Origin of the sequence: Rhodopirellula europaea 6C, from assembly GCF_000338295.1 — a bacterium.
GTDB lineage: Bacteria > Planctomycetota > Planctomycetia > Pirellulales > Pirellulaceae > Rhodopirellula > Rhodopirellula europaea.
In genome coordinates this window covers 1-57,671 of record NZ_ANMO01000097.1, presented here as the reverse complement: position 1 = coordinate 57,671, position 57,671 = coordinate 1, and the positions used below count along the sequence as shown (strand labels likewise).

Sequence of the window (57,671 nt, the reverse complement as noted above, 5' to 3'; positions counted from 1 at the left end):
GCAAGGTGATGTGCTGGTCCAGCTTAGTAATGCGGAACTCACTCGCGAAGCCGAGGCGTTGTCGGGGCAGCTCACCACAGCCACTCAAAAGCTGAGTTCCGTCCGAGCGATGTTGCTGGCCGCGTCGAACGACTCACGTGATTTAGCCCAGAGCATTCTCGAACAACAAACGCTCGAGAACCAAATTGAATCGCTTAGTAAACGATTGCAAATCAATCGTGAGATGAAAGACATGCTTTCCGTCAAAGCTCCATTTGACGGGCAGGTCGTCGCCTGGCGATTGAACGAACGTTTGAAAGACCGACCGGTGTCTCGTGGAGACCGATTGCTCGCGGTCGTTCAGCGTGAAGGCCCGTGGGAGTTGGAACTGAGGCTAGAGGAAACTCGTGCTGGGGAGGTCATCCGACGACATGCGGACGATCACGGGCTACCAGTTCACTTCGCCATCGAAACAAGACCAACCGAAACCTTTCACGCGAAGATCTCCGCAATCGGCGGAGTCGCTCGCAAACGTGCTGACGGTCGGAACGTCGTGGACATCATCGCCGAGATCGATGACATTCCAGAAGGCGGTTTTCGCGGTGATGCGGAAGTCACCGCAAAGATCGTTTGCGGACGTCGCCGGTATTTGGCCAGTGCGATGGACGACGTGGTCGCTTGGTTCCACCGCAACGTATTGTTTCGGTTTCGGACATGAACGCGGGTGTCAGTTCATCAACTCAGCGTCCGTTGGGAGTGCACCACAAGGTCGGCCTAAAAGCCGTCCGAGTTTCGCATCGTCATTCGGGATGGGTGGTCGTCCATGATGCGATCGCGGGCCAGCATCACCGACTTCGCGAAGACGAATACTTCTTGCTGACATCGCTGGACGGGCAATGCAGCCTGGATGATCTGCGAGATCTGTATCAGGCGCGCTATCCGAACCGTCGCGTTCGGTCCAACCAAATCAACGCGTTGCTGTTCCGCTTTCACGAAAGTGGCTTGACGACCAGTCAATCCGCGATGCAGGGCGAACCGTTGCTTCAACGAGCGGATTCGGATCGGCGACAAAAGCGTTTGGCGATGGCGTCGCAGTGGTTGTTCATGCGGTTTCCTGGAATCGATCCGGCACCGGTCATGCGAATCCTGATGCCGGTCGTTCGTCCGTTGCTGACTCCACCTGGCTTGATCGCTTGTTTGGCTTTGGTCGTTTCGGCGGCCGTGATGATGCTAGTGCATCGCCAGCGTTATCTCGCGGAGTTGCCCGCATCTCACGAATGGCTAACGTTCCAAAACGCAATGATTTTGGCCGCCGTCGTCGCGCTCACAAAAGTCGCTCATGAATTGGGGCACGCGGTTGTGTCAGAGCGATTTGGTGCAAAGTGTCGATCGATCGGCCCGATGCTGCTCGTATTCACTCCCGCGTTGTACTGCGACACCAGCGGTTCGTGGATGATCCCCAGTCGCTCGCGTCGAGCGGCGGTTGCTTTGGCGGGCATCGCCACAGAAGTCCTGATCGCATCCATCGCGGCTTGGGTTTGGCTGCAAACACCTGAGGGACTGACACATACCGTCGCATCGCACGTGATGGTCGTTTGTGGAATCAGCACCATTGTTTTCAATGTCAATCCGCTACTGCGATACGACGGCTATTATTTGTTGTCCGATATGACCGACATGCCCAATTTGGCTCAACGAGGCCAGCGGCGCTGGGGGCGTTTTCTTTCGAGAGTCTTCTTGGGAGTCGAAACGGGGGCTCCCAACGAACCCGAGGATGGCTCGGCGTGGTTGCTAGTCTATGCGGTCGCTTCGCTTGCCTATCGATGGATTCTGATGGCGACCATCATTGGATTCATATGGATATCATTAAGACCCTATGGACTCGAAATCATCGGTCAAATGCTCGCATTGGTCGTGGCAACCTCCATGGTTTGGGCCGGCTTGGTACCACTGCGTCGTTTTTGGAACAATCCCGTGAACCGCAGAAACATTCGTCCACGACGTGCATTGGTTTGGTGCGTCTTGCTTGCCGCGATTGGCTTCGCCGGAACGGTTCCGTTGCCTCGCCACGTCTACACTGCCGTCCGTCTTTTGCCGGCACAAGAAACTCGCGTGCATCTGACATCGCCAGGCGTTCTGAGGCAAATCCATGTTGAACCTGGCCAAAGCGTCCGCCCCGGCGATGTTTTGGCAGAGCTCTCCAACCCAGAAATTGAGCTGCAGGTTCTCGATGCCAAAAGCGAAGTTCGGGAACAAACGTTGCGTTTGGAAGGATTGCGCGCGTCGCAAACGTTGGTCCCAGAAGCCAGCTCGCAACTACCCACCGCGGAAGCGTTACTGGATGAAATGCGAGACCGCCTGGCAGCGGCTGAGCGGCGACGCGAGTCGCTAACAATCACCGCTCCGTGCGATGGCATCGTGATGGTCGCTCAAAGCAATCCGCAATCCGCATCGGACACTGCCCTCGACGCCGATGCCAATCCGCTGGAGATCGGGCCTGCATTGAATCCGGCGATGGATCGCACCGCCGTCCGTTTGGCATCATGGTCAGGCTATCCCACCGCCATAGAGAACAATGGGTGCTTGTTGGAAGCGGGGACTGAATTGCTGAGCATCGCTTCGCTGGAGGAAGCAGCCGATTCATCGTCTACCGACCCATCGCGAAACAATTCCGTTCGCTGGCGGGCTGAGGCAATCGTTCCATCCGTCCAAAGACATCGAATCTCGCTCGGCGATGAAGCCGTGATGATTCGCGACTCCTCGCCCAAACAAATTTTTCGCGGTCGCGTCGTTCAGATCTCAGAAGAAACCTACGATCCTCGAATCGACGCTCCCCGCCGTGATCACCATCGGGCTGATCGAACGACCCGAACGCCGGGCACCAGCTACGTCGTTGAGATTGCAATCGACGATTCCGCCACGGCACCCTCCACTTGCGTCGCGGGAGCCTCTGGCCGAGTAAAAATAGTGGTCGATTCGGCTTCGGTTTGGCAAAGAATCTACGAACTCCTTTCAAGTTTATTTCGTTTCAGATAACAGCGTTTCGCCCGCCCATTCCTGGACTTTCGTTGTCGGATTGATACAATGGATTGCCCACCTTTCTGGCGACGCCCCCCGCAGATAGGCTTTGCGAAACGCACAGTCTCGTCGTCACCCACCTACACCGAACAATCGTTCTTCTAGGAGAAACCCCTTTGAATATCCGTCCGCTGATTGCTGGCACCGCTGCCGCTTGTGCACTGACCGCATCGATGGCCATGGCCGAAACCGGAACGTTGAAAATGCGTTTCGTCTACGACTCCGATAACGCTCCCAAAGTGGAGTTGATCGAACCCAACAAAGACATCGCTTTCTGCGGCAAGCACGAGATCCCCAACGAAAAGCTATTGGTCGACTCCGAGACCAAAGGCATCAAGAACGTGTTGGTCTATGTCTACACCGGTCGTGGCGGAACCAAATTGGATGACGTCGCCGCAAAGAATGAGACTCACGAGTTGGCCAACGACAAATGCCGCTTTGAGCCCCACTACGTGATCGCACAAACGGGTGACACGCTGAAAATCACCAACCCTGATACTGTCGGTCACAACGCGAATTTGAATTTCTTCGCGAACAAGGCCGAGAACTTGATGATCCCAGCTGGTGCTGACAAAGAAGTCGCTTTGGAAAAGCCAGAACCGGCTGCCATTCCAGTCGAATGCAACATCCACCCTTGGATGCGTGCTTACGTCGTGGTTCTGGAACACCCCTACGCTGCCGTCAGCGGTGAAGATGGAACGTTGACCATCGAAGGCATCCCAACCGGCGAAGTCATGTTTCGCGTTTCGCACGAAGCCGGCAAAATCGATGAAGTCAAGATCGATGGTTCGAAGGAATCATGGCGTCGCAGTCGCTTCGAGCTGGACATCAAACCCGGCATGAACGATCTGGGCGACGTCTTGGTCCCAGCAGACGCTTTGTCGCTGTAAGACCACACCGCCAAATCAAACATTCGATCGGCGTCGTTTTCGAAACGACGCCGATTTTTTGCGCACAGACATTTCCCTCGAACCCTTTCCCGCCAACAGGGTCTTCTCTCGCACCGATTCACTCGCACAAGAAAATTCGCGAATCGAGGTCTCCCCGATCAGGTTCCTCGGCGGTTTCCGTACCAACGAATTTGCATGCGGTCGCAATATTGATAGCCTCGCAAGGTTGCCATCGGTTCCAACCATGGACGTGCGGTGTCCAGCTGTTCGACCGAGATCCCTTGCGGCATCAAATACACGGAATCCGCTGAGATCTCCAATTGCCGCACAACCTCATCGATCTCAGGCAATTCATCGGCCGAATCGACCACAAATTTGACCTGGGTCGCTTCTGCGGATTGAATCAATTGCTTCATCGTGTTGATCGGCAACCGCCTCTCAGCGTGCAGTTTTGCCCAACGCGGATGATCTTTTTCATCCGGGGTGCTGGCCCGTAGCTTGGGGCTGAGCGACAGCAGGTCGCATCGCACGCCAGGGTCGACGGTGCCAGCGGTTTCGATCGTCACGTGATTCCCCGCGACTCGCAATTGATCGATCAAGCTGACGATGCCCTTAGCGATCAACGGTTCACCACCGGTCAACACCACGTGCTTGACGCCTGAATCCGCGACCAATTGCAACAAGTCGTCGACGGTTAGCCTCGCGCCCTCGGGCTTCCAAGACGCGTAAGGCGTGTCGCAGAACCAGCACCGCAGATTGCAGCCACTGGTCCGGATGAAAACGCTTTCGGTGCCGGTCAATTCGCCTTCGCCTTGACGACTGACGAAGGTTTCTGAAATCAGCAGCGACGATGCCGGGGCGCATGAGTCCCCGGGGGTTTCCGCCGAGTCCTCAGCGGGTAAAACATCGACTGGATGATCGACCGATTTCAAACGACACCGCGTTTCTAGAAGTGAACCAAACCACGTGAGCGACACAGCCTCTTTTCGAGACACTCTCGAAGTTTTTGAAAACCCCGCCCCGACACGAAATTTCACGATCGAGCATCATTGCCCGGAATTCACGTCGGTTTGCCCGAAAACGGGACAACCCGACTATGGAACGATCGTTTTCACGTACGTTCCAGACCGTGTCTGCGTGGAGCTGAAGAGCTTGAAAATGTACTTGCAGAAGTTCCGCAACGAAGGAATTTTCTACGAGCAAGTCACCAACCGAATTCTGGACGACTTTGTCGCCGTCGTCCAGCCTCGCAAAGTCACCGTCGAGAGCAAATGGACGCCACGCGGCGGCCTGAACAGCAACATCATCGTGACTTACCCCGACGAAGCGTGATCTGATCACGGCACGAATTTCCCGTCCCTCCCCACCAAACCCGCCTGCGCCATGTCCTCCGTCATTCTGTCTGGTTTCGCCGACGAATCCGCCTTCTCGAAAAAAGCCAACGAGCAATTCGCTGCTCTGGCCGCCATCGGCCTTCAGCACTACTCGATCCGTTTTGTTGATGTCGGAAATGGCATCAAAAACGTGATGGTGTTGGAACCTTCTGAAATCGAGACGCTTCAGAAACTGCACAAAGAATACGGCATGTCGGTCAGCAGCATTGGCTCGCCGATTGGCAAGGTGAAGTTGTTGGACGTCGAAGACGGAACCGCGAATAAGTTCATCCCATTCGAAAAGTACCTCGCCGAAGACGTGCAGATCGCCTGCAATCGAGCGGAAGCGTTCGACTGCAAATTGCTTCGCGGTTTCTCGTTCTATCACCCCAAGGGCACATCACCCGAAGACCACATTGATCAGGTTTCGGACCAACTCGGACAAATCGCTGAAGCATGCGACAAACGTGGTTTGACGTTTGGTCTGGAAGTCGAAGCCAACTTGGTCGGGCAGACCGGCGACCTGCTCGCCGCGATCGCTGAAAAGGTGAACAACCCGGCCCTGGTCACTATCTTTGACGGAGCCAACATGGTGATGCAGGGACTGACATCGGATCAGGTGTACGCCCAGTACGAAGCGTTGAAACCATCGCTCGGTTGGTTGCACATCAAGGACTACAAAGACCCATCGCTGAATGGCCGCGTCGATCACGTCGATGAAGAATCCGCCAGCCACTTTGTGCCTGCCGACCAAGGCGACAGTTCCCACGAACGAATCTTCGAGGACCTCAAGACATTCCTGCCGACGCTCGCGGACCGCATGTCACGTCGCGGCGTCGAAGGCATTTACCTGGACCTCGAACCCCACGTTCGCGGCGGCGGCCAATTCGGCGGTTTCAGTGGTCCCGATGGATTCGGCATCGCCGCTCGCGGGTTGTGCCGCGTGCTCGACAAAGTCGGCATCGACTATCACCTGCGAACGTTCGAAGATTTGGAAGCCGCCAAAGCTCAACAGGCCTGAGCCCAAGCCGGCGACGGAGCCTTCGTCGTCCAAGAGCAATCTCCCACTTCACGTAGGACGGGCACTCTTGCCCGTCCACACAACGAACCGCCTTGCTCCAGTGTCGGTCAAGAGTGGCCGACCTACGTTGGGAACGCTGTTTGGCGTCTGATCAGGATTCCAAACGCAGGATCGTGGTGCCCAGTGGCGGCAAGGTCACTTCGATGCTGTCCGGACGAGCGTGGTGCTCAATGCCGGTCGTTTGGCATCCGGGATAGTTGCCCAGGTTCGATCCGCCGTACGCTTCACCATCGCTGTTGAAGATCTCTTTCCAGAAACCTTGTGCCGGCACTCCAACGCGATAGTTGTCTCGAGGGACGGGCGTGAAGTTGTTGCAAACCAGGATCGGTGGATCGCCTTCGGCTCCCTTTCGCAGGTAGACCAAGACGCTGTCTTCCGCGTTTTGAGCGTCAATCCACTCGAAGCCATCGCCCGTGAAATCATGCCAGTGCAGGGCTGGATTTTCAATCACGACCTCGTTCAAATCCGCGACCAGTTGCTGAACACCGCGGTGCGTGTCGAAGTCGAGCAATTCCCACTGAGGGCCGTCGTCCGCGTTCCATTCGGTCCACTGTGCGATTTCACCACCCATGAAGAGCAACTTCTTGCCGGGGTGAGTCCACATGTAGCTGTACAGCAATCGCAGGTTGGCGAATTTCTGCCACATGTCACCCGGCATTTGGCTGATCAACGATCCTTTGCCGTGAACGACCTCATCGTGCGACAACGGCAACGTGAAGTTTTCGGTGAAGGCATAGATCAGACTGAACGTCAGCTCGTTTTGATGGAACTTGCGGTGGATCGGCTCATTCCGCATGTAGCTCAACGTGTCATTCATCCATCCCATGTTCCACTTGTAGGTGAAACCGAGACCGCCGTCGTACGTTGGCCGAGAAACGCCGGGCCACGCGGTCGACTCTTCCGCCGCCGTGATCACACCGGGGTGATTCTCATGAACCGCGATGTTGAAATCACGCAGGAAGTCGATCGACTCGAGGTTCTCACGTCCGCCGTAACGGTTGGGAATCCACTCGCCGTCTTCTCGGCTGTAATCCAAGTACAACATGGATGCGACCGCGTCGACTCGCAGACCATCGATGTGATACTTGTCCAACCAGAACAACGCGTTGGCGATCAAGAAGTTCTTCACTTCGTTGCGACCGAAGTTGAAGATCATCGTGCCCCAATCCGGGTGCTCGCCCTGACGAGGATCCGCATGCTCGTACAACGCCGAACCATCGAACTGACGCAGGCCGTGATCGTCTTTGGGGAAGTGAGCGGGAACCCAATCGATCAACACGCCGATGCCGTTTTGGTGCATGTGATCGACAAAGAACATGAAGTCTTCGGGCGATCCGTGACGACTAGTCGGCGCGTAGTAGCCGACGCTTTGGTAGCCCCATGACCCCGTGAATGGATGCTCGCTGATTGGCATCAATTCCACGTGTGTGAAATTCATGCGGTGACAGTAGTCAACCAATCGTTTGGCCAAGTCGCGATAGTCCAACCAACCGTGGGTGCGGCCGGGGCCTTTTTGCCAGCTGCCCAAATGAACTTCATAAACGTTCATTGGAGTGTGCATCGGGTCCATCTCTGCCCGTTGCTGCAACCAATCCGAATCATTCCACGAGTACGTGTTGATGTCCGTGATAATATTCGCGGTCAGCGGTGGCAACTCGGCGGCGAACGCCAACGGGTCGCACTTATCCATCCAATGACCGTGCTGGGTCTGAATTCGGAACTTGTACTTCTGACCAACCGTCGCGCCAGGAAGGAACAACTCCCAAATTCCGGTCGACTCGACGGGCTGAGCGACATGACTGCGTCCGTCCCAACCGTTGAAATCGCCGACAACTTGAACCGATCGAGCATTGGGTGCCCACACGGCGAAGTTGACGCCTTTAACGCCGTCGACTTCGCGGAGCTGTGCCCCCAGTCGCTCGTACAACTGGTGGTGGCGACCTTCACCGATCAGGTAGCGATCGAGGTCGCTGAAGATGCTGGGGACGGTGTAAGGAGACGTCGTCTTCATTTCTTTACCGGTCTTGTCGATCATTTGCAGTCTGGACATGGAGGGCTTGGTGATGGGCTCATCGCAGATCGCTTCGAAGAATCCGCCGGGATGCAACCGTCGCATGGGACGTCGCAAACCGCTTGCCGAATCGATCAGCCACACGGATTCGGCGTTGGGTTCCAAAACGCGAACGGATGTGGCTTCTCGCCCCCGATAGTTGACAGGGTGACGGCCCAACAAACTACCCGGGTTCGCCACACTGCCATCAACGAGTGACTGAATGGTCGATAATGAAAGCTGCGAATTCATGGCTGGACTACGAGTGAATTGATAGAAATGAGTTCAAAAATGCGAAAACAGGCCTGGAATCAGGACGTTTTGATTGGGTTGGATCGTTGAATGCCGTTGGCTGAGATTGCGGTACTCAGCAACCAGTCACGCAGTCGATCGTTGGCGGTTGGAACCGCACGATTGGATTTCGGTGCAGGTGGGCCTGAGTGAGGTTGGTCGATTCTTGACCAGTCGTCATTCAATTTGGTGGATCCGCGGGCAACCGAAGCGTCGACTTCGGCCGCGGGAATCGCGCCGTCCGGCGCGACATGATCGGGTTTGCGACTGACCAATCGAGACGTCACCAAGCACGCTTGAACCTCGTGGATCCCCAAGGCGTGGTCGACGCGTCGCCACAAATCAGCGTGCTGGACTTCAACGCGACGGCCAAAGTGATCCCACACGAAATCGCTGCGTCGCCATCTCGGCAATGAATCAGTCAGTGATCGAATCAGGTATCGGTTGTGGCTGAGCAAGGTGATGCCCGAGGGCCCGTCGATTGCCTCGAGCCCTCGCACCGCCGCCAGCAACGACAATCGGTTCAAGTCGCCGAACTCTTGGTCGTCTGCTTCCATCACGGGTTTGCCGTCCGAAGTCTCGATCACAAATTGCCAACGACCATCGGTCAGCGACGTGCTGTGAGCGGACACGACCAACAAGAACGAAGCACGAGGCTTCGCGGGTGCGGGGTTGAAATCGGGGTCTCCGAATTCGGACGTCATCGACGCGAATTCTTCGAGGGATTGCAAAGGATCCATCATGGTAGGGTTCGCCAGTGTGTTCGACTTGCTTTCAATACGTGATTGCGATCAATCTGGCGGCGGCCCCTCGGGTCTCGCCCGGATCCTTGGACGAGAGGGCCGCCGCATCGCAGTACACGCATCGATTGCTAGGGAGGGGAAAGCAATGAGACGCGATCCATCGGTGCCAGTCTTCGGCGGTGCACGTGTTGGCTATCGTTTGTTGCTGCGATTTCAGCTTGCCAAAACTTCGTTGCGACCGCCTGTCGACAAGGATTGCTTTCGTCCTCGTCGACCATGCCGGAAAAGCTTTCCTGCTCAAAAAGGTTTGCGCGAATTACCAGGCGATCGTGCAACCGTTGGAGCCTGAATAACCGGCAGGGTTTGGCTCAGTGGGGCTCGATCACATGGTCCCAAACAAAGGAACCAATCGCCTGTTAGCGAAACGCGAACGGTCATGTCCATCAAAGAATGGAGCTTGAAATGCGATCAGCATGTGACGCGCCCGAAAGCCCTCATTAGGGGGCTCTCAACGGCAATAGCTTCGTCGCTTAATCGTGCAGCATCAGATCCAGCAGCGCTTGCGCGACCAGATGAGGCTCTTCCACCGCGTCGCATTCCGCTGGCAAGGCATCCACCAAACATCCCGCGTCGCCACCGGTCACGACCAAGGTCGCAGCACCGCCATAGATTCGAAGCAATCGTTCGACGGCACCTGCGACCGACGCGAGCACGCCCAATCGCATCGCGGCAACCGTGTCTCGGCCCGGCCCCTCAGGCATCTCTCGACATCGGTGGGACGCCCAATCGAGTTTGGGCAACGCATCCGTGCCGGCCGCGAGGGCCGCGGTCTGCATTTCCAAGCCAGGCAGAATGGCTCCACCGCGAAACACTCCTTCGGCGGAAACAAAATCGACCGTCACCGTGGTTCCGGCGTCGACCACAATCAACGGTGCCGTGTGACGTCGGAATGCGGCTTCCGCTCCGAGCAATCGATCGATCCCAACACGTTCGGGGAAGTTCACATCGATTGGCATCGAAACGTCTTCGTGCGTCACAAAACGCACGCGAATGCACTGGAAAAATGCTTCATCGAGAGCAACCACCAAGGGTTCCGCCGAGCCTCGATTCACGCTCGCGACTCGAACGTCATAGCAAACGGATTCGCAGTCGCGAGATTCACAAGCCGCAACCTGCTCCGCCAGCGTTTGCAGATGCTCGACGCACTTGGTAATCCACTCTGGATCTCGCAGCGAAATCGATCGAAGCTGAGGACCTCGCGTCTTGTTCCGCTGCACCGTTTCGTCGGTTGCTGAGAACTCGGTGACAACCTTGATCGCGGTGTTGCCAACATCGATGCCAACTCGCACCATCACGACATCGCAATGCGATTCATCATGGAGCTGTTGCTCATTCGCGGGGGACTGCTCGTCTGCCATATTCCTGCCGACTGCTTCAAGACGAACGATCGCGGCGTTCGCCGGGCACGACTTTGCCGGTGTCAGATAGCGTGGCGGCACCTTGGATATCCTGTGCCTGCACTTCGTCCGACAAACCTTCCGTCGCGGCGGCTTTGTGAGGTGGCAGGCGACGTTCTTTCTTGGGTGTCGCGGGAGCGTCGTCTTGGCGAATCAAAGTGGGCGTGATGCCCGCTTCGATCATTTCTTCACGACGTTTAGCGACTCGATCCATGATTTCGCCAACCAGTTCTTTCAGTCCCACATCGGTTGCGGCACTGATGGAACGCAGGTCGCGAGCATGGTTGGCGGGGTGCTCATCAAAGTAAGCCTGCAATCTCTCACGAACTTCGCCATCCGGGTCCAATTCGCACTTGGTCATCACAACCAATTCATCACGATCGGCGAGCGTCTCGTCGTAGTGCTGCAACTCTTCGCGAATCGCGACGTAGTTTTGAATCGGATCGCTTCCGTCAACCGGAGTGGGCTCGATCAAGTGAACCAGTAACCCGGCGCGTTCGACATGACGAAGGAACTCGTGCCCCAGCCCAACGCCCTCGCTCGCCCCTTCGATCAAACCGGGAATGTCAGCCAGGATGAACGAGCGTTCGATATCGACGTCGACGATTCCAAGGTTGGGATACTTCGTCGTGAACGGATAATCTGCGATCTCAGGTCGAGCACTGCTGATTCGCGAAAGCAGGGTGCTTTTGCCAGCGTTTGGTTTTCCGATCAGCCCCACATCGGCGATCGATTTCAGTTCCATGATCACGTGTCGCGTTTCGCCGGGCTGGCCCAGTTCGCGTTCTCGTGGTGCTTGGTTCTGCGGCGTTTTGAAACGAGCGTTCCCATGACCTCCTTTGCCACCGCGGCAGATCACAAATTCTTCGCCGACCTGCGTCAGATCTTTGATGACGAAACCGTCTTTCGCATCGATGATGCTCGTCCCGCAAGGAACAAACAGACGCATTTCGCGGCCCTTTCTGCCATGGCGAAGGGCGCCCATGCCGAAGCCACCCTTTTCAGCTCGAAAGAACTTTCGGGTCGCGAATTGTGCCAACGAGTTCACGCCCAGGCGAGCTTCCAAAACGATGCTCGCACCCCGGCCGCCATCGCCACCGTCGGGACCGCCCTTGGGAACGTACTTCTCCTTGCGAAAGCTCATGCAGCCATCGCCGCCCTTGCCGGCTTGGAACTCAATTTCAACGCGATCAAAGAACATTTGAAAAGCTTCTAGCTATTAGCTCCTAGCGATTAGCTAGCAGCCGTAAAATGAAAAACGGACGCGGTGATTGTATCACCACGTCCGAGGAATTCGCTCAAAAAGCTTCTGGCTAATCGCTAGAAGCTAGTGGCAATCGCCCAAGGCGATCTTAGAGCATTTTTCCGAGCTTGCTGCACAAGTCAGCGGTACGGCTCGAGTAGCCCCATTCGTTGTCGTACCACGACACGACTTTGGCCATCTTGCCCTTGTCGCCGAGGACTTGGGTGAAGTCAGCTGCGAAGATGCTGCTGTGTGGGTCGTGAACAATGTCGCTGCTGACGATTGGGTCGACAGCGTAGAACAGAATGCCTTTCATTGGGCCTTCTGCTGCGGTTTGGATCGCCAAGTTGATGTCTTCCTTGGTGACTTCCTTGCTCAGGTTGACGGTCAAGTCGACCACGCTGCCCGTTGGCACTGGAACTCGCATGGCGATACCGGTCAACTTGCCTTGCAATTCAGGAATCACCAAACCAACGGCTTTCGCAGCACCGGTGCTGGTTGGGATGATGTTCTGAGCAGCACCACGTGCACGATACAAGTCAGCGTGAGGCTGATCTTGAACGTTTTGGTCGTTGGTGTAAGCGTGAACGGTGGTCATCAAGCCCGATTCGATTCCGAACGAATCGTTCAGGACCTTGGCGACGGGAGCCAGGCAGTTGGTCGTGCAAGAAGCGTTGCTGACGCAGTTCAAATCGGCTGAAAGCTTGTCGTCGTTGACGCCCAACACGCATGTCAGGTCGGCACCGTCTTTGGCTGGTGCGGACAACACAACTTTCTTGGCACCAGCGGCCAAGTGGCTGTCGTAGCCAGGCTTGTCGGCGGTGGAGCGTGCGGTGAAGAAGCCGGTCGACTCGATGGCGATATCGACGTTGTGGTCTTTCCAAGGCAAGTTGCGTGGGTCACGCTCAGCCAAGGCGACGATCTTCTTGCCGTTGACCGTCAACGAGGTGTCGTCGTATTCGACGGTGCCGTCAAAACGTCCGTGAATGCTGTCGTACTTCAGCAACATGGCCAAAGTGCGGTTGTCGGTCAAATCGTTGATCGCGACCACTTCGAACTCGTCGCTTCGCTCCATCAGGTTGCGAAAAGTCAAACGTCCGATTCGGCCAAAGCCGTTGATTGCTACTTTAATAGCCACTGATTTCGTATTCCTGTCTCGTGGAACAAAGATGGAGAGAAGCGGCGGGCGAAACAGTCACCCAGTCCGCTGTGGGCGCGGATTATAAGATCGCGAGTCCATTTTGAAACAGCCCCCGAACCATTCCACTGACCTCGAACCACCCACGATGACCGATCCTCGGCCCGAAAAAATTGCTTCACCTGCCGAGTCCTCACATCACGATCGACGGGAATCATCCGCCCGAATCGAACAATCCCAATGGCGTCGCCCAGCGGGGGTCGCACCGGGAACATGGCGATACGTCCAACAAGGGTCCATCGCCAACCACTACGATGCTTTTGTGGCGGAGACGCCGCTCTGTGCATTGGACCAGACGATCCTGCGCCAAGTGTTTGAATCTATCGATTTCGGTCAGAATTCAGCGGAATCTACCGAGGGGAAAGCTAGGCGGACCGGCCAAAAAGTTTTTTCTGATCGAGACAATTGGGTGCTCGATTTGGGCTGCGGAACCGGCCGAACCGCCACCGAGTTATCACGACTGGGCCGCAACGTGCTCGCGATCGACTTGTCGCAATCCATGCTCAATCACGTAGTCGAGCGCTCGAAACGATCCCAGGTGGAATCGACCTCTCTGGGAACAGGATCGATCGTTCCTTTGCGAGCCAACTTGGTCCAGCTCGATTGCTTGGCCGACAACTCAGCGGCGGGTGCGGTTTGCTTGTTCAGCACCTTGGGCATGATTCAAGGCAGAAAGAATCGCCGGGCCGTCCTGCGGCATACTTCACGAATTGTCCGACCAGGAGGCAAACTACTCCTGCACGTGCACAACCGATACGCATCGCTGGCCCAATCCGGCGGAAAACGGCTGCTCGCCAAAAGCTTGTTGAAATCGATCGTCAGCCGCGAGCACGAATTCGGCGACGCAACCTACGCCTACCGAGGCCTCCCCGACATGTTCCTGCACCGCTACTCACGCCGAGAAATCATCGCGGATCTAAAAAGCAGCGGCTGGCAAATCAACCACATCCACCGTCTCTCACTCGACGGATCCACAACAATCGAAGAAAGCGCCGCCAACAAACTGCGGATCGCAGGTGGCTATTTGTTAGAAGCCCAGACGCCTCAACCGTAGCTTGGTGCCCCCCCACCGAGGGTCGCGCGCCGCAAACCTTCACCAGCTTCGCGAAGATCCTCCACCGCCCCGAAAGGTCGAAAGCCCTACTCCTCCCGAAACCGGTAGCCAATCCCGCGAACCGTTTCCACCAGATCGGCGTGTTCGTTCATTTTTTTACGGAGGGCTCGCACGTGGACGTCGATGGTTCGCTCCAGCACCATGGTGTCTTCGCCCAGGGCGGCATCGACCAGTTCGCTGCGGTCGAAGGCTCGTCCGGGCTGGCGAATTAAAGTGTCGAGCAATCGGAACTCGCTCTTGGTCAGCTTGACCGCCTCACCCTCGATCGTCGCGACGAAACGCCGGCGATCGACCGTCACGCCGCATCGCGAAATTGCGTCGGCGTCGTCCATGCTGGGTTCGCGACGACGCAGCAACGCTTTGATTCGCTGGAGCAGCACTTTGTAGCTCTCGACCGGTTTGACGACGTAATCGTCGGCTCCGACGGCAAATCCGACGACCTGGTCGGACTCTTCGCCCAACGCACTGAGCATCAGAATCAACGTGTCTTTCGTCGTCGCATCAGATCGCAGTTGCTTGCAGACCTCCACACCGCTCAGGACTGGCAGGTCGACGTCCAAAACCACCACGTCGGGCAAATACAGCTTCGCTTGGTTGAGAGCCTCCCGTCCATCGGCAGCTCGATAGACCTCGTAGCCAGCTCGTTTCAGCTGGTACTCCAGCGTTTCTACCAACGGCCGGTAATCTTCAACGATGAGAACTTTGGTTTTTGACATTCGTCCGCATGCTGCGTTTTGAGAGGAGATTCATATCTTCCGATTCGCGTGTAGTTTCGTGGAAGATGTGAAGTTTGGCACCACCCACAAACCGCCGTTTCGTTGAAGGTTTGATGAAGATCTCATTCGGGAATCCAGAATCAATCGATTCGGCACACCCAATCAGATCCTAGCGGCCGCTTCCTGGCATCGTACCGAACCCTAATCTTATCGAACCCTGCCCGCTGGATTCACGAAAGCTGAAAAAATCGCCTCGCGTTGGCAGTCGTCGCTTCAGCCAGCCTCGAGGTTGGCACATTCCGCACGTCAGCCAAACATCGCAGGATGTGTTGCACCCGGGCGGGCTCGTTCGGCCGTTTTCCCCGCAGCGGTTCGGGCGACAAATACGGCGAATCGGTTTCGATCAGCAATTGGTCCTCGGGAACCCGCTTAGCCACCTCCCGGAGATCGTCGCTCTTCTTGAAAGTGACCATCCCAGCGAAACTGATCATCAGCCCCATGTCCAAGCAACGCTCGGCCAATTCCCAATCACCGGTGAACGAATGCATTACCGCCGCCGGAAGTTGCGATTGCCGGCCGAGTTGTTCCGCGATCAGCTCGCCGCTTTCTCGCATGTGAATGACCATTGGCAGGTTCGATCGACATGCCAACTCAATGTGCTGATCAAACGCAGCCTGTTGCTGCTCGATCGGTGTGTCATCCCAGTAGCAATCCAGGCCGGTCTCACCTATCCCGCGAACTCCTGGGGCCGAAGCCAACTTTTCAATTTCCGTGAAATCACCTTCGGAAGATTCAGCGACTGAATTGGGCTGAATCCCAACGACGGCATGGATCATGTCCGGGAACTCCGCTGCCAGCTCAACCGCTCGGCGACTGGTCGCCAGATCAATCCCGATGACACCGATGCCGACCACGCCTGCCTGGCGAGCTCGCTCAACCACTTCGGCAACGTTGTCGTTGAAGTCCTTGGAGTTCAAATGAGCGTGGGTGTCAAAAAGAGGATTCATTCGGAGCTCGGATGGATCGAAAGCGGAAACTGATGTGCCGGTCACTGGGCGGCCCATTCTGTTTCATTTCGCGAAACTGGGTAGCACCCGCGATTGCAAACAACACCCGGAAGATTCGAATCCGCCAATGAGAAACTGCATCAGTCGCACCGATTCGGCTCATACGCCAGATCATTCCGGTGCGACGAGTTGTTCGATGCCGGGCAAAGCATTTCGGGATTGAACGAACGCGATTCCACGGATTGGTGAACGCGAGCTGATACATTGGGGGGCATCCGGTCGCATCGATGAACGTCTCACTCGTTCGCGATTGCATCATATCGACGCCCACCATCCTGACCGGCCCCGCCTTCGAACCCAAAGGTCTTGCCCAAGATGTTTCAGTCGACGTTCCACGCCGTCACTTGTTCGATGGCGATTCTATTCGTTGCTCCCGCGGTCGCTCTCGCACAACCAGAGTCAACGAACATTCATTCGGCCTCTCGTCCAAACATCGTTTGGATCATGTCGGAAGACAATTCCAAGCACTACTTGAAACACTTCGACGAAACCGGCGTCGAGACTCCCGCTATCGAAGCCATGGCCGCTCACGGGATAACGTTCGATCGAGCGTTCAGCAACGCGCCGGTTTGCTCCACCGCGCGAACCACTTTGATCACCGGGTGCTACGGTCCTCGGATTGGAACTCAATTTCATCGACGCACCGAATTGGCCACGTTGCCCGAAGGAGTCGAAATGTTCCCGGCCTGGCTTCGACAGTCTGGTTACTACACGACCAACAACTCCAAAGAAGACTACAACGCGAAAAAGCGGATGGAGCCGTGGGATGACTCCTCGCGAAAAGCGTCTTGGAAAAACCGACCGTCCGAAGACACACCTTTCTTCCACGTCGTCACGTTTGCTGATTCACACGAAGGCCGATTGCACTTCGGCGTCGACGCATTGCAAAAGCCAACTGACTTCGATCAGAAAACCGTATCGCTGCCACCCTACTTTCCCGACACACAAGTCTTCCGGCACACGGCCGCATTCTATCGCGATCGGATGAGCATCATCGACGAGAAAGTCGCCAGCGTGATCGCTCAGCTGGAAGAGGCCGGCGAACTAGAAAACACGTTTGTGTTTTACTTCGGTGACCACGGTGGCGTGCTGCCTCGCGGGAAAGGCTACATCTATGAATCAGGGCTGCATGTTCCGCTGGTCGTTCGTGTTCCAAACAACTACCGCAACCTGGTCGATCGAGAGTTGGGATCTCGGACCAAAGGCTTCGTGTCGTTCATCGACTTTGCCCCCACCGTGCTGAATTTGGCGGGTGTTCGATTGGACAAAGCCGACCCAATCGATGGCAAAGCTTTTCTCGGACCGAGAATCGATTCCGCCAAAGTCGACACGCGAGACACCACGTTTGGTTACGCCGACCGGATGGACGAAAAGTACGATCTCGTTCGCTCGATTCGGGTTGGCGATTGGAAGCTGATTCGCTCCTTTGAATCGTTTCATCCAGACGCGATGTGGGCCGACTACCGCTACAAGATGCTGGCCTACCAACAATGGCGAGATCGGTATCACACCGGCAAACTCAACAACGTCCAAAGTCAGTTCTTCAAACCGCGTCCACCCGAGTTGCTGTTCAACTTGGCGGACGACCCGCATGAAGTGAATAACTTGGCGAGTGATCCTGCCCACGGCGATCGACTGACGGAATTGCGTGCGAAGTTGAACGCGCATCTGAAGCAAACCAATGACCTCGGCTTCTTGACCGAAGCCGGCATGCTAAAAGTCATTGACGCCCCGGTCGAAAATGGCAAGCGTCTGTCGAACGAGATCGCAAACTACATCGACACCGCCAACATCGCGGTCATGCCATGGGATCAAGCCAACAAGGCTCTGCTGTCGGCAATCAACAGCGGAGACAAGCTGGAGCGATACTGGGCCTTGGTTGCGGCGAGTTCGATCGCGGCATGGAATCGATCGGCCAATCACGACATGGCAGCGGACGAAACGTTCATCAAATTGCTGCATCGCCGAACGCTTGATACAGAGCCACTGGTTGCGGCACGAGCCGCCCAGCTCGCCGCGATCCTGCAAGTTGCAGATCCTCGACCGACTTTTCAGAGAACATTGGAACTCAGTCAGTCACCGACAGAAGCCTTGCAGATTTTCAACATGGTGCGGCACGTCAATGCGTTGGCGGGCAATCCATATCCAATGGGATCCAAACTGTTTCGACTGCCGTTCAATCCGGATCCGAAAGGTTTGATCCAACAACACCTTGATCGCCTAGATCGACCGTGAGCTCGCGACCGCGTCGTTGACCACCTCACCACGACGCAATTCACTCCTCTTCGCGAACGAATTCCGCCACCTTCGGATATCCGGAGGTGATCGTTGAAAACGCGGCGTCAAATCCTCAAAATCGCCCAGCAATCCTTCGGGACACGCAACACGAATTCATCGAAGTCGTGTAACAATCTTGATTGATAAACACGTCGCTCAGGCGGCTGTTGTAAATTGCGTGCTGGCTCGCCATCTGGCGACCGCGCATGCCTTGCCATCATCCCACCTCCTGTCTTGTGAATCCCCAACCGATGACAGTACTTCGCCATCTCTTCGCCTCCGCGGCGCTGGTGTTTGTTTTCTCTCCCGCAATCGTCCAGGCCCAACTGCCCGCGTTGGAACTTCGACCAGGCGACCACGTTTGTCTGATCGGCAACGCGCTAGGCGAACGGATGCAGCATGAGAATCAGTTTGAAACTCTCTTGCATGCCGTGCGACCTGATTTGGATCTGACCATCCGAAACCTGTGTGCCCCGGGTGATGAACCTAAGATCCGCCTGCGAAGCCTCGACTTTGGATCGCCCGACGAACACCTCACGCACAGCGGCGCGGACGTTGTGCTCATGTTCTTCGGCTACAACGAATCGTTTCGACTCCGCGAAGGATTGGATCACAAAAAGGTCCTTCGTGACTTCACCAACGAACTGGATGAGCTGATCTCGCACACTCAGTCGCAGGTCTACAACGGAGAGAGCAACCCACGCATCGCGTTGATCTCACCCATTGCGTTTGAAGCGACCGAGGATCCGAACCTTCCCGAAGCCGCACCTCGAAACGCGGCGTTGAGCAAAATCGCGAGGACGATGCGAGCTGTTGCCGAAAAGCACGGTGTTTCGTTCGTCAATCTGTTCACTCCGACAAAGGAGCTTTTCGAAAAGAGTGATCAGCAACTGACGCTGGACGGCGGGCACCTGAACTCGGATGGTTACACCGCTCTCGCCCCGATCATGGTTCGTGGACTGCTGGGTGAAGTCGACGTGCCCGAACAAACCAACCCGACGCTGCTGGCCGCTGTCGCGGACAAGAACTTTCATTGGTTCAATCGCTACCGCGCGGTCAACGGTTATTCGATCTATGGCAAACGAGGCAGCGCGGGCAGCGACGGAACTTACAACAACCGTTCGGTCATGAACCGCGAACTCGAGATTCTCGATCAAATGACCGCCAACCGAGACGCTCGAGTTTGGGCGATCGCCGGTGGCGAGAACATCAGCGAACCGATCGATGATTCCAACACGCTGCCGTTCATCATCCCCAAAACCAACGTGGGTGGACCCGATGATCCGAATGCGAAACGCGGGAAGCTTGGATCGCTGGAATACCTGACGACCGACGAGCAACTCAAGACGTTCACGTTGCTCGACGGCTACGAGATTCAACTGGTTGCTTCCGAGCAACAGTTTCCTGAACTTGCCAACCCGGTCGCTCTGGATTTTGATTCCAAAGGCCGTCTGTGGGTCTCGACCATGCCAAGCTACCCGCACTGGCAACCGAAGTCGCCGATGGACGACAAACTGTTGATCCTGGAAGACACCGACGGTGACGGCGACGCGGACGAGTGCAAGACGTTCGCCGGCGGATTACACCAACCGACTGGTTTCGAAATCGGACGTGGTGGCGTCTTCGTTGGCGGGCAACACGACATTTTGTTTTTAGAAGACACCGATGGCGACGATGTCGCGGACAAGCGAACTCGGGCAATCGTTGGCTTCGACACCGCCGATTCGCACCACGGGCTGGCCGCGTTTGACTTTGGTCCCGGCGGTCACCTGTACGCCCAAGAAGGCACGTTCAAGTTCACGCAAATTGAAAGTCCCTACGGGCTGACTCGGAACTTGGAGGGTGGTGTTTTCCGTTACGATCCTCGCACGAAGAAATTCGGCGTTCACGTGAACTTCGCGTTCGCAAACCCTTGGGGATTTGGTTTCAACGAATGGGGACAAGACTTCATCGGTGACGCTTCGCCTGGCAAGAGTTACTGGGCAACCGGGATCAGCACGAGACTGGATTACCCGATCAAGCACCCGGGCGGTTCCCAACATCGCCGCGTTGCCGGAGAGCAAGGATACGACGATGGATTGGTCGACTACCAAACGTTCTATCCAAAACGAATTCGACCGCTGGCTGGGTGTCGCTTCCTGAGCAGCGAGCACTTCCCCGATGATGTCCAAGGCGATTTCCTGGTGACGAACGTGATCGGTGACCGTGCCGTGCTTCGACACGAAGTCGTGGAAAAGGACTCTGGCTACGAAGGCACCGAGGAACCGATGTTGGTCGGTGGTGGCGATGGAAACTTCCGTCCCGTCGACATCGAAATCGCTCCCGACGGCTCGCTCTACATCATCGATTGGCACAACGCGTTGATCGGTCACCTGCAACACAACTTGCGTGATCCAAGCCGCGACCATAGCCACGGCCGCATCTGGCGTTTGACTCACAAAGAACGTCCGCTGGTGAAGTTGCCCGTGATCGCCGAGACCAGCACGCCTGACCTGATCGATCAACTGTGCTCGGATGTTGGTCGCAAGAACCAACGACACGCTTACCGTGTCCGTCGAGAACTGCATGCTCGACCAACTGACGATGTTCTATGGAGTGCACAAGCCAAATTGCAACGACTTAGAGAAAGCAAGGGCGACGACCATGATTTGCTGGAACTGCTTTGGCTTCATCAAGCTCACAACATGGTACATGAAGAATTACTGACGGACTTACTGGCCAGCGACGATCATCGAGCCCGCAGTGCCGCCACCCGCGTGCTGTCCTATTGGGCCGGAATTGAATACACGACTCAGCGCTACGAAGAACTTGTGACCGATGAACATCCGCGAGTTCGCATGGAAGCTCTGCGTGGCATTTCGCACGCGTTCGGCGAACCCTGGGCGTTGGACGATCAAGATCGTTTGATCCGAGCGGCATTGCGTATCAAAGAGATGCCGATGGATCACTACCTCGACTACGCTCTCGAAGAAACGATGCAGCGTTTCGAACAGGTCATCGCCAGTCGTGCTCCGTATCTGCCGGAGGATAAAAACGCGAAAAGTCAGACGGCCCACGCTCACGCCGGTCACATTCAACCTCAGGTCGGATATGCGGTTGACCAAGTTCACCTGTTGACCGATCCCGGTGCGACGTTCAACGGCCACGGCAGCAAGATTGCTCCGTACAACGCCGCGTTGCCGGTCTTCTTTGACCTTTCACCAGAGATCGTTTCGTACCAAATCGAACGTCTGTCGACGCCAGCGTTGTTGGCTGTCCCGCGAGATTCCAAAGATCCAAAATACGAACCGCTGCATGCCGCGATTTTGGCTCGAGGCGAAGTTGGCGACCAAGACCGACGCGCCGCCCTGGACGCCTTGGTGGCCCTGCAAGACTCCGACCCCGGCGATGTCTTGCTCGGCGTCATCGAGAACTTGGACTGGAAGGACAAATCCAAACGAGACGTCAACTTGCGAGCCGCTCGCGGGTTGTCGAATATGTTGCTGAAGCTTCCCGCTGGCAACTTGGAATCGTTGCAGGACCGATTCACCGCAGCCGCTCGAAAAGGCGATGCCGCCATCGCTCCGATTGCGTTGGCTGGATTGATTGTTGCCGGTGATGACGTCGCATCGTTCGAACTAGCAAAGCGATCCGATGCGGCGAAGGTCAATTGGTTGACTGGCGTCGCGATGCTTCCCGATCGACTGGATCGTGAATCGCAACGTGAACGAGTCGTCGACCTGATGTCCAACAGCGACAAAAAAGAAGTTGTTGCCGCCGCCATTCGAACGCTGGCTGTTGTCCCGGGCGACTGGAACGACACGTTTGAACGAGTCGGCAACCTTGCCTGCGAAGGTTTTCGCGAAGACGGGATTGCCACGCTGCTCGCGATTCCGAAGAAAGCCTACCAGCCTGAAACGTCGCTGAAATTGGCTCGTTATCTCGTCAATTTTGCCGAGCGAACCAAGGCGAGAAACCGCACCAGCGACTCGTTCATCGACGCGATGCAAGTCGCCGACCGAGCCATCGCCAAATTGCCGACCAAGACCGCCAAACAATTTCGCGATCGTCTGCGTGAGATCACGGTGCGTTTGGTCCGTATCAAAACGGTCGATGAAGAAATGCGTTACGACGTGCCCTATTTCGCTGTCGAAGCGGGACGCCCCGTGCAAGTTGTCTTGGAAAACCACGACGGCATGCCGCACAACTTGGTCATCACCGTCCCTGGTGAACTGAAAAAGGTGGCCGAACTTGGTTTGCAAGCCGGACCTCGCGGTGGATTCCAGGGCAAGCAATACGTCCCTGACTCCGAACTGGTGTTGCATAGCACCGACTTGGTTGCCTCCAACGAGAAGGAAGCGTTGACGTTCACGGCTCCCACCGAACCCGGTGAGTATCCCTACGTTTGCACATTCCCTCAACACTGGTACCGCATGTACGGCGTGATGGTCGTCGTCGAAGACCTCGATGCCTACAACGCCGATCCATTCGAGCCCGCTGATCCGATCGGAAACAATCGTTCGTTTGTGCAAGCCTGGACAATCGACGATTTCGCAGGCGACAAGCTGACTGAGGGTTTGCGTGGTCGAACCGCGGAAATCGGGCAGAAGATCTTCGAACAGGCCACCTGTGCGAGCTGCCACCAAGTCGCCGGCAAAGGCGGCCAGATCGGTCCGGCACTCGACGAAGTCGTCAGCAAATGGAAAGGCGATTCGCGTGAGGTGTTGAAGGAGATCCTGCATCCGTCTGACCGCATCGACGACAAGTACGCAATGCACTTGGTTCTGACCGCCGACGGGCAAACGTTCTCGGGTTTGTTGGTCGAAGAAACCGACGACGTCGTGAAGTTGATGGCCAATGCGGAAGCGAAAGAGCCCACCGTGATTGAGCAGGATGAGATTGAGCAGATGGTCAAGACATCGACCTCGATGATGCCAAAGGCTTTGCTCGATCAGTACACGGAGGACGAGGTCTTCGAGCTGCTGAACTACATTCTCAGCAATCAAAAGTAGAACGTGTTCGCGTAGCGTCCGAATTCCGGCGAATCCGGTTACGCGAATTCGTGCAACAACCACCGTAGGCCAGGTTGTACCTGGCGATCGAACCGATGCTTCGCAAGAAGCGAGCCGTGCAAACCAACCGACGCTCTTTCGCGAGCGTCATTGGCCCCGGCGTTTCACCGATCGCCATGTGAAACATGGCCTACGTGAGCGAAGTCCGAATTCCGGCGAATCCGGCTACGGGACATTGTGCAACAACCACTGTAGGCCAGGTTGTACCTGGCGATCGAACCGATGCTTCGCAAGAAGCGAGGCGTCCAAACCAACCGACGCTTTTTCGCGAGAGTTGGTGGTCACGGCATTTCACCCAACGCCATGTGAAACATGGCCTACGTGGGTTTGATATTGGCTACGCGACCTTTAGCGGGATCGGCGGGTTGGTTGGCGTTGTCTTGCGACGCTGCGAGAATTCGCGAGCGGTGCTGGTTCGCCGTAAACCCGTTGGTGGAACAATGCCAACGATCGCAAAGCGTGCCCCTTGGGCCCGATCGACCAATCGTTGTTGCGTCCTTTCAACATCGCGTTCAACAAGAACGTGACCGAACGCAACACTTCGGGTTCCAACAACTTTTCGTCCGGCAAATGCGTGAGCAAGAACTCGACCATATGCCCGGTCGTTTGCACCTTGCGATCCAAGTCACCGTTGTCCTGACGTGACTCAAACCAATCCGTGCTCATCGAACCGTCACGGTTCTGCAGTCGCAGCGTATAATCGACGAAGTCATCGAGGAACTGCTCCGCGCGAGCCCACTGCCCATCGATCGGTTGGCCTTCCAAACGCCGCTTCCGCAACGCGTGAGCGAATCCCATCAAGCGGTGCGTGCCGCCACAAGCCGAACCAACCACGGGTTGATCCAGTTCCGCAGCGATCAAGCGGGAGAAATCCCAACGCTCGCCATCGGCACCGACCCACGTCGTTTCCGTATCCAAGTAGTGCGACAACCCGATCAGGCTGAACGTGAGCTCTTCGCCTTCCTTGCACTTGGACGCTTCGACTTTGACCAGATCAGCCACACTGAACTTTTCGCCATCCACGTACAACGGATAGTCGCTTGGAACGCCAGCCATCGCGAGAACAGCCAACCACTGGGCTTGGTGTCCTTGCAGTCCGACGCCTTCGCGAGCCTTGATCTTTCCGCCTTCGACTTCCATCAATCGCTGACCGCGACAAACGTTGTTGCCAGCCATCCAAGCGATCGTGCTGTAGTCGCGACCGCGAGCGATCAAACGAGTGTCGGGGCCGAACACCATCACGGCATGCATCATGCCCCAATTGCTGCGTCCGTCAGCCTTCTCACGTTGACCATAGTAATGCTGCAGACACTGAACGATCGGTTTCTGCATCCGCATCACACCGGTGCTCAAGTTCGGTGCAGCACCTTTTCCGCCGTGAGTTTTCGCTCGACCGGTCGCATCAAGTTGAGCCAAACGCAAACGTCGTCGCTCAGTTGAATCATCCTTTTCAGCGACAGCGTCGGATTCGCCGGCTTTGGATTCGGCATCATACAGATCTTCCAAATCAGCTTCGTCCAGATCGTTGCCGCGAATGTCTCGCAAGCTAACCGATCCGGCGGGTGCATCCTCGAGCGGCATCAGTCGATCGCGTTCGACCGGTTGCAGCGGCACACGCGAGAGCTTGTCGGACTCTTCCTGATCAAAGATCCCTTGACCACGCTTCGCCGAATTCAATCGTGATGACTCGTTGGTCGAGCGTCGTGGCGAAGCAGGTTGCAGGGAGACTTCTTCGTCACGGTTTTGAATTTGCATCCGATCGCGAGCCTCTTCGCGACGAAGCTGTTCCGCGATGCTCTCGTTCAATTTGCGAGCTGCATCGACTTCGCTGTTGTCCGCCGAATCGAGCTCGACCTCCAACGATTTTGACTTCATCGCCGACTTCGGCTGCGTCAGCGACTTCGGTGCCTCCAGCGACAACTGACCGCCTTGCAATCCACTTCCGACGGTTTCTTGCGAGACCGACGACCGAGCATCCTTCAACGACGGCAATTCCTCCAACACATCAGCCGGCTTCATTTCCGGCAACGTTTCGATTGCCGATCGCGTCTTCGGAATGCTCGGCGGGATGACGTTGGCCGGAGCCTGGATCTTCGGAGCGGCCGGTGTTGCTTTGACCTTTTCGGGTGCAGCTTTTTCGATTGGCTGCGGTTTGCTGGACTTCAGAGCGTTCAGTTGTTCAGTCAGCTCTTCGATCTTGCTGGTCAGCTCGTCAACCTTTTGCGGCAAATCGTCGATCGGTTCGTTCACCTGCGGTGCTTGGAACGACGGCGCGTTCAAAGCCGGCAGACTCGGCAGCGATTCCGCTTGAACCGGCGACCGGGTTGGCGACTGCAGAGCGGGTGATTGCAAAGACGGGGCCTTGCGAGCGGGCAGGGCACCACTGCCAATCGGCGCCATGGTGGTCGATGGCACTGGATCGCGAAGCGGTGTGACCCGGTCGACATTCCGCCGAGCATTCCACTGGGTCGTGTTTGGTTTGTCTTCACCATTCCATCCCGATGCGTTCTGTCGATCGGAAACCGATTTGGTCGGACGCGAATCAAACTCCGCGGGCATCTTGGTTGGATCGAACAAATCTGGCGGCGTGTCCGCAACTTGTCCCTTCGTCGGAATTTCCAACTCAGCTTCGGCCGACTCAGGACCACGCAGAACCATTGATGGCTCGGTCTGTGTGAACAGAGGTCCGTCGGCTTCCCAAGTCTTGCGGACGCCGTTGAGGCGTGCATCTTGGCGGGTCACCATGCGTGGCGTTTGCACCGTTTCGTTGGTGCTGACGACATCCGCGTTGCCCAAGAACACCGGCTCATCCATCTTGGAAGGCTCAGCGATCTGAGGTGGCAACAATTGGATGGCCGATCCGATCGGCCCGCCTTGCGTGTTCCACTTGCCGTTCTGCTCACGGAACTGCAAATGCGATCGAGTTGGATCGTTGTTTTCGCGAACCACAACGGCGGGCCCAGCCACTCGCGGTTCAATCGCATTGGAAGGTCCGGGTCCGTCGATTCCATCGAACGACTTCGATGGCACCATGCCGACTGATCCCTTCGCGGGTTGAGCCTTGGCGGGTGCTGAATCGCCGCTCGATGCCGGGAAACTCAATTGTTTCGGCAACTGCATCGTTTCAGGCAGACTCATCGCTGGTGCGGCCAACGTCGGCGCAGCCATCTTGGGTTCGTCCGCTTGAACGGCCACGGTGGCGAGACACGAAGACGTCGACAAGCTTGTTGCAATCAACAAAGCGGCCAAACGTTGGCGTTTTTCTGACACAGTCAATTTTCTTCCGCGGTCGGTGACATCACGTTGGGTTCTTCCCGAGGTGCAGTCGCAGCAATCAAGCATTCTGCAACGGCACGACGGGTCTTAACGTGTGTATCGGTTATTCCGAACGAAAGGTTGACTGGAATGTGGTCGATGGATCCGGAGCCGGCCTCCGCCGGGTGGCAAGGATCGTCAGTCCGGCCAGGGTCAGCGAGATACCGAGCACCAACAGTTTGGTCACGGGTTCGTCAAAGACGAGCACACCGGCAACGCTCGCCATCGCGACTTGAGACGCATTGATCAGGTGCACGGCCACGACCGGTAGGACTTTCAATGCCGTCGAAATCGCGACGAATGCGGTAAAATTGAAGATCCCGGCCAGAATCATGGACTGCCACATCGCAGGTGGGATATCCGCGGTCGGCGACCATCCCGTTCTCACGGCGACGATACCGGCTAGCGCCAACGTGCCTGAAACACCGCTGATCCACATCGCCATCGACGCCAACATCCCGCGTTTCATCGTGAAACGCATCGTCGTGCTGAAAACGGCGTAGGCCAATCCGGACGACACCGCGCACAAAGCGCCAACGATCGGCGAGTGCAGCCAGTCCACCGGTTCCTCCGAGACTTCCGCCGACGATGAACTCCACTCGACTGGTTCGACTCCGCGAGACTGAGACAACACGATCACGGCGATGATCAGCGTGGCAATCGAAACAAGCGTCCGAGCACGAACCGGTTCCCTCAGCAGAATCCGGCCCAAAATCGCACTGCCGATCAACAACGATCCCAGCGTGATCGGCACCGACGCAGCCAAACCGATGCTGCCAAGAGCCACCTGGAAAGCGCCGTTGCCAATGACTTGCCCGATCAGGCAAATTGGAATGAAGATCGGAATCCATTGGCGACTGGTCGCAATCGGTCGTCCGCTGGCTTTGACCGCCGCCAAATAGGGCGTTAGCACCAACACGGTCGGAGCCGCTTTGAAGGTCGAAACGATGAAAGGGTCCACCGAGATCGCATTGCGGAGCGAGATGTTCGCCAGCGTGTACAACACCGCCGAGGCAATTCCCGCCACGATCCCAAAACCAATTCCTGGCGAGATCATTCCGCTGCCGAGTCGTTCCCACCACGCAACCGCCGCCGTGTCCACATCCTTGACGGCAAAGTCGTTCTGATCGATCGAAGAATCAGAACTCATGGGGCATCCGAACGAGGAAGATAGAAAGAGAAAGACAGCGGCAGTTCAATTCACGTATTCAGTCCAACAAACAAACCGAAAACGATGGCACGCGAAACTCACGACCGCGAAGATTTACTGTTGGAGGGCGTCAATTTGCCCGAGCGAGCTCGGCTGCTGCACCGGGCGAGCGGCCGAGAATGGGTGGTCGGCTGGCGCACCGGCGGTGGACCGGCTTTCTACGATGGCCCCGACCGGGTCTACCAATTCAACGCAGACAATCAACTGCGACGAGTCTACCTGGATGGCTCAAAATTGGCAGCGGAGGGTGGAAGGCTGTGCGAGCTCCGGCGTCCGGAGCCGACCAACCCAGATGGATCCGCCGGTGATCGAACGCAGAAAGTCAAATTTGTGTGGCAGCCGATTGACTCGGCGATCCAGCGAAACGTTTTGGAGCAATGGGCTGAAACGCGGCAACAATTGCTCACCGCCTTGGAGCTCTTTCGTGAAAGAGATCTTCCAAACGTCACGATCGCGGCGACAGCTCCAGACGGCTCAAACTCTACCCTATCCACCCAGACTTCCATCTATATCTGGGAATCAGTGGGGATCGACGCGTTCGAGATGCTCGATCGGACCAGTGGGTGGTTGGAATCTATCACTGACAATCCCGAAATCGCCGCCCAGCCCAACGCGTAGCGACATTCATTCCTCCCATCTTTTCCAAATCCACACAATTGGACGCTTGCAATGGTGTAGGCTTGAAAGAATAATACCAGCCGATGGCAGAAACCTTTCGCCTTGCAAGAAATCTTGCAAATGAGCAACGGACCTGCCTGGTAGATTCTTCGCTACAGCGCCCCAATCCCCACAGCGCCCCACTCAGTGACCACCGACGAACGTCGAGATCGATTGCGTGATTTGGTCAAAGACCGCGGATTCGCGGCTTTGGGCGAACTGGCGTCGCAATTGTCGGTCAGCGAATCGACGATCCGTCGCGATTTGGAAATGCTGGAAGAAGCCGGTTTGGCGCGTCGCACCCACGGCGGCGTCTACTGGACGGGCGATTCCGACACGATCAGCGTGTTCGAATCCCGAAACGACGATTTCTGGGCCGCGAAACAATCCATCGGCCGAGCCGCATCGGAATTGATCGCCGACCACGACACCATTTTGCTGGATGGCGGCAGCACGGTTTACGAATTGGCTCGCCTGATCATCCATCGGCCGTTGCAAGTCGTGACGAATTCGCTGCCGGTCGCGCATTTGCTTTCCACCAGCGATTCGATCGACTTGGTCATGATCGGCGGCTGCGTTCGCGGTCGCACCTCGGTCACGATCGGCCCTCTGGCCGATTCGCAATTGGCAAACATCCACGTCACCACCGCGTTCTTGTCGGTCGCCGGCGTCTCGCCTCGCGGATTTTTCAACAGCGACATGATGCTGGTGGAAAGCGAAAAGGCGATGCTCGCTTCGGCCGAACGAGGCATCGTGTTGGCCGACCACAGCAAGTTCGGAAAAACCAGTTTGAGCCGAATTTGCGAGTTGAATCAGATTGACACGGTTGTCACGGACGACGGGCTGGATTCTGACGCGAAAGCGTGGCTGGAATCCGCCGGTGTCCAACTACGCTTGGCCCAGTCCCCGTTGACTCAGTCATCGCAGGCCCAGTCACCGCAGGCCCAGTCGCCGCAGGCCCAGTCGCCGCACGAATCATCGACGCCGGCTCCGGCCGCGTCCCCATCGAACTCCTCCCCCACCCATTCCTTGAACAACGCGAATCTCTCATGAGCTTGGCTGTCGATCGTTCACGCATTGAATCCCTCGTTCGCAACGCGATCCGTCAATCGGGTATGGCACCGCCAGCCCCGTCGGTCGCTTCCGCCGGACAACAACCTCTGGGTTGGGTCGATGGCAAACCGAACTTGCGTGTCAGCATTTCCGCTCGCCACTGCCACCTGACTGACGAGCATGTTGAAATCTTGTTCGGTCGCGGCAGCGTTTTGGAACCTGACAAAGACCTCTACCAAGATGGCTTTTACGCGGCCAAGCAAACCGTGATGGTCGTCGGACCTCGCAAACGAATGCTCCCCAGCGTTCGCGTGCTCGGACCAACGCGTGGAGCCAGCCAAGTCGAACTGGCACTGACCGATTCGATCTCACTGGGCATCAACGCACCGGTTCGCCACAGCGGCAAAATCGACGGCACGCCCGGGTGCGTGTTGGTCGGCCCCGCCGGCAGCGTTCAACTCGAACAAGGCGTTATCCGCGCCGCTCGCCACGTGCACATGAACTTCGCCGACGCGGCGTACTACGGTGTTTCCGATGGCGACATGATGCAACTTTCCGTTCGCAGTCCTGACTGCAGCGTTTCGTTTGAAGACGTTTTGGTTCGTGCCGACAAAGCCGCCAAGTTGGAAGTTCATATCGACACGGACGAAGGCAACGCTTGCAACCTGGATGCAGCTACCAGCGTTGAACTGAAAAAGTCCGGCTGTGCTTGCCAGCACTGATCGACTCACTCAAACCGTTCGCCGGTGCCAATTCGGTCCGGTGATTGAAACCGTTGGCAAACTGCCAACTCTCACTCTCTCACGTTTTCCCCTTTCCTTTTTAGGTATCTCAAAAGATGGCCAAAATCAGTGAAGCCCTCGGCATGATCGAAACCAAAGGTTTCGTTTCAGCAGTGGAGGCAACCGACGCAATGATGAAAGCCGCCAACGTTCAGTTCCTTGGTTGGGACAAGATTGGTGCTGGCTTGGCAACCGTGTTCGTCACCGGCGATGTCGCCGCTGTCAAAGCAGCCACCGATGCGGGTGCCGCAGCCGCTGGTCGCGTCGGCGAAGTCGTCAGCGTTCAAGTGATCCCACGCCCACACGGCGACTTGGAAAAGATCCTGAAGCTGCCTTCGTCCAGCAAAAAGTGATCGAGCGACAGCAGCGTCTGTCACCCCGATTGTCTCCCACCTCACCAAAACAACTTTTAGAGAATCTCAAATGAACGATGCCATTGGTTTGATTGAAACGAAGGGCCTCTTGCCGTTGGTCGAAGCCACCGACGCCATGGCCAAAGCCGCCAACGTCGCTGTTGTCAAACGCGTCGACCTCGGTGGTGGCATGGTCACGACCGTCGTCAGCGGTGACGTCGGAAGCGTCCGCGCAGCCGTCGAAGCCGGTGCCGCCGCAGCCGCTCAAGTTGGCGAATTGGTAAGCAGCCACGTGATCGCTCGTCCAGCCGAAGGCTTGATGAACGCTTACTTCAATTGATCGCCGCCGTGTGATCCGGTTGCGACGTTCACAACCTGGTTCACACACGCTGCGTGAAACCTCTTTCACAAGGACCGTGATTCGATGTTGATCCTCGTTGCCAATCTGGGCTCGACCAGTTTCAAGTACAAGCTGCTGGACATGTCCGGTGACTTTGAATCTGCGAATGCCTCCCCCGACTCTCGCGTGCTCGCTCGCGGGGCCGTCGATCGCATTGGCGAACCCATCAGTCAATGCGAAGTGATTGTGACGCGATCGCATCAAGGCGAAACGTTTCGCGAAGAAACGCAGATGCCCGTGCCGGATCATGGCGTTGCTGTTCAAGCCTGCTTGGACCAACTGACCCATCCTGAAAACGGATGTTTGAAAGAGGCCAATGAAGTTGCCGCGATCGGTTTCAAAGCCGTTCACGGTGGACGCAAAAGTGGCACCTTCGTCGTCGATGACGAAGTGCTTGAAGCGATGGACGAAATGAGTGCCGCCGCCCCGGCGCACAACCCACCGTACATCGCTGCGATGAAACTGTTACGTCAACGTTTTCCGGAGCTACCGTTGGTCGCCGCGTTTGAAACCGAATTTCACGACACGATTTCGCCGGAGCGTCGCACCTACGCGATTCCTGCGGAATGGACGCGTGAGATGCAAATTCAAAAGTGGGGATTCCATGGTTCCAGCCACCGCTTCATTGCCGAACGTGCCGCGGAAGTCTTGGGTCGCGACGACGCCAAGATCATCTCGTGTCACTTGGGCGGAAGCAGTTCGCTGACCGCGATTGATTCTGGCAAGAGCATCATGACCACGATGGGCATGACACCTCAAACCGGCGTCCCGCAAAACAACCGCGTGGGCGATTTCGACGCTTTCGCGATCCCGTTGATCATGCAACGAACCAGCCAATCGCTGGAAGAAGTCCTGCAAACACTGGCCAGCCAAGGTGGACTGAAAGGTCTCTCCGGCGGCATGGCTGATTTGCGAGACATCGAGTCGGCCGCCTCCGAAGGCAATGCCGACGCGAAATTGGCGCTCGGTGTTTACACCGAAGAGATTCGCCGACACCTCGGCGGAATGATGGTCGCTCTGGGTCGCTTGGATGCGATCGTGTTCACCGGAGGAATTGGTGAAAACAGCGACGTGGTCCGGGCCGCCGTTTGTTCAGGCCTGGAAGGTTTTGGCATCGAACTGGATGCCTCCAAGAATGACGGCATGCGTGGTGAAGGAAGCCTGCACACCGAGTCCAGCAAAACTCAGATTCTGGTTTTGCCCACCAACGAAGAATGGATCGTGGCCAAGCGAAGCCTTCGTGCTCTCGCCGCCCAGTAGGCCAGGTTCCACCTGGCGTCGATCTCCCCAAACACATCACCTCAACCCACCACTCCCATGTTTCTAGCCCGCGTCACCGGATCGGTCGTTTGCACCCAAAAGGTTGCATCCATGACCGGTCACAAGCTGTTGATTGTCGAGCCTTACCGGCTCGATGAGAAAACGCGTGCAAAGCTTTCTTCAACGGGACGCACTTTCATCGCGGTCGACACGTTGGGCGCTGGTGAAGGTGAGTTGGTGCTGGTGTGCCAAGGCAGCAGCGCTCGACTGACCCCCGAAACCAAAACACTTCCCATCGACGCGGTCGTCATCGGCTTGGTCGATTCCGTTCACGTGGATGCCAAAGAGGTGAAAGCCAGCACCTAACCAACGTGCCTTCGCTTTCCTGTTCCACTCCATCCCCCCTCATTCATCCCTCATCATGCAACTCGACGAAAACACCATTCGCAGCGTGGTCGCACAAGTGCTCGCGGAAGTCGGACCGATGCCCAGCATGCCGGATTCGGCGAACGCCTTCGAAGGCAGCCACGGCATCTTCGGCAACGCTTCCGATGCGGTCACCGCAGCTCGTCGTGCGTTCGAACAACTTCGCGAACGTCCTATGGAAGATCGCAAACGCGTGATCGATATCATTCGCAAGATCAGCATTGAGAACTGCGAAGAACTCGGCCTGATGGAAATGCGGGAAACCGGTATCGGTCGGCCCGAACACAAAATCGAAAAACTGCGAGCCCTCGGCGAACTGTCGCCCGGCACCGAGTTCCTGCAAACCAAAGCCTTCTCCGGCGACCACGGTCTCGCGATCATCGAACGAGCCCCGTTTGGCGTCATCGCGGCGATCACCCCCGTCACGCACAGCTTGCCAACCATCACCGGGAACGCCGTCAGCATGATCGCCGGCGGAAACGCCGTCGTCGTCAACCCTCACCCATCGGGTCGTTTGGTTGCCGTCGAAGGTGTCCGTCGCTTCAACGAAGAAATCGCTCGCGAAGTCGGCATCGACAACTTGATCTGCGTGATCGCTGAACCAACGCTCGAAAGTGCTGCGGAACTGTTTGGTCACCGCGACGTCGCATTGATCTGTGTCACCGGCGGTCCCGCCGTGGGACGTGCAGCACTCAACAGTGGCAAACGAGCCATTGTTGCTGGCCCAGGCAACCCGCCCGTTGTCGTCGACGAAACCGCCGACCTCGACAACGCGGCTCGCTGCATCATCCAAGGCGGTGCATACGACAACAACCTGTTGTGCATCGCGGAAAAAGAAGTCTTCGTCGTCGACTCGGTCTTCGATGACATGATGGCCGCCATGCGACGTGCGGGAGCCGTCCAACTTGACCAAGCCCAAATCGCAAAGCTGACTTCGGTCGCGATCACTCAAGTCGGTGATGACAACCACGACGCCGCAGCAAAAGACTACATCGGCAAAGACGCCGCGGTTCTGGCCGCCGCCGCTGGTGTGAAGGTTCCCGAATCGTGCGAGTTGGTCTTTGGCGAAACCGACGAACATCACCCGTTCGTCAGCGTTGAACAAATGATGCCGTTCATCCCGTTCGTCCGAGCACGTGACGTGGACCACGCCATCGCGATGGCCAAGCACTACGAACACGGCTTCCGTCACACCGCGATCATTCACTCGCGCAACGTTCACAACATGACCAAGATGGGCAAGGAGTTGGACACAACCCTGTACGTCAAAAACGGTCCTTGCATGGCATCGTTGGGACTGGGCGGCGAAGGCTACCTGTCGTTCTCCATCGCAGGCCCAACCGGCGAAGGCGTCACGACACCAGACACGTTCACCCGCGAACGACGCTGCAGCATGATCGACGAATTGCGAGTGGTCTGAGCATGCAACCCGCACGCGTCATCGGTCACACCCGCGCGACCGTCAAACACGAATCATTGCAAGGCCAACGTCTCGTTCTCGTTCAACCCACCGGCGTGAACGAGAAACCGGACGGAGCCCCCTTGCTCGTGTTGGATGAACTCGGGTGCCGAGTCGGTGACCGCGTGATGCTAACCAGCGAAACCGGCCCCGTCCGCGAGATGACCGGTTTCGAAACCTGCCCCGCTCGCTGGAGCGTCCAAGGACTGATTGACGAACCGACAAAGAAGAAGAAATCCAAGAAGAAGTGAAGTGGCATAGGCTTCCAGCCTGTAATTCCTACGACCAACCCAACAACCGAATTCTGGCGAATCCGGCTACCAATCCAAACCAATGACCTCCCCCGCAACCCAATCCGCAACGCCCAACAACGTCGACATCGCGTCGATCGTTGAACAAGTATTGCGCCGGTTGCGAGACCAAACCGACACCAGCGTTTCGCCGTCCAAACCAGTGCCGAACGATCAAACCGTTCACGTCCTGAACGACAAAGTCATCAGCGTCGACGTCATTCAGGGCATCCCCGCGGGAGTCACCCAGGTTCAGGTGTCCGGAGGCATCGTGACGCCCGCCGCTCGCGACGAAATGCGATCACGCGGAATCGCCCTGGCTGGATCGAAGGCCACGCACGCCGCTGCAACCAAACCGGCGAGCAACTCCGGCAAACGCTTCATCCAACTGCACACCGACACATCCTCCAAATCCATTCGCGACGCGCTGACTCGTCAGCTTTCGCTTCGCGGCGTTGATCATTGCCCACGGGCTCACCGCTCCGTGATCGTGACCGACCGTCCTGCCGCGACCTTGTTCGGTCGCATTCAATCGGGTTCACGAGCGGTGTTGATCACTCGGCTCGAAGACATTCCACGCTTCGCAGCGGAAATGGACGCCGACACGTTCGTGCTCGACATGCAGCGATTCAACCTGGTCGCTCTCGTCAACGCGGCGAACACCATCGCTCAATTGCCAAAGCCAACCGCTTCCACGTCACAGGAGACATCTCGATGAAGATCGCTCGTGTGATAGGAACCGTGACGCTTTCGCGAATGCATCCGTCCATGCAGGGCTACAAACTTCGCTGCGTCGAAGTCGTGGAGTCCGCGGACCAAATCCAGGTCAACCAAGACGACGCGAAACCGATTGGTGGTGACACCATCATCGCGTGGGATTTGGTTGGCAGTGGACAGGGGGACTGGGTCGCGTTGGCCGAAGGGCCTGAATCCGCCGCTCCCTTTCGCCCCGATGTCAAACCAACCGACGCTTCCATCGTCGCCATCCTGGACCACTGCGAGGTGCAAACCTCGTGATCAACAAAACTCAATTCGGAACGCCCACCCCGTTCCGATTCATCTCCCATCTCTCGACCTCCCTTTCCTGACTTGGACCACTTGTCATGCAAAACATCCATAAGATCAAACAAGACATGTGCGACATCGGTCGCCGCATCTACAACCGTCAATTCGCGGCGGCCAACGACGGCAACATCACCGTCCGCGTCAGCGAAAACGAAGTCCTCTGCACACCGACGATGCACTGCAAAGGCTATCTGACGCCGGACGACATCTCGATGATCGACATGACCGGCAAGCAAATTGCTGGTCGCAAGAAACGCAGCAGCGAAGCGTTGTTGCACTTGGAAATCTACAAGCAACGTGCTGACATCAAGTCCGTCGTTCACTGCCACCCACCGCACGCGACCGCGTTCGCGATCGCTCGCGAGCCCATTCCACAGTGCATCTTGCCCGAGGTCGAAGTCTTCCTCGGCGACGTGCCAATCACCAAGTACGAAACACCTGGCGGACAAGCCTTCGCTGACACGATCATTCCTTTCGTTGAAAAAACGAACGTCATGATTTTGGCCAACCACGGCACCGTTTCGTACGGTGAATCGGTGGAACGAGCTTACTGGTGGACCGAGATCCTCGACTCTTACTGCCGAATGTTGTTGCTCGCCAAACAATTGGGCAACGTGTCGTACTTGGACGAAACCAAGTCGCGTGAATTGCTGGAACTGAAGGACAAATGGGGATTCAAAGACCCACGGAATACTTCTGAGTACGAGGATTGCGACATCTGCGCCAACGACATCTTCCGCGAATCATGGAAGGACTCGGGCGTCGAGCGTCGTGCATTCGCTCCACCACCACCGATCAAGACATCCGGTTCGGCATCGGCTGCACCTGCTGGTGTGGACGAAGAGCAGCTCGTCAAGCTGATCACCAACGAAGTCATGCGTCAGATGAAAGCGTCGAGCTAGCTCACGAGGTAGCCGGATTCGCCAGAATTTGGATTCCTAGCGGTAGGGCGCGAGCCCTCCGGTACCGCACCGGGCGGCTCGCGCCGCTCCGCTAACACCACACAAACCATCCCCCCACATCCAACTCAACTGATCCCATGAAAGTTTCCATCATTGGTGCCGGCGGCCTCGTCGGATCTTGTGCCGCTTACGCGTTGCAGTGCGGCGGCTTGGCTCGCGAAATCGCGTTGCTCGACGTCAACGTTGAAACCGCCGTGGGTCACGCGTTGGATTTGCAACACGGTTCGCCAAGCACCGCGGATCAAACGATTGTGGGTGGTGGTTACGAGCACATTCCTGACAGCGACATCATCTGCATCACCGCGGGTCTGCGTCGCAAACCGGACGAGTCACGTTTGGACTTGATCAACCGCAACACCGACCTGTTCGTCCAAATCCTTCGCGACGTGAAGGCCGCCGGGCCGAAGCAATCCGCGATCGTGCTGGTCGTCAGCAACCCCGTCGACATCCTGACGTACGTCGCCGCAGGCATGCTTGGATTGCCAACCAAGCAAGTCATCGGATTGGGAACGCAGCTCGACACCATCCGATTCTGTTCATTGATTGCAGAAGAACTCAAGGCACCACCAACGCAAACGAAAGCGTTGATCTTGGGCGAACACGGCGACACGATGGTTCCCATCTGGAGCAGTGCAGCGATCGGCAGCTTGCCACTCGAAAAATTCCCAGGCTGGACCCCAGCTCTCGCGAATCAGTTGTTCACCCGGACTCGTGGCAGTGGTGCAGAAGTCATCAAACGCAAGGGCGGAGCGGGCTTCGCCGTCGGCATCGCGATTCGCGATGTGATCGACGCCGTGATCCTCGACCGCAAGTGCTTGCTGCCCGTCAGCAGCGTGCAATCGGGTTGCTACGGCATCCACGATGTGGCACTCAGCGTCCCCACCGTGGTTGGCCGCACCGGAGTCGTAGATCAACTCGAGATCGACCTCTGGCCCAAGGAAGTCCAAGGCCTCCGAGCCAGCGGCGCCGCCCTCCGCAAAACACTCGACACCGTCTTGCCACGGATCAAGTAGCCGGATTCACCAGAATTCGGAGGTCCACTCGCTCGAGCATCTGAATTCTGGCGAAGACGACGACGGCCCCCATCCGGGGCGACATCGTGATGTGCACCACCGGTCTCGGGGCTTCCGCCCCGAGCTACCAACGGCGGCCCCGTCCGGGGCGGTTGTGCATGCATGACTCCGGAGGAGTCCGCGTTCTTAGCTCGGGGTGTCAGCCCCGAGAATTGTTCCCCAAACAACATGTCCATCCGCCCCGGACGGGGCCGTCGAAACTGAGCGTCCTTCTCGGCAATGACCGGGGCATTGTGCGTCTCCGTTGTCCGGTTGATTTTGGCCGTTGGCCAAACCGTTCGACATTGATTCGAGCTCCAGGGGCGATGCCCTTGGCTTCGATGAATCTGGCCGTTGGCCAGTCTTTCATGTCGGCCTGTCATCCTTGGCCAAAGGCCAAACTCAACATAGCCAGCGGGCAACGCCCCTGGTCTTGCAACGCACCACCCGGACGCTTTGGCCAACGGCCAAATTCATCCTCATCACTCCCAAACATATCGCTCATCAAACGCGATCCCATATCGTTTGAGGAAGTCGCGGTACTCCTCTTGGAACGTTGTTGCTCGGTGATGCGATTGCTGGTTCTCGATGTATTCAACGACGCTCTCACGATGCGTCGGAGAAACGGAGAAGATCCCGTATCCGCGCTGCCAATAAAATTTGTCCAGATTGGGACGTAGCGTCTTCACAAACTTGGACGTCTCACGTTTGACTTTTTCAACGAAATCTTTTGCTGGATGAATCCGGCCCATATCAAATAGAACGTGAACATGATCGTCGACGCCGCCCACGACCACGAACGGCGCCCCCATTTCGCGTAGAACAGATGCCAGGTAGGCGTGAACGCGGTCTCGGATGTCGTCTTTTAAGAACGGGAACCGGTCTTTGGTGCTGAAGATCAAGTGAACATAGAGTTGAGACAATGACTGTGGCATTGGATGTCGTCTCCCCGTTCGGTTGAATTTGGCCGTTGGCCAAACCCTTCGACGTTGGTTCGAGTCCCAGGGGCGATGCCCCTGGCTTCGTTGAAACTGGCCGTTGGCCAGAGTGGCCGACAACCGACATTCAGCTTAGACGATCAAGACGCCGGGGTGTTCCGAGAGGCAATTGTGGCGTCTGACATCGCATGCGAGGCGGCCCGGTTGATCTTGGCCGTTGGCCAAACCGTTCGATGTCGGTCCGAGTACCAGGGGCGTTGCCCCTGGCTTCGATGAAACTGGCCGTTGGCCAGTCAACCGCATTGGCCAAAGGCCAAACTCAACATAGCCAGCGGGCAACGCCCCTGGTCTTGCAACGCACCACCCGGACGCTTTGGCCAACGGCCAAATTCATCCGCCCTCATCGCTCCCAAGCGTATCATTCACCAAAACTCGGTGATCGCCCCCATGCACGGCTCACGGCATCAATCGATGAAATGCTAAACCGCTGAGCAACTTGGGGTAGAAGTAGGTGCTTTTGGCGGGCATGCGTTCGTGGTTCAGGCTGATCTGCTCAACATCCGACACCGTCGCGGGCATCACGAGCGCCGCGAAAGTGTAGTCGCCGTCGCCTTCTGATTCCGCGGCGTCGGTCTCGCCTTTCAAACCGGCCAACACATCGTTCACCTCGTGGACATAGGTTGGCTTGGGATGATTTGTTTCTCCCAAGCAATCCTCCAACACCAACTTGTGCAGCAAGCTGACGCCCAGAGATCGCCAGGTCGCACTTTGGTTGCCGGCGAGCTCCGACATGCGAATCAGCGCCGTCTCATTCGCATTGATCATCACCCACGTCTCATCCTCCGCGGCATACAACGCCATCAAACTTTGACGATTCGCCAACTGGATTCGTGTCCAAGCATCAGGTGCCGCAGACATGCCACCGCTGAGCGTTTCGCAATCGAAACGATCGCCAAGTCGTTCGATCAACTCATCTGAGCGCAGCGGACGAATGCCGCGAATCAATCGGTGCGTTGGCAGCACGACCAATCCTGAATCGTTCATGCCCACCAACATCGTCATCACAAAGTTCACCGGATGATCCGGGGCGATACCGCCGGCCTGCTCCGCGACGAAGTCTCGGTAGTCACATGCCGTTTCGTATCGATGGTGTCCGTCGGCAACGTACATCGGTTTGTCCGACAAAAATTGACTGGCCTTCGTGATGGCTTCAGAATCCGTGATCGGCCAAACGGTATGAACCACGTCCGCATCGTCAGTGGCTTCGATCGGTGTGACATCGGCCTTGGCAACTTCCAAGCATTCAATGACCACGTTGTCATCGTCGGGGTACAATCCAAAGATTGGGCTGTTGTTCTGCTCCGTCGCCTTCAGCAATTTCATACGATCCACCTTCGCCTTGGGATGCGTTTCCTCGTGCGGATGGATGCTGCCTTTCCCAAAGGGCTCCAAACGAACTCGCCCCATGAACCCGCGCCGGGTCACCGTCTCGGGTTTGCCACCGTCACCCGAAATCTCAAAGGTTTGGTGATAAAGATAGAACGCCGGTTCGTCGTCCTGCTTCAGCACACCTTCGCTGATCCACTGTTTGACGAAACCGGCTGCCCGCGAGTAGGTCTCGTCAACCTCATCGCCAGGTTCCTCGCGATTCAAGATCACGCGAATCACATTGGATGGGTGTCGTTTGTAAAGCACGTCTTGATAGTCATCGCCGATGACGTCATACGGCGGTGCGACAACTTCGGACAACGACCGAATGTGATCCAGGTTGTAACGCAACGCGGCAAACGGTGTGACCTCTGGCATAACAAGCTCCGATGCAGGGCAACGTTTCAAGTCCAAGTCGATTTGCAAACATCCGTGGCATGATCTTTACCCCAACGACCGTGAGATCACATCAACAAACCAGCCGTTTCTGGCAGACCGAACATCACGTTCATGTTTTGCACGGCCGCGCCGCTGGCACCCTTGGTCAGGTTATCGATCGCACAAACGATGACAGCACGTTTGCCCGATGGACGAACCGAAATTTGAACGTGGTTGGTCCCGGCGACATACTTCGTCGCGGGCAAGTGATCGACCACGTGGACGCAAGGTTGGTCTGAGTAAGTATCTCGCAACAAACTCATCATCGAACGAACGGCTTCCTCCACCGAACCAGCTTTGCCCGCCGGCTTCACATAGATCGTCGACAGAATGCCACGATCCATCGGTGTCAGGTGAGGCGTGAACATCACTTCGATCGGAGCCCCCGCGATCCGTTCGACCAGGTCCGCGATCTCGGGTGCGTGGCGGTGCGTTCCGACCGCGTAGGCGGAGATCGATTCGTTGGTCTCGCAGTAAAGCGTTGCCAGCTTAGGTGAACGGCCCGCACCTGACACGCCCGATTTGCTGTCGACGATGATGTCGTCGGTTTCGATCAATCCCGCTTTCACCAGTGGGGCCAGCGGCATAATCGCGGACGTGGGATAGCAGCCTGGGTTGGCAACGATGTCGGCAGTGCGAATCTCGTCCGCGAAAAACTCGGGCATGCCGTAGACGACATTACCAATCCGTTCCGGCCATGGATGCTTAACGCCGTACCAGTGCTCGTACGTCTCAAGGCTCGACAAACGGAAATCGGCACTGAAATCGATCACTCGCATTCCAGCGTCGGCCAATTGCTTGACGCTCTCCGCGGAGGCTCCGTGGGGCAAGCAGCACATCGCAACGTCAGCAGATTTCGCGATCACGTCTGCATCGAGCGGTTGCAGCGCCACGTCGCAGCGTCCGGCCAGCATCGGATGAATTTCCGACAGTGGTTTGCCCTCGTCTTGGCGACTGGTCGCGACCACCAACTCCGCACTGGGATGGGTGAGCAACAATCGGGCGACTTCGAGTGCGGTGTAACCGGTCGATCCGACGAGAGCGACGCGAAGATTGGATGATGACATGATGCAACTAAAAGGCTTCAACTCGGAACGGGGTCACTCAGGCGATGAACAATCTCGCGTCGCTGTTGTCGCTTTTTCCGCCGGCATCGACAACCGTGTGACTACATCGGAAAAGCTGGTCGGCCGAGCCGCGCGAAGAACAGGAGCCCAAACGCAGACGGCTAACAACCTGAAATGAGTGCCAGGCCATTGTCGTGCAAAGCACCCGACAGGTCGTTCAATCGCTTTTGCGGCCCAGAGTCGGGAAGACCAAGCGTCCCGCGAATTGGCGTGCGATTTCCAGCACCGATGCTAAGTCGTCCTTTTCAAAATAGCCAGCGACGTTTTTGTCGTAGGCCAATGCAATGTCGCGTTTGTGGCGAGATGTCGTCACGACAAAAACAGCCAGTCTTTTCAATGATTCGTCCCGGCGGACTTCCGCCAGGAATTCGTGCCCGTTCAGCCCTGGCATATTCAAATCGAGAAATGCCAGGACTCCGATATCGTCGTTTTCGTCGACCATGTTACGCAGCTTTTCCAAAGCTTCGCCGCCATCACTGGCGTGCACCAACTCGCAATCGACTTGGTTGCGTTTCACTGCACGGCGAAACGCCTCGGCGTCGACGGCGTCGTCCTCGATCAGAAGAAATGTCGGACGTTTCACGTCATCTTGATTCGAACTGTCGACAGGGGCCGATTTCATTGTGGCACGTTTGCAATGGGGTCTTCAGCGAGGTCGCCGCTAGATGGCGACTCCGCCGTTTCGATCTGTACCGGCCAGGTGAACCAAAACGTGGTGCCCTCTCCCGGTGACGAATGGATTCCTATTTCTCCGCCGTAATGTTCCACATGTTTCTTGGCGATCGCAAGTCCCATGCCGCTTCCTTCGGAAACTTCTGGAGCGACCCGCTGATACATTTGGAACACTTTTTCGTGAAACCGAGGTTCGATCCCGATACCGTTATCGCTGACCTCCCATCTGTACCAGCTGTCATCTTGGACGCATTGCACGCTAACGCGGCCTTCCGCCCCCTTGTCGTTATACTTGATCGCGTTGGTGATCAAATTCAACAGAACCTGCTTCAGTGGCGTCCGGACCGTGGAACACGTCGGAAGGAATTCCCAGGAAATCTGGCAGTTTTCCGAATTGTCCGCCATTTCGACGATCCCTGAAACCAGTTCACGGCAGTCCACCATTTCAGGACGAGCATCCACGCGGCCGACTCTCGAATAGTTGAGCAGGTCATCGAGTAGACATTCCATGTTGCGGACGCGAGATTGCATGTGAGCCAAATGCGTCTGCGAGGTCTCGGGCAGAATATCTTCACAATCCTCCTGGACCCAACTCGCCAGGTGCTGGATGCCTCGCAGTGGTGATTTCAAATCGTGAGACGCGATGTAAGCGAAGTTATCAAGCTCTCTATTGGATTCAACGAGAGCATCGGCCTTCTTCGCCAACTCCTGGCTCAGCGTTTCGGAACGAATCAGCAACTGAGTCGTTTCCTGATTCTTATCGCTAAAGACTCGGGCTGCGTTGACCATTTCCGCAATTTCGTCCGTGCGTCCGATTTCGCCGCTGATTGCCATCGTCTCACCAGCCGCCAAACGCCGGAACATCTCCGTCAAACGACCGATCGGTCCGACGACTGCCATCGAGAGACTCGTCGCGAGAAAGATTGCCAATAGAACCGCTCCGATGGCCGCTCCCACCGCCGCGTACTGCGATTGTCGAAATGATGTTTCACGGTTTCGCTGGTTCAAGGTCTTCTGTTCTTGGACGTACTCCTTCAGCTGAGACGAACGATAGCTGAACTCAGATATCTCACCGGCCATCACAACATTGGAATACACCATGTACCCACGGGTTGCTTGAAACGCCCGCGTCCCGACTCGTCGAAACTCATTCAAACTCGCGAGCAACTCTTCCATCATCAGCTGGATGTCGGCCTGCTGATTATCAGGATTTTCTTTGAGTTCCTCGCAAATCGATATCGCTTTCTCAAGACGCTGACTGGCGAGATCGAAACTCGCCGACTTCGGGTGATTGAAGTACTCCAGCAAAGATCGATGCGCCGAAACATACGCACCGCGGGCATTCCCGTGTTGATGAATCTGCGTCTCCTTTTCGACGGGAGACATCATCCATTGCCCTCGCAAGGCGTTGAACGCTTCGCGAACACGCTCCGCCTTCTCTGGCAACTCGATTTGTACTAACCGAGATCGAAGGTCACGTTCCTCAGCGGCCAATTTCATTTGGTCGCTCAATACTTTCAGGTGGCCTTCCATCTGATCCAACGTTTCCTGGATCGCTGGCGTTTCACCTTTGGCACGTTCGATCTCCTCCGCCAACTGATCCTGCAAACTGAGTGCGGCTCGATACTGAGCCGAGGCTCCAGTCAAAAGATATCGCTCGCTGCGAGACTTCAGTTCCTGAACCTTTCGCTCGATCGATTCAATGGCGACCGATGTGTTCTCCGCACGCTGGTACTCGGCAAAGCTCTTGAGCAAAGCCAATTGCCCGGTGATACCAAACCATGCAACCAAGACGCACAGTAACACGAAGCACGCGCTGGCGAGATAAATGCGTTGCCGAAGCGTCCGCCCTACCAGACGAGAGATCAAGGTGCTCATCCTGCCAAGAACTCGTTCCAATGTTGAAGGCTGGCTTCGTACGACTTCATCACGGTGTTCCAAACCGCAACGTTGCTAAATCGTTTCACATAGGAACCGCCGTCTCGACGCTGCCCCTGTTTAACGACCACCTGACCAGTCGTGCCCAGCAAGTCTGTCGCTGCGGGTTTGCCCTGATACCAGTAGTCCCATTCGGCTTCGCTGAGCTCCTCCCGCGAGCGTTGCGGGTTGGAGATGTAGTAGCCCTGGCGAGCAATGAATGCTCCGGGCCATCCCGACAACCACCAATTCATGTATTCATACGCCGCGTCCTTGACCGTACCAACCGTTTTGGATGACAAGCACATCACGCCGTGCCAAGCTCGATAGCCTTCCTTGGGAGATGCGTAAACGCAATCGATCCCGCGGCCTTTCAAATCGAACACCGCTGGTGAAAACATGCTTTCAATGACAGCCTCGCCGCTGCTCATCAAATCAACCGATGCAGGAACGCTGCTCCAGACACCGCGAAAATGACCTTCGTGACGGTAGTGTTCTAAGATCTTGAACAGCGTTTCCAAGTCGGCTTCGCTCAGATTGCCGATGTCTTCAAATTCGGCCAGCCCCTTCGCCTGAACGGCCAAAGCCAAATCGAACAGGCCGATGGTCGGTTCATTGACGATCGCGACTCGCCCAGCCCAACGCTCATCGAGCAACCAAGCCCACGATTCGGTCTCGAACGGGACCCCACGCGGAACGATCGATGCGTCATAGCCAAACGAGTCCACGTTGTGCACGTAGGGCAAGAACGTCACGTTGTCCGTCGGCATACCGCCCAAAGTTCCGTCTGGCTGAATGAAAAGTAACTTGTTTGGTGCATCACCGGCGCCAAGCTTGGCCTGGGGAGTCAAACGCCCTTCGCGGGTCAGCGGGTTGATCTCATCCCAGTAACGAATTCGCTTTCGATCAATCGGCTGAATAGCGTTTGCCTGCCAGAGCACGCGGATGCTATTGGACCATTGCTCATAAAGATCGAACGTCTCTGGACGTGTCGAAGCTCGGTGCAGAACCTCCGCACTTCCGCCCGGCGAAAACTCCAGCCGAATTCCCAAATCTGCCTCCGCGCGAACTCGCAGATCTTCCTGCAAGGTCACATGGGTCCCCAGGACACGCACAACCGGTTTTTCCGAGTTGTGAATGGCCGGCGCCGCAAACACGTCCGAACTGGCAACGGCGGCTGCGGAAGCCAAACTAGCGCCAATCATTTCGCGGCGATTGATTCTCATGGCGAACATTGATGAAAGTGGTTGCATTGAACGGAAACAAAACTCCGCTCTCCGCCGGGCCGTTTGAACAGAAATCAAATATACGGCGCAAAAAAAAACGGGCGTCTGAAGCAGATCAAACGCCCGTCCCACATGTCAATGTTCAATGCGAATGCCGCTCGATATGAGCAGCCTTTCGCGACGTCTTTGAACCCCCGTCGTGCCCGTGAAGGGCCGACAAGCGTTCACAACAAAAACAATCGATTCCAACCGAGCAACCGGATGCCGAAGCACCCGATTTACCCAAGTTGAAAAATCTTTCGACTATTCGGAGTCCGAAGTTGGGATCAACGGTCCAGCCGATCCCAGACCGCCCTTCAAATCGCCCTCGTCCATCGGAGTCGGCATGCCCGACTCGGCGGCTTCGGCTGCGGCGGCGGTCTTCTCTTGCTCTTCGCTCCAGCCGACTCGTTTGAGCGACAGACCGATTTTGCGTTCGTCGGTGTCCACGCGAAGCACTTTGACTTCGATCGGATCGCCAACCTTGACCACTTCTTCCGGATCTTCGACTTTGTGCTCGGCCAATTCGCTGATGTGCAGCAAACCTTCCAAACCGTCTTCGAGTCCGATGAAGACACCGAAGTTGGTGATCTTCGTGACCTCACCCTTGACCAATTGGCCGGGCTGGTACTTGTCTGGAATGTCGCCATCCCACGGGTCGTTGTCGAGTTGCTTCAGACCCAAAGCGATCCGGCGACGTTGTTCGTCGACGCTGAGGATACGGCATTCGATCTCTTGGCCCTTCTCCAGCACTTCGCTCGGGTGAGCGATCTTGCGGGTCCAGGACATGTCGCTGACGTGCAACAGACCGTCAATCCCTTCTTCCAACTCGATGAAGGCACCGTAGTTGGTGAGGTTGCGAACCTTGCCCTTGACGTCTTTGCCTTCGGGGTAACGTTCGAGGACTTCGTCCCATGGGTTTTTCAGCGTTTGCTTCATACCCAGCGACAATTGCTGACCTTCGGGATCGACACCCAAGATCATGACATCGATCTTGTCGCCGATGTTGACCAGTTCGCTTGGGTGATTGACCCGTTTGGTCCAGCTCATTTCGCTGATGTGAACCAGACCTTCGATGCCTGGTTCCAGCTTCACGAACGCACCGTAGCTCATCACGTTGACGACTTCGCCAGGATGAACCGATTCGACCGGGTACTTGGTCTCGATGTTTTCCCAAGGGTTGCGGTCTTTTTGCTTCAGACCCAAAGCAATTTTTTGCTTTTCGCGGTCGATGTGCAGAACCTTGACTTCGATCTCTTGGTCGATCGAAAGCATTTCGGTTGGGTGACCGATTCGTTCCCAAGCCATGTCAGTGATGTGCAACAAACCGTCGATGCCGCCGAGGTCGACGAACGCACCGAAGTCGGCGATGTTCTTGACGATACCTTTGCGGATCTGGCCGACTTCCAGCTCTTGCATCAAGTAAGCGCGATCTTCTTCACGCTGACGTTCGATCAAGCTGCGGCGGCTGATGACGATGTTGCGACGGGTGTCGTCGATCTTGAGCACTTCGGCTTGGACAACACGACCGATGAAGTCGCCGATGTCGCCGGGACGACGAATGTCGACTTGCGAACCAGGCAGGAAGACATTGACGCCGATGTCGACGAGCAAGCCACCTTTGATTTTGCGAATGACGGTACCGGTGACCACTTGGCCCTCGGCAACCGTTTCCATCATCGCTTCCCATTCGATGATCTTCTCGGCTTTTCGCTTGGACAGCGAAATCATGCCATAAGGATCGTCGGCTGCACCGAGCTCATCCTCCATCTCTTCGATCAGAACTTTGACCGTGTCGCCGATCTTCGGCTGGTCCTCCTCGGGACCCCACTCATCCAGTCCGACCGTGCCTTCACTTTTGAAGCCGACGTCGACGAGAGCCCACTCGTCGTTCAGTTCAACAATTCGTCCGTCGACAATTTTGCCGGAGTTGTAATCTTGCTGCTCAGCAGCAATCGCGTCGAGAAGCCATTCTTCGGCTTCGTCCTCCGGGGCAAGCAGCGCCAAATCGCCGAGGATGTCGTCGTCTTCGAGGGAGCGGATGAGGTTGCGGTTAACCATAAAAACGTTACCGATGGTGAAATCGTATCGATCGGGCTCCGGCAAATGACCCGTCGATCCGTCACCTGGGTTGGTGGTGTGGATTGTAAAACTACAGCCGGAGGGGGGCGTCCCCGCGGACTCGCCGCGGCGCCTAGCCGAGAAGCCTACCAAAGTCGGAAATTCGTCACAATGCGTTTGTTGGTCTGGACACCCCGCCGGCGATTGTTTTACAGGCGACGAACGTGAGGCATGACACGTGATCTGAGCCCCGTGGACGGATCGCAGCCACCTGAACACCGAAATGCTCGGTCCATCGGCGGCGATCCTTCACCGACACCAACCACCCAATTGAGATATGAACCTGAATTTTTTCGACTGGCTACGAGACGGCGTTCGCCAATCCGTCATTCTGGGCGTGAGCGACGCGGTCGAGCAAATCGGCACTCCTGACGAGTCGTCCGAAATCAACCCGCAAGTCGCGGCGTTGCTGCAAGAACCGACGACGGGCAAACAAGCCCTGCCGGCCAAGAAGGGCACCCGCTCGACCGGCCGAAAAGCCGCCCCGCGAAAACGCTTGGGCAAGTCGCTGCAGGAATTGAATCCGCCGGCGAAGTGATCTCGCCCGAGAGACCAACTCCGCTGCCGAAAAACGCACGCTGGCCTCACCAAGGCCGGCGAAGCCAAATCGTCGGGACGCAGAGCCTGACCGGCACGCTCAATAGGGCCACAAAGCGAGCGCTCCACGTCGACTCACGTGGTGGCGCCTTTTTGGCCAAATCGGGTTAGAATCAGAATTGAACGTTCACTTCCCTGCCGAACGATCCTTTTCTTCGCTTCCCTATGAGACCACGCCCGATGTCAAAAGGCCGGATCACGATCCAGGACATTGCCAATCGAGCAGAAGTCTCCAAGAGCACCGTTTCGCGAGTTCTCAACAGCCCGCTGATTGTCCAAGCCGACAAACGCGAACGCGTGATGGCGACAATGGCGGAACTGGGCTACGAACCTAACCAAGTCGCTCGATCGTTGGCCGGTGGCCGCTCGATGACGATCGGGATCGTGACCCAAAACATCGGCACGCCGTTTTACGACTCGGTCGTGCAAGGCGTGATGCAAGGGCTCAACGGAACGGGCTTCTCACCCATCGTCGGCGATGCGATGCTGAAACAAAACCTGTTTCTCGACGCCGCCCGAACTCTGATGGGACGAAATGTCGACGGATTGATTTTGATCGCGGGCGACATACCGTCTGAAAAAATCGAAGAACTCGGCGAGCAAAAACCAACACTGGTCGTCGCGAGAGAAATGCCGAATTGGAATGGCGTCAACATCGCAACGAACAACTTCCAAATCGGTGCCAACGCGACGCAAACGCTGATCGATCACGGACACCGAAAAATCGTTCACATCTCGGGGCCCGCCGATCACATCGATGCGATTGGCAGGCTCGCTGGATTCCAACACGCGATGCAGCAAGCCGGAATCGAGGTGACCAACGATCACATCGTCCACGGTGACTTCCACGCGGAATCCGCCGCGGACGCGATCGAGACACTGGTTCAGCGCGGCGTGCACTACACCGCGATCTTTGCCGCGAATGACCTGATGGCATTCGGTGCACGACTGGCTCTCCATCGCCGGCAGGTATCCGTTCCCGATCAGGTTTCGTTGATTGGCGTGGATGATCAACCGGAATCGGAGTGGATGATCCCGCCACTGACCACCATCCGCCAGCCCGGTAAAGAGATGGGCCAGGCCGCAGCCACCGCCATCATCGCGATGATCAACGGCGGCCAACCAGACTTGCCAACACTCGGCGGGGACGTCGTGCTCCGTGAATCGGTTCAGCAAAGAACTGCGACGTAGCTGGCCTCGAAACAAATAGCGTTTGTAGCGCCAGGGCGCGAGCCCTACGGCGTTGCGGCACCGGGCGGCTTGCGCCGCACCGCTATGTGAGGGCGGTGTTTTAGAACAGTTCTTTCTCGGTGGAGGACCACCGAACTACAGTTGCAGAACCTCTCCCTCAGAACAGCCACTTCTCCAGGTGCATCATCCAAACCAGCACCAGCATCAGCAACGTAACCAACGAAACCGTCATTCGCGTCGCCCACTTGTGACCTGACTCGACTCGCAACCCGCGAGCGTAAAGCACAAACGATGTCCCGATCATGATTGTCAGCACGTTGACGCAGACCAAGATCAGCGGCCCAAAGACCGGCCATCCACGCTCGGTCGATTCCCAGACATTGAACGATGCCTGCAAACCCGCGGTCGAAATGGGAGGCACCAACGCCGCCGCGATCGCCGCTCCCGCCAAAGCCGACGACAAGTGACTTCGCGTGCGAGCGTATGAAGCAGCCATGCCACCAACCAGACCGACACAAAAATCCAACGGCGAAGGATTGCAGCGGCCCCACATCTCATCCGTCACGACCGGATGATGCACCAACCGAACCAGCAATCCAAACAGGAAGCTTGATCCAAACGCGCCCGCGAGACCAATCCCAATCGACAGAAGCGAACGCCGGAATAACGGCCGGTTCCCATGAGCCAGCGATAACCCCGCACCCATGATCGGCGTCATCAAAGGAGCAATCAACATCGCACCAATGATCACCGCCGCCGAATTCTGCAGCAAACCAAATGCGGCCAACATCGCCGCCGCCGAGATCAATCCGAGAAACTCCAAACTCGGCTCGGATCCTTCCTCGAGAGAACGAGCCAACTCCAACCGTGCCTCACGATCCATCGGCTCGGCCACGTGACTGGCCCAATAGCGAACGCTCGCCGACAACGACTGATTCCAACTCTCTTTCTGACTGACCAACGCCACCGAGGCTTGCGTCGATTGACCAAGCAACGCTCGAGCAACTTTGTAGTGCGGCTCAGACGAAGGCTTCGATCCAAACGGCACCCAAATCAAATCGCCAGGGTCACAACGCTGGCGTTCCAAACTCAGTGCTTTCTCGATCGCCGCATCAATTGGGGCAGGATGCTCTGACTCGGAGTCAGACGACGACTCACTTCGCTTCGCCAGTTCGGTCAACCATTCGTGATCTAAATGCAATCCGGGATCCATCCCCAACAAACGCCGCGAGATCCACCGCGTTACTTTGTCAGACGAATCGTCGATCGAGAAAACATGATGAGACGACTCCGGCGGCGTTCCCTTCGAACTCAGCCAAACCGATTTGATCGCACACCGATCGAACAAGGTCGCTTGGAACCGGTCGTCATCCACATCGTCGACCATCAGCAGCAAACGCGAATCCCACTTGGCCAGCTGCAGCGAAATCGCCTCGACATCGGCTTCCACTCGCTCGACGCGATTGGGTGACTTCGTGGTTGTTTGCTTCGCGGAACCTGCCCCGATGTTCTCCAGCTCCTTTTGACTGCGAAGCTCCAGCGTTCGGTGATCCAACCCCAGCACCAAAATGTCCGCACGCAACTTCATCGATTCCGCGAATTGACGAAGCCAGGGCAGCCCATCGGCCAACTGCTTCTGCGAACCGACCAGCAACGTGACGCTCATGCCCGCGATCCCAACAAGCTTGCCGCGGCCTCGTCCAAAACAAACGTGACTCTTGGATGCTGCTGAAGAAACGAGGCCGGCATCTGCGAAGTAACCGGGCCGCGAACGGCTCGCTCGACCGCTTCCGCTTTCGACTCGCCCGTCGCGATCAAAACAATCTCACGAGCTTCCAAAATGGTCGCGATTCCCATCGTGAGTGCCCGCCGCGGAACGTCATCGCGTGCTTCAAAAAAACGTGCATTCGCGGCGATGGTTTCTTCGGTCAAATCCACCACCCGCGTGCGACTGTCTTCCGTCGCACCAGGTTCGTTGAACCCGATGTGCCCGTTCGCACCCAAACCAAGCAATTGCAAATCGATGCCGCTCGCTTCGGTGATCAATGCCTCGTATTGCTCTCCCGCTTTCGCCAGATCATCCGCCGTTCCATCGGGCAAATGGGTTCGCTCTGAATCAAAGTCAGCCTCACCGAACAAACGAGACCGCATGTACGCGTGATAGCTTTGTGGGTGAGCGGGCGGCAACCCAACGTATTCGTCCAAGTTGAACGTGGTGGCCTGCGAAAACGACAGGTGACCGGCTCGCACCTTCTCAACCAAAAGCTCATACGTTCGTTCGGGAGTTCCACCCGTGGCCAGGCCAAGAACACTGGCCGGTTCGCGACGAACCTGCTCGACGATGCACCCCGCCACTCGTGCGGAAGCCGATTCGTGGTCGGCAACAATCTCTAACTCAATCACGTTGATTCCGCCCACCCGTTCAAAAAGGAATCCGGAGTTACGCCCACTGTTTTTCTGTTTCAGCAACCGCCGCGGTCAGCCATCTTCGCATTGAATCACCAGGCAAATCAGCCAGGCAATCTCGAACCCACTCCGGCACAAAGACGCGAACGCGTTTGACATGATTGTCGAATTGCCGGTTGGCCAACACCGACGCAACAGGCGAGACATCACCCAGCGTCGCGACCTCGCCCGACCGAAGCACGATGTCGATGTTGATGTCGACCTCCAGCTTGACCGGAGGCGCATCGATCAGCACCAACTCCGGTTCAACGGGCTTTCCAATCGCATCGCTGATGGAATCGGCCAACGGCCGCGAACAAGACGCGAGCCACCAATACGGACGCCTCGCCAGAATCTGGTGCATATCTTCGCCGGACTCAACGTTGAACTCCGCCGCTCGCTTGAGCAACTTCCGAGTCGGCCCGAACAACCCATCGGCCAAACTTTTCACCGGTCCACCACGCTGATCCGCGGCTTCAACAAACCGACTGACCCAAGCTGACTCACTCAGATCCATCCACTCGGCAACGTCAACATTCTGGCCGTGGACAGTTTGCTGCAACTCGTGAATAGCTCGCTGCAACATCGCGGTGGCGGACCGAACCGTGTGATGCCAGTAAACTTCGCTGAACATCACATAGCGACCGAACACCATCATCTCCGCCGCCGTGCGTCCCTTTTCGTGAATGGCCAGCTTCGGTCGATCCGGATGCCGGACCAACGAAGCGATGATCCGCATCGGATCAAAGTTTCGACCGTACGGGACCCCCGCATGCAGACTGTCGCGTTGCAAGTAATCCAATTTGTCGACGTCGATTGGCCCACTCAGGCAGCTCGCATAAAACGCGATGTGCTCCGACGGAGTTGCGGCTGGATACTGATCGATCTTTTTCGGACACAGGATCGCCATGACGTCGTCGGCGGTGCACGACCAGTCCGCCAGCAGTCCATCGGCGAGAGGCCCGGACCGCAACATCGCTTCGACACGCTCTTCGTGTCGCGGCATACCGGACTGGCCCATGTCTTCGATGGGATGGCAAAACGGCCAATGACCAGCGTCATGCACCAGAGACGCGACAATGAAGGCTTCTGATGCACGAACGTCATCAGCGTTTTGGGTTGCTGGGCTTTGATTCGCTAGGCTCGGCTCGCCGACCTGATTCAGGACTCGCAATGCCCAGGTGTAGACGCCGAGCGAATGCTCCAACCGGCTGTGCATCGCTCCCGGATAAACCATCGACACCAATCCAAGCTGGCTGATCGACGCCAGCCTTCTCATCGGTGCGGTGTCGATCAATCGCTGAACACGAGCCGAGACGGGCACATCGATCGCCGGCGGAATCCGCAACCGCGACGGCCCGCGATCCATCAAATGCACTTCAGGAACACACACAGATTCGCGGTCGCTCAAACGGACAAGTCCTGAACCGTGCCATTCATTTGCCTGGCTCGATCGACGAAGGTTGTTTCGGCCGCCCTGGTGATCTCCACCGGGGAAGGCAATTGCACGAGATCGTCAACGAACTCCTCGTCTTCCCAATCCGGATCCAGTTCACGGCGTGCTCCCGGTTGACCCGCGAGCGAAACGCCTGCGACCAGAGCCAGCAAAATCACGGTGACGAAATACAAACCGGATTGAGCCAGCCCGTTGATGAACTCCAACTCAAAAGCCCCCACCGAAACCGCCGCCCCGATCAAGATCATGACGGAAAACACAATCCCGGCCGTCGTCCAAGACATCTCGTTGGCATGGTCCAATTCCAACACGTACGCAGGAACGAACGCGTACACCAGCCAAATCGCGGCGTAAATCGCCGAGCAGATCAGGACTCGGTTGCGAAGCTCAACCCCCGCATAGGGTTCCAATTCAGCGTCGTGAACGAAGCTGTACCCTGTTCGAACCACGGGCGGCGCAAGCAACAGAATCCCGATAATCTGAGCCCAGAGCGGAGCCCCACCCATCGCAAAGCGGAACCCAAGAGCTAGAAAGAGCATCCCAATGACAACGCCTGCTGCGATGTAGAGGTGCCGCCGCGTGAAATCGCGGTCCGTTCGGGTGATCGGCTTGAGGACGCTTTGCCCCTTTGAATCCTTCGGCCCATCGTCTTCGGGCGCGTGGATCGTGACGGCTTCGGAAGCGTCGGGGACCCGAATCGTCTTTTTGCAGGCCGGACAGGGCCCCTGCTTCCCAGCAAACTTGTCGCTGACTTGGAACCGTTTCAGACAATTTGGACAAGTGACTTGAATCGGCATGGGGGGCGGCGAACCGGTCGAATCGGGACGAAAATATCAGACGGCGGTGCACATTGTGACGGCCGAAAACGAGCGAGGTGTGGGTTGTAGCGAGAGCTTAACAGAAAATGAATCCGATTACGCCAGCACTGGCGAGTTCGCCGATCCACAATCCTGGACACCAACTAATCTTCCCAGCATCCCCGGGAAGTTGCTCCTCCGCCCGCTCAGCGTGCTATGGATTGAGTAGCTTTTCACACCGCGGCTCGGGTGCCCCAACGGGGGCGATCAAAAGTTGCGGAGGGGGAAGCGAATTTGGTTCAGGAAGCTAAAATGGACGTGAACCAGATACCTTGAAGTCGTGCAATGCGTGCAGCCCCACCAGGTCGCACCCGATGCCGCAACTTTGAGAACTTAACAACCATCCAGATGTGGAAAGTCCGATTAGGCGACGAATTCACTCTGGCTGAACTTTCCGGCCCGCCGGCGGTGACAATGAAACAAGTGTCACCCAAGTGGACGAAGTCCGCGCTGACCAAGCAATTTCCTGGCCGAAACGACCGGCACCAGTCATAACCCGCCGCGTCAGCAAGGCCAGCCAACCCTCCCGTAGGCCAGGTCTCACCTGGCACCCCAACCGATGCTTCCACCAGGAAGCGAGCCGTCCCCCAAAGCATCCGCCACTGGCACTGAGCCCGTGCGGCCCTTTCCCACTTCCCAACAATGCCCCAGAAGATCTTCGTTGCTGGACACCGAGGCATGGTCGGATCGGCCATCCTTCGCCGATTTGCCGACCGCGATGATCTCCAAATCGTCACTCGGACTCGGACCGAACTGGATCTTTGCAACCAAGCCGCTGTCAACGAGTTCTTCGAATCGGAACGCCCCGACACTGTTGTCTTTGCGGCAGCCAAGGTCGGCGGGATCCACGCCAACGCGACCTACCCCGCAGATTTTGCCTACGACAACACCATGATGGCGGCCAACGCCATCCACGCAGCGTTTCAAACAGGTGTCTCACGGTTTCTGTTTTTAGGTAGCACCTGTATCTACCCGCGGATGGCACCTCAGCCGATCCAAGAAGACGCTTTGCTGACCAGCCCGTTGGAAGAAACCAACGAGGGATATGCCCTGGCAAAAATCATGGGGCTAAAGCTTTGCCAGTACTACCGACAACAGCATGGCGCAATCTTCCATAGTGCGATGCCGACAAACCTTTATGGCCCAGGCGACAACTACCACCCCGACAACTCACACGTGATTCCAGGCCTCATTCGCCGCTTCGACGCGGCTGCGAAAGAGAACGCCAACTCAGTCACCGTTTGGGGCAGTGGAAAACCAAGACGTGAATTCCTGCACGTCGATGACTTGGCCGCCGCCGTGGAACACCTGCTCCAACTCGATAACCCTCCGAACTGGGTCAACGTCGGAACGGGAGTCGACCTCACAATCGCCGACCTTGCGAAGAAGATTGCCGACGCGACGGGCTTCGAAGGACAAATCGCCCAAGACGCAAGCAAACCAGACGGGACCCCCGTCAAATGCACCGACATCAGCCGAATCCGGTCCACCGGTTGGCAACCGACCATCAGCCTGGACGATGGCCTCACCCAAACCGTCGCCGACTATCGACAACGAGTCCAATCCGGCGAAGTCCGTTCGGTCTAGCCTCTACGTCACCAATCACCACCCGCTGTCATAACCCGCCGCGTAAGCAAGACTTGTCGAATTTGCTCTAGGTTGGCCACTCTCGGCCGACATCCACAACTTCGACGGGTAAGACCGCCCATCCTACATGCATTAAAACGCCATAGGCAACTCAATCGACAAGCCGGCCAGCAAGGCGTCCATCCTTCATAGCCCACTGTAGATTTAGCCGATGGGCGTTAGCCCCGGTTGGCGTCTGATTAACCGCCGCTTACGCGGTACGGCTCAGTCAATCAACAGCCCGCGTAAGCAAGGCATTCCCCAACACTCCGTACCCGCATTCGCCAGAATTCGGAAAACCCTGAACCTGTGGCCCTGAGCCCCTGCGTCCCTTTCCCACTCTTTTCCTACCATGACCAAAACCGCACTCATCACCGGCATCACGGGCCAAGACGGTTCCTACCTCACCGACTTGCTGCTGGAAAAGGGCTATCAGGTCCACGGGATCGTTCGTCGAAGCAGCACCTTCAATACCGACCGGATTGATCACGTTTACAAAGACCCGCACGAGTCTTCCAACCTGCATTTGCACTATGGCGACCTGACGGACGGTCAAAACATGACCAACCTCGTCTTGGACATCCAACCGGACGAGATCTACAACCTCGGCGCCCAGTCACACGTGCGGGTTTCATTCGACTCGCCAGTTTACACGGTCCAAACCGTCGGCCTCGGCTCGCTGAACGTGCTCGAAGCCGCTCGCCAACTCAACAAGCAAAAACCGACTCGCGTCTACCAAGCCAGCAGCAGTGAAATGTTCGGCGACGTGATCGAAACACCGCAGACTGAAACGACACCGTTTCAACCGCAAAGCCCTTATGCCTGTGCCAAGGTTTACGCCTTTCACCAAACGGTGAACTATCGGCACGCTTATGACTTGTTCGCCAGCAACGGCATTCTCTTCAACCACGAATCACCACGTCGAGGCGAAACGTTTGTGACTCGCAAAATCACGCGTGCAGCAACACGGATCAAACTGGGACTGCAAGACAAGCTGTATCTCGGGAACCTCGACGCCAAACGCGACTGGGGATATGCCAAAGACTATGTCGAAGGCATGTGGCGAATTCTTCAGCACGATGAGCCTGATGATTTCGTCCTGGCCACCGGCGAAACCCAAACCATTCGCCAATTCCTTGACTACACCTTCGAGGCCTTGGACCTGGACTGGAACAAGCACGTCGAGATCGACCCTCGCTACTTCCGTCCCACCGAAGTCGATTTACTGTTAGGCGACTACTCCAAAGCCAAAGCCAAACTCGGCTGGGAACCAGAAACCAGCTGCAAACAACTGGCCGAGCTGATGGTCGAACACGACCTCAAACTCGCCAAAACCGAGTTGGCCCAAAAGTCACTCTCATAGCACCAAATGTGGGATAGGCTTCCAGCTTGTCATTCCCCATATCACCTGTTCCTTATCACCTGTAGGCGACGAAGGCCTCTTCGTCGCCCCCAACACCCCACTGAACCTATCAGCCGCCGAGCGTTAGCTCCGGTTCCCTGGCAGCCACCCTCATCAGAACCCGCCGCGTAAGCAAGGCCCACCCCGTAGCCAGATTCGGCAGATTCGACCACCCACAACCGAGCCTATCAGCCGCCGAGCGTTAGCTCCGGTTCCCTGGCAACCACCCTCATCACAACCCGCCGCGTAAGCAAGGTCCCACCCCGTAGCCAGATTCGGCCATCCAACATCGTGCACCT

At 56.8% G+C, this 57,671-nt stretch carries 47 protein-coding genes (1 of these 47 running past the window's edge); 26 read left to right on the top strand and 21 right to left on the bottom strand.

Annotated elements, in window-relative coordinates; genetic code table 11:
- From RE6C_RS08835 to RE6C_RS08825, 3 genes are all read left to right on the top strand, one after another.
- On the top strand, positions 1–697 hold the end of the coding sequence (locus tag RE6C_RS08835) for an efflux RND transporter periplasmic adaptor subunit (protein ID WP_008655759.1). 1,433 nt of this gene lie to the left of the window's left edge; only the last 697 of its 2,130 coding nucleotides appear in the window; its start codon lies beyond the left edge, outside the window; its stop codon occupies positions 695–697.
- Positions 694–3,015 carry a biotin/lipoyl-binding protein gene (locus RE6C_RS08830; protein ID WP_008655758.1) on the top strand — a complete coding sequence of 774 codons (2,322 nt, stop codon included), beginning with the start codon at positions 694–696 and terminating at the stop codon, positions 3,013–3,015. The genes RE6C_RS08835 and RE6C_RS08830 overlap by 4 nt, the downstream gene beginning before the upstream one ends.
- 158 nt (positions 3,016–3,173) lie before the next feature.
- Positions 3,174–3,947: a methylamine utilization protein gene (locus RE6C_RS08825; protein WP_008655757.1), complete on the top strand. Its 774-nt coding sequence runs from the start codon at positions 3,174–3,176 to the stop codon at positions 3,945–3,947.
- Between the two features lie 158 nt (positions 3,948–4,105).
- Here the strand turns inward: RE6C_RS08825 and RE6C_RS08820 are convergent, their stop codons facing one another.
- The gene (locus RE6C_RS08820) at positions 4,106–4,924 is read right to left on the bottom strand and encodes a 7-carboxy-7-deazaguanine synthase QueE (protein WP_039961638.1); all 819 of its coding nucleotides are present in this window, start codon (positions 4,922–4,924) and stop codon (positions 4,106–4,108) included.
- On the opposite strand from RE6C_RS08820, the gene RE6C_RS08815 reads away from it, so the two are divergent.
- Together RE6C_RS08815 and RE6C_RS08810 are read left to right on the top strand one after the other, a co-directional pair.
- Entirely contained in the window at positions 4,914–5,279 is a 366-nt protein-coding gene (locus RE6C_RS08815; protein WP_007324336.1) for a preQ(1) synthase, read from the top strand. The genes RE6C_RS08820 and RE6C_RS08815 overlap by 11 nt on opposite strands.
- A 51-nt stretch (positions 5,280–5,330) precedes the next feature.
- Positions 5,331–6,341, top strand: coding sequence for a sugar phosphate isomerase/epimerase family protein (locus tag RE6C_RS08810; protein WP_008655752.1), 1,011 nt, complete (start codon positions 5,331–5,333; stop codon positions 6,339–6,341).
- A 151-nt stretch (positions 6,342–6,492) separates the two neighbouring features.
- Here the strand turns inward: RE6C_RS08810 and glgB are convergent, their stop codons facing one another.
- The 5 genes from glgB to gap form a co-directional block, all read right to left on the bottom strand.
- Positions 6,493–8,703, bottom strand: a complete 2,211-nt coding sequence (gene glgB, locus RE6C_RS08805) for a 1,4-alpha-glucan branching protein GlgB (RefSeq protein WP_008655751.1) — start codon at positions 8,701–8,703, stop codon at positions 6,493–6,495.
- A gap of 59 nt (positions 8,704–8,762) precedes the next feature.
- Positions 8,763–9,485: a ribonuclease H family protein gene (locus RE6C_RS08800; RefSeq protein WP_008655750.1), complete on the bottom strand. Its 723-nt coding sequence runs from the start codon at positions 9,483–9,485 to the stop codon at positions 8,763–8,765.
- Positions 9,486–10,015: 530 nt separating this feature from the next.
- On the bottom strand, positions 10,016–10,903 hold the full coding sequence (locus tag RE6C_RS08790; RefSeq protein WP_008655748.1) for a type III pantothenate kinase: 888 nt from the start codon (positions 10,901–10,903) through the stop codon (positions 10,016–10,018).
- Between the two features lie 16 nt (positions 10,904–10,919).
- Positions 10,920–12,143 (bottom strand): GTPase ObgE, encoded by a 1,224-nt coding sequence (obgE, locus tag RE6C_RS08785; RefSeq protein WP_008655747.1) that lies wholly within the window; start codon positions 12,141–12,143, stop codon positions 10,920–10,922.
- Between the two features lie 151 nt (positions 12,144–12,294).
- Positions 12,295–13,323: a type I glyceraldehyde-3-phosphate dehydrogenase gene (gap, locus tag RE6C_RS08780; protein WP_007335248.1), complete on the bottom strand. Its 1,029-nt coding sequence runs from the start codon at positions 13,321–13,323 to the stop codon at positions 12,295–12,297.
- A 148-nt stretch (positions 13,324–13,471) separates the two neighbouring features.
- On the opposite strand from gap, the gene RE6C_RS08775 reads away from it, so the two are divergent.
- On the top strand, positions 13,472–14,437 hold the full coding sequence (locus RE6C_RS08775; protein WP_008655746.1) for a class I SAM-dependent methyltransferase: 966 nt from the start codon (positions 13,472–13,474) through the stop codon (positions 14,435–14,437).
- 86 nt (positions 14,438–14,523) lie between these two features.
- On the opposite strand, the gene RE6C_RS08770 is transcribed toward RE6C_RS08775, so the two are convergent.
- On the bottom strand, positions 14,524–15,213 hold the full coding sequence (locus RE6C_RS08770; RefSeq protein WP_007324346.1) for a response regulator transcription factor: 690 nt from the start codon (positions 15,211–15,213) through the stop codon (positions 14,524–14,526).
- A 230-nt stretch (positions 15,214–15,443) separates the two neighbouring features.
- On the bottom strand, positions 15,444–16,220 hold the full coding sequence (locus RE6C_RS08765; RefSeq protein ID WP_236618048.1) for a TatD family hydrolase: 777 nt from the start codon (positions 16,218–16,220) through the stop codon (positions 15,444–15,446).
- A 375-nt stretch (positions 16,221–16,595) separates the two neighbouring features.
- Between RE6C_RS08765 and RE6C_RS08760 the strand changes: the two genes are divergently transcribed.
- Together RE6C_RS08760 and RE6C_RS08755 are read left to right on the top strand one after the other, a co-directional pair.
- On the top strand, positions 16,596–18,515 hold the full coding sequence (locus tag RE6C_RS08760) for a sulfatase family protein (protein WP_008655741.1): 1,920 nt from the start codon (positions 16,596–16,598) through the stop codon (positions 18,513–18,515).
- Positions 18,516–18,808: 293 nt separating this feature from the next.
- Positions 18,809–23,548: a PVC-type heme-binding CxxCH protein gene (locus RE6C_RS08755; protein ID WP_236618047.1), complete on the top strand. Its 4,740-nt coding sequence runs from the start codon at positions 18,809–18,811 to the stop codon at positions 23,546–23,548.
- 408 nt (positions 23,549–23,956) lie between these two features.
- Here the strand turns inward: RE6C_RS08755 and RE6C_RS08740 are convergent, their stop codons facing one another.
- Positions 23,957–26,950 carry a hypothetical protein gene (locus tag RE6C_RS08740; RefSeq protein WP_008655729.1) on the bottom strand — a complete coding sequence of 998 codons (2,994 nt, stop codon included), beginning with the start codon at positions 26,948–26,950 and terminating at the stop codon, positions 23,957–23,959.
- Between the two features lie 37 nt (positions 26,951–26,987).
- Positions 26,988–28,073 carry a DMT family transporter gene (locus RE6C_RS08735; protein ID WP_008655728.1) on the bottom strand — a complete coding sequence of 362 codons (1,086 nt, stop codon included), beginning with the start codon at positions 28,071–28,073 and terminating at the stop codon, positions 26,988–26,990.
- A gap of 84 nt (positions 28,074–28,157) precedes the next feature.
- Between RE6C_RS08735 and RE6C_RS08730 the strand changes: the two genes are divergently transcribed.
- The 13 genes from RE6C_RS08730 (at position 28,158) to RE6C_RS08665 (ending at position 37,853) form a co-directional block, all read left to right on the top strand.
- Positions 28,158–28,751, top strand: a complete 594-nt coding sequence (locus RE6C_RS08730; RefSeq protein WP_008655727.1) for a hypothetical protein — start codon at positions 28,158–28,160, stop codon at positions 28,749–28,751.
- 186 nt (positions 28,752–28,937) lie between these two features.
- Positions 28,938–29,843, top strand: coding sequence for a DeoR/GlpR family DNA-binding transcription regulator (locus RE6C_RS08725; RefSeq protein WP_008655723.1), 906 nt, complete (start codon positions 28,938–28,940; stop codon positions 29,841–29,843).
- Positions 29,840–30,565: a phosphate propanoyltransferase gene (pduL, locus tag RE6C_RS08720; RefSeq protein WP_008655720.1), complete on the top strand. Its 726-nt coding sequence runs from the start codon at positions 29,840–29,842 to the stop codon at positions 30,563–30,565. The genes RE6C_RS08725 and pduL overlap by 4 nt, the downstream gene beginning before the upstream one ends.
- A gap of 116 nt (positions 30,566–30,681) precedes the next feature.
- Positions 30,682–30,978: a BMC domain-containing protein gene (locus RE6C_RS08710; RefSeq protein ID WP_008655717.1), complete on the top strand. Its 297-nt coding sequence runs from the start codon at positions 30,682–30,684 to the stop codon at positions 30,976–30,978.
- 70 nt (positions 30,979–31,048) lie between these two features.
- On the top strand, positions 31,049–31,318 hold the full coding sequence (locus RE6C_RS08705) for a BMC domain-containing protein (RefSeq protein WP_007324357.1): 270 nt from the start codon (positions 31,049–31,051) through the stop codon (positions 31,316–31,318).
- An 84-nt stretch (positions 31,319–31,402) separates the two neighbouring features.
- Positions 31,403–32,638 carry an acetate/propionate family kinase gene (locus RE6C_RS08700; protein WP_008655713.1) on the top strand — a complete coding sequence of 412 codons (1,236 nt, stop codon included), beginning with the start codon at positions 31,403–31,405 and terminating at the stop codon, positions 32,636–32,638.
- A 57-nt stretch (positions 32,639–32,695) separates the two neighbouring features.
- Positions 32,696–33,004: a EutN/CcmL family microcompartment protein gene (locus RE6C_RS08695; protein ID WP_008655712.1), complete on the top strand. Its 309-nt coding sequence runs from the start codon at positions 32,696–32,698 to the stop codon at positions 33,002–33,004.
- Positions 33,005–33,059: 55 nt separating this feature from the next.
- Positions 33,060–34,484: an aldehyde dehydrogenase family protein gene (locus RE6C_RS08690; protein ID WP_008655710.1), complete on the top strand. Its 1,425-nt coding sequence runs from the start codon at positions 33,060–33,062 to the stop codon at positions 34,482–34,484.
- Positions 34,485–34,486: 2 nt separating this feature from the next.
- The gene (locus tag RE6C_RS08685) at positions 34,487–34,774 is read left to right on the top strand and encodes a EutN/CcmL family microcompartment protein (RefSeq protein WP_008655708.1); all 288 of its coding nucleotides are present in this window, start codon (positions 34,487–34,489) and stop codon (positions 34,772–34,774) included.
- Between the two features lie 82 nt (positions 34,775–34,856).
- Positions 34,857–35,531 (top strand): hypothetical protein, encoded by a 675-nt coding sequence (locus tag RE6C_RS08680; RefSeq protein WP_008655707.1) that lies wholly within the window; start codon positions 34,857–34,859, stop codon positions 35,529–35,531.
- Positions 35,528–35,830: a EutN/CcmL family microcompartment protein gene (locus tag RE6C_RS08675; RefSeq protein ID WP_008655706.1), complete on the top strand. Its 303-nt coding sequence runs from the start codon at positions 35,528–35,530 to the stop codon at positions 35,828–35,830. Before RE6C_RS08680 ends, RE6C_RS08675 begins: the two co-directional genes overlap by 4 nt.
- Positions 35,831–35,916: 86 nt before the next feature.
- Positions 35,917–36,780 carry a class II aldolase/adducin family protein gene (locus tag RE6C_RS08670; RefSeq protein ID WP_008655705.1) on the top strand — a complete coding sequence of 288 codons (864 nt, stop codon included), beginning with the start codon at positions 35,917–35,919 and terminating at the stop codon, positions 36,778–36,780.
- Positions 36,781–36,917: 137 nt separating this feature from the next.
- Entirely contained in the window at positions 36,918–37,853 is a 936-nt protein-coding gene (locus RE6C_RS08665) for a lactate/malate dehydrogenase family protein (RefSeq protein WP_008655704.1), read from the top strand.
- Between the two features lie 521 nt (positions 37,854–38,374).
- Here the strand turns inward: RE6C_RS08665 and tnpA are convergent.
- The 3 genes from tnpA to argC all read right to left on the bottom strand — a co-directional run bounded on the left by tnpA (position 38,375) and on the right by argC (position 41,763).
- On the bottom strand, positions 38,375–38,827 hold the full coding sequence (gene tnpA, locus RE6C_RS08660) for an IS200/IS605 family transposase (RefSeq protein WP_008655702.1): 453 nt from the start codon (positions 38,825–38,827) through the stop codon (positions 38,375–38,377).
- Between the two features lie 459 nt (positions 38,828–39,286).
- On the bottom strand, positions 39,287–40,666 hold the full coding sequence (locus RE6C_RS08650; protein ID WP_261340112.1) for a DUF1015 domain-containing protein: 1,380 nt from the start codon (positions 40,664–40,666) through the stop codon (positions 39,287–39,289).
- 56 nt (positions 40,667–40,722) lie between these two features.
- Complete coding sequence (argC, locus tag RE6C_RS08645; RefSeq protein ID WP_008655696.1) at positions 40,723–41,763, bottom strand: N-acetyl-gamma-glutamyl-phosphate reductase; 1,041 nt, start codon at positions 41,761–41,763, stop codon at positions 40,723–40,725.
- On the opposite strand from argC, the gene RE6C_RS08640 reads away from it, so the two are divergent.
- Entirely contained in the window at positions 41,762–41,941 is a 180-nt protein-coding gene (locus RE6C_RS08640) for a hypothetical protein (protein WP_008655697.1), read from the top strand. The two genes, argC and RE6C_RS08640, sit on opposite strands and share 2 nt — an antisense overlap.
- Positions 41,942–41,980: 39 nt before the next feature.
- Here RE6C_RS08640 and RE6C_RS08635 read toward each other — a convergent pair whose 3' ends face one another.
- The 4 genes from RE6C_RS08635 to RE6C_RS08615 form a co-directional block, all read right to left on the bottom strand.
- Entirely contained in the window at positions 41,981–42,406 is a 426-nt protein-coding gene (locus tag RE6C_RS08635; RefSeq protein ID WP_236618045.1) for a response regulator, read from the bottom strand.
- A 35-nt stretch (positions 42,407–42,441) separates the two neighbouring features.
- The gene (locus RE6C_RS08630; protein WP_039961633.1) at positions 42,442–44,373 is read right to left on the bottom strand and encodes a sensor histidine kinase; all 1,932 of its coding nucleotides are present in this window, start codon (positions 44,371–44,373) and stop codon (positions 42,442–42,444) included.
- Positions 44,370–45,638 (bottom strand): ABC transporter substrate-binding protein, encoded by a 1,269-nt coding sequence (locus RE6C_RS08625; RefSeq protein WP_039961663.1) that lies wholly within the window; start codon positions 45,636–45,638, stop codon positions 44,370–44,372. The genes RE6C_RS08630 and RE6C_RS08625 overlap by 4 nt, the downstream gene beginning before the upstream one ends.
- Before the next feature lie 303 nt (positions 45,639–45,941).
- Complete coding sequence (locus tag RE6C_RS08615) at positions 45,942–47,738, bottom strand: 30S ribosomal protein S1 (protein WP_008655687.1); 1,797 nt, start codon at positions 47,736–47,738, stop codon at positions 45,942–45,944.
- A 337-nt stretch (positions 47,739–48,075) separates the two neighbouring features.
- Between RE6C_RS08615 and RE6C_RS08610 the strand changes: the two genes are divergently transcribed.
- Both RE6C_RS08610 and RE6C_RS08605 read left to right on the top strand, forming a co-directional pair.
- Complete coding sequence (locus RE6C_RS08610) at positions 48,076–48,336, top strand: hypothetical protein (RefSeq protein WP_008655679.1); 261 nt, start codon at positions 48,076–48,078, stop codon at positions 48,334–48,336.
- A gap of 239 nt (positions 48,337–48,575) precedes the next feature.
- Positions 48,576–49,586 carry a substrate-binding domain-containing protein gene (locus RE6C_RS08605; protein ID WP_008655678.1) on the top strand — a complete coding sequence of 337 codons (1,011 nt, stop codon included), beginning with the start codon at positions 48,576–48,578 and terminating at the stop codon, positions 49,584–49,586.
- Between the two features lie 157 nt (positions 49,587–49,743).
- Here the strand turns inward: RE6C_RS08605 and RE6C_RS08600 are convergent, their stop codons facing one another.
- From RE6C_RS08600 to RE6C_RS08585, 4 genes are read right to left on the bottom strand one after another with little or no spacing between them, the layout of a single operon-like run.
- The gene (locus tag RE6C_RS08600) at positions 49,744–51,252 is read right to left on the bottom strand and encodes a DUF389 domain-containing protein (protein ID WP_008655676.1); all 1,509 of its coding nucleotides are present in this window, start codon (positions 51,250–51,252) and stop codon (positions 49,744–49,746) included.
- Complete coding sequence (nagB, locus tag RE6C_RS08595; protein WP_008655673.1) at positions 51,249–52,004, bottom strand: glucosamine-6-phosphate deaminase; 756 nt, start codon at positions 52,002–52,004, stop codon at positions 51,249–51,251. Before nagB ends, RE6C_RS08600 begins: the two co-directional genes overlap by 4 nt.
- Before the next feature lie 22 nt (positions 52,005–52,026).
- Positions 52,027–53,424: an HD domain-containing protein gene (locus tag RE6C_RS08590; protein WP_008655672.1), complete on the bottom strand. Its 1,398-nt coding sequence runs from the start codon at positions 53,422–53,424 to the stop codon at positions 52,027–52,029.
- A 14-nt stretch (positions 53,425–53,438) separates the two neighbouring features.
- Positions 53,439–54,284, bottom strand: a complete 846-nt coding sequence (locus tag RE6C_RS08585) for a hypothetical protein (protein WP_008655670.1) — start codon at positions 54,282–54,284, stop codon at positions 53,439–53,441.
- A gap of 702 nt (positions 54,285–54,986) precedes the next feature.
- Between RE6C_RS08585 and RE6C_RS08575 the strand changes: the two genes are divergently transcribed.
- Both RE6C_RS08575 and gmd read left to right on the top strand, forming a co-directional pair.
- Positions 54,987–55,931: a GDP-L-fucose synthase family protein gene (locus tag RE6C_RS08575; protein WP_008655668.1), complete on the top strand. Its 945-nt coding sequence runs from the start codon at positions 54,987–54,989 to the stop codon at positions 55,929–55,931.
- Positions 55,932–56,322: 391 nt separating this feature from the next.
- Positions 56,323–57,333 (top strand): GDP-mannose 4,6-dehydratase, encoded by a 1,011-nt coding sequence (gmd, locus tag RE6C_RS08570; RefSeq protein WP_008655666.1) that lies wholly within the window; start codon positions 56,323–56,325, stop codon positions 57,331–57,333.
- Positions 57,334–57,671 lie beyond the last annotated feature (338 nt).

Excerpts from the sequence above, each read along its gene's own strand:
- RE6C_RS08625 (WP_039961663.1), bottom strand. The coding sequence starts at position 45,638 with ATGAGAATCAATCGCCGCGAAATGATTGGCGCTAGTTTGGCTTCCGCA.
- RE6C_RS08755 (WP_236618047.1), top strand. The coding sequence starts at position 18,809 with ATGACAGTACTTCGCCATCTCTTCGCCTCCGCGGCGCTGGTGTTTGTT.
- RE6C_RS08810 (WP_008655752.1), top strand. The coding sequence starts at position 5,331 with ATGTCCTCCGTCATTCTGTCTGGTTTCGCCGACGAATCCGCCTTCTCG.
- RE6C_RS08790 (WP_008655748.1), bottom strand. The coding sequence starts at position 10,903 with ATGGCAGACGAGCAGTCCCCCGCGAATGAGCAACAGCTCCATGATGAA.
- RE6C_RS08685 (WP_008655708.1), top strand. The coding sequence starts at position 34,487 with ATGCAACCCGCACGCGTCATCGGTCACACCCGCGCGACCGTCAAACAC.
- obgE (WP_008655747.1), bottom strand. The coding sequence starts at position 12,143 with ATGTTCTTTGATCGCGTTGAAATTGAGTTCCAAGCCGGCAAGGGCGGC.
- RE6C_RS08705 (WP_007324357.1), top strand. The coding sequence starts at position 31,049 with ATGAACGATGCCATTGGTTTGATTGAAACGAAGGGCCTCTTGCCGTTG.
- RE6C_RS08775 (WP_008655746.1), top strand. The coding sequence starts at position 13,472 with ATGACCGATCCTCGGCCCGAAAAAATTGCTTCACCTGCCGAGTCCTCA.
- RE6C_RS08830 (WP_008655758.1), top strand. The coding sequence starts at position 694 with ATGAACGCGGGTGTCAGTTCATCAACTCAGCGTCCGTTGGGAGTGCAC.
- RE6C_RS08740 (WP_008655729.1), bottom strand. The coding sequence starts at position 26,950 with ATGCTTGATTGCTGCGACTGCACCTCGGGAAGAACCCAACGTGATGTC.
- RE6C_RS08640 (WP_008655697.1), top strand. The coding sequence starts at position 41,762 with ATGATGCAACTAAAAGGCTTCAACTCGGAACGGGGTCACTCAGGCGAT.
- RE6C_RS08690 (WP_008655710.1), top strand. The coding sequence starts at position 33,060 with ATGCAACTCGACGAAAACACCATTCGCAGCGTGGTCGCACAAGTGCTC.
- RE6C_RS08615 (WP_008655687.1), bottom strand. The coding sequence starts at position 47,738 with ATGGTTAACCGCAACCTCATCCGCTCCCTCGAAGACGACGACATCCTC.
- RE6C_RS08670 (WP_008655705.1), top strand. The coding sequence starts at position 35,917 with ATGCAAAACATCCATAAGATCAAACAAGACATGTGCGACATCGGTCGC.
- RE6C_RS08675 (WP_008655706.1), top strand. The coding sequence starts at position 35,528 with ATGAAGATCGCTCGTGTGATAGGAACCGTGACGCTTTCGCGAATGCAT.
- RE6C_RS08710 (WP_008655717.1), top strand. The coding sequence starts at position 30,682 with ATGGCCAAAATCAGTGAAGCCCTCGGCATGATCGAAACCAAAGGTTTC.
- glgB (WP_008655751.1), bottom strand. The coding sequence starts at position 8,703 with ATGAATTCGCAGCTTTCATTATCGACCATTCAGTCACTCGTTGATGGC.
- RE6C_RS08665 (WP_008655704.1), top strand. The coding sequence starts at position 36,918 with ATGAAAGTTTCCATCATTGGTGCCGGCGGCCTCGTCGGATCTTGTGCC.
- RE6C_RS08575 (WP_008655668.1), top strand. The coding sequence starts at position 54,987 with ATGCCCCAGAAGATCTTCGTTGCTGGACACCGAGGCATGGTCGGATCG.
- RE6C_RS08585 (WP_008655670.1), bottom strand. The coding sequence starts at position 54,284 with ATGCCGATTCAAGTCACTTGTCCAAATTGTCTGAAACGGTTCCAAGTC.
- gmd (WP_008655666.1), top strand. The coding sequence starts at position 56,323 with ATGACCAAAACCGCACTCATCACCGGCATCACGGGCCAAGACGGTTCC.
- pduL (WP_008655720.1), top strand. The coding sequence starts at position 29,840 with ATGAGCTTGGCTGTCGATCGTTCACGCATTGAATCCCTCGTTCGCAAC.
- RE6C_RS08700 (WP_008655713.1), top strand. The coding sequence starts at position 31,403 with ATGTTGATCCTCGTTGCCAATCTGGGCTCGACCAGTTTCAAGTACAAG.
- RE6C_RS08770 (WP_007324346.1), bottom strand. The coding sequence starts at position 15,213 with ATGTCAAAAACCAAAGTTCTCATCGTTGAAGATTACCGGCCGTTGGTA.
- RE6C_RS08630 (WP_039961633.1), bottom strand. The coding sequence starts at position 44,373 with ATGAGCACCTTGATCTCTCGTCTGGTAGGGCGGACGCTTCGGCAACGC.
- RE6C_RS08695 (WP_008655712.1), top strand. The coding sequence starts at position 32,696 with ATGTTTCTAGCCCGCGTCACCGGATCGGTCGTTTGCACCCAAAAGGTT.
- RE6C_RS08735 (WP_008655728.1), bottom strand. The coding sequence starts at position 28,073 with ATGAGTTCTGATTCTTCGATCGATCAGAACGACTTTGCCGTCAAGGAT.
- RE6C_RS08765 (WP_236618048.1), bottom strand. The coding sequence starts at position 16,220 with ATGAATCCTCTTTTTGACACCCACGCTCATTTGAACTCCAAGGACTTC.
- RE6C_RS08800 (WP_008655750.1), bottom strand. The coding sequence starts at position 9,485 with ATGATGGATCCTTTGCAATCCCTCGAAGAATTCGCGTCGATGACGTCC.
- RE6C_RS08605 (WP_008655678.1), top strand. The coding sequence starts at position 48,576 with ATGTCAAAAGGCCGGATCACGATCCAGGACATTGCCAATCGAGCAGAA.
- RE6C_RS08600 (WP_008655676.1), bottom strand. The coding sequence starts at position 51,252 with ATGAGCGTCACGTTGCTGGTCGGTTCGCAGAAGCAGTTGGCCGATGGG.
- RE6C_RS08610 (WP_008655679.1), top strand. The coding sequence starts at position 48,076 with ATGAACCTGAATTTTTTCGACTGGCTACGAGACGGCGTTCGCCAATCC.
- RE6C_RS08680 (WP_008655707.1), top strand. The coding sequence starts at position 34,857 with ATGACCTCCCCCGCAACCCAATCCGCAACGCCCAACAACGTCGACATC.
- RE6C_RS08730 (WP_008655727.1), top strand. The coding sequence starts at position 28,158 with ATGGCACGCGAAACTCACGACCGCGAAGATTTACTGTTGGAGGGCGTC.
- argC (WP_008655696.1), bottom strand. The coding sequence starts at position 41,763 with ATGTCATCATCCAATCTTCGCGTCGCTCTCGTCGGATCGACCGGTTAC.
- RE6C_RS08760 (WP_008655741.1), top strand. The coding sequence starts at position 16,596 with ATGTTTCAGTCGACGTTCCACGCCGTCACTTGTTCGATGGCGATTCTA.
- tnpA (WP_008655702.1), bottom strand. The coding sequence starts at position 38,827 with ATGCCACAGTCATTGTCTCAACTCTATGTTCACTTGATCTTCAGCACC.